Source organism: Patescibacteria group bacterium, from assembly GCA_035529375.1.
GTDB lineage: Bacteria > Patescibacteriota > Microgenomatia > PFEM01 > JAHIFH01 > DATKWU01.
This window is the reverse complement of sequence record DATKWU010000004.1, coordinates 1-56,867: the sequence shown is the minus strand read 5'-3', so window position 1 is coordinate 56,867 and position 56,867 is coordinate 1. Positions and strand designations below refer to the sequence as shown.

The following is a 56,867-nucleotide window of genomic DNA, read 5'->3' as shown; positions in this document are numbered from 1 at the left end:
TTAGGAAGATTAACTAAAGCTAAAAGGCACTTTCAACTAGCGATTACGGAAGATATTATTGATGACAAACAACATTACAAAAATAGGCCAGGATATATTGTTTTAAGGAACGAATTCCAAATCCCCCCCATGAAGAGATAGAAGCTCTGGCAAAAAAAATAGACGACTTAACTAAAAGCGCGAGTCCCACTGACCTTTTTTATCCTGAGCGTTTCGTTTTGGAATTTAAATTAGATGAAAGTGTTTCAAAGACAAGAGACATCGATAGACAACTGTTTGATATAAACACTTCATTTTCAAGAAAATTATTAGAGGAAGCTAATAAAAAATCCTTAAGTAAAGTTAAAAAAGGTAAAGCTCTAGAAAAATTAGCAGCGTATTTATTTAGCGGGATTGAGGGTTTCGATGTAAGGACTAATCAAAGAACCCAAGACGCTCAGTTAGATTTAATAATTCGCAATTCAGTAAAGTATGACCCAATCTATGATGTTTTAGGTAAATTTATATTAGTTGAGTGTAAAAATTGGTTTACAGAAAAAGTCGGTGTCCAAGAAGTTAAAAATTTTATTGCTAATGTCCACTTTTCCTATTGCAATTGTGGTATTTTGGTAACGAAAAGGGGGATAACGGGAAGCTCAAAAGACGTCGAAAAAGATAAGAAAGACGCTGAGCTTACTATACTTAAAGAATTCCATCAAGATAACATTGTGATTATTGTTTTAACGCTTAAAGACCTTCAAGCTATTGTGGAGGGTAAGAGCAATTTATTATCTGTTCTATTAGATAAATATGAAGCCATTAAATTGGACAAATGATTACTTGAGAAATATTTTAATAAGTTTTAACCTTTCTCTTGCCTGTTCAACTATCACCGTTGTTTGAAAAACCTTAATAATTTCACTTAGATTAATCCTAGGCAGGGGGGGGATTAGTGAACAAATGTAACAAAACAACCTCTGACATAAATTTTATTATGTCATTAGAGTGTTGCTTGTGGGATTCAGTTTGAACTACTTCATCCCAGCGTGATCACCTGCCTTAGATTTAGGATTAAATGGCTTTTGTAAACCAGGGGCATCTTCTAAACCATCCCCCCGGAACGCCACTGTCCATTAAAACATCTGCTTTTGTCGGAACTGTCAGTACATCAAATCTTGTCCAGTCAAAACGCTCATCTGTCTCTGCTCCAAATACCATACGGATTTCAACATATTCGTTAGCATTGATAGTATGGGTACTACTGTTGTTATTCTGGCAGTAGTAAGGATACAAACCATCAGTAATGTTAGTGTTGTAGTTTACTCCACCGTTTTCTGCGATCACCTGACTGGTATCACCGTCAGTTCGATATTCGAAACAACTATAAAAGTTCCTTGTACTGATGAATTGTAAATCCGTTTCTCCTACGCCCATACTGAGCTGATCAACATGAGCCCATTCATTTGTACGATTAATATCGTTCGTGCTGGGTGTTACAGGGTTTACTTCAGCTCTAACGACACCAGCTAATCCAAATACTAAGACCAGACTCATTAAAACAAAAAATATTTTTTTCATTCTTTTTCACCTCCTTTCTTTAAAAATTCCAATAAAAAATCCGCCTTTCAGCGGACCAAAAAACTTCCCCTTAACGGACGTGTGGAGTTTTAGTAAACTTACCCCATTAAACTTACCGTAGCACCCTTTTCACAAGTTGTCAAGAAATGAATAGAAATATTGTATTAGAACAGTTCTTGAGCGGGAAGACAGTTTTGATCAATATTTTGTTCTTCAAAATAAAAACCCGCTCATTTAAATGAATATAATTGTTTTAAAGTTTTTTGCTATTGGGGTTGCTCTTATTCTTAATGGAATACTCTATTTTATTCATTCTGATTTTCTCTACAATAATATTGAATTCAGACAGGTTCTCATTGCCTTGCTTTCAATCTTGATTGCTTTGATGGTGGTAAATGTTTGGGCGAATATCAAAACTTCAAAAGGTTCAAACTAATTTGAAAATGGTAAAAATAAAAAGGCTCAAATTAAAACTTATCAGTTAATTCTTAATCTTTCACTTCTAGAAAAACATTTAGAAATTTGGAAGAAATTTACTCTTCCTCCAACTGAAATAGAAGAAAATCTTCGCATTATTCAAGACTATCTTCTCCAATCTTATGAAATAGAATAAAAAGCGGAAAGGGGGTTTGAGTTTATACATGCAGTCAATATCTACATTGACATTGACTCCCCCCTTGAAGCATGTTAATGTGCCTTTCTAGCGTTTCTTAGCTTCCTTGATTCTCCTAGCAAGACCTGGATCTAAGACCTTGTAGGCAATCAAGAAAGCCATGATCATGGCAATGACGAGGATAATGATAGCAGAGCTTCCTACTAGATTGTAGCTCTTTACAATCCCAAAACCTGCTATCCCGAAACCCACAAATACCATGAATGATAGAAATATACGCGTTGCCAACTCTGAACTACCCTCGCCTCTCATTCTTTCCTCCTGCCCTCTGTCCATCTAAACTATATCCGTACCTGTTTAAATTTTATCAAATAGAGCCATATTTAACAAATCAAATATTACCCATAATATTGACTTAGAAGTCTCTTTTAAATATACTTAGTTTGTTTTGGTGGCACATTCACTTGTTAATACCTGATACCTGACAATAAGGAGAGAAACCGATGTCCGTCAAGAATCTGAAATTGAAAGATCGCTATCGGATCCTCAAAAGAGAGATGAGGGATGAAAAACAGGAGCAAAACATTGTAGTTGTCTTCTATTCTGTCCTGTTCCTTCTAGTCGCTTTCCTCACATTTATGGCTAACTACCCCGAATGCCTGCAAGAAAGTTCATTTCTAGGGGGAATGCTAGTGGGGTTAGTCACTCCCACCGGCTTTCTGGTCTGTAACATAGCCCTATTCCTAAGAGGGAAGGTTTCAGACCCATTCCTTATTCTCATAGTTGGGATAATTATAATAGCTCTAGGACCAATCTTTGGAATCGGCCTACCTCTTTTGTTTCAATCAAAAATGAGCCTTATTGGCTATATCTTTACCCTCTCACTAGGGGTAGGGATCATCGAAATGGCAAGGGGTAGCTATAGCTTATATCAGCTCTCTCAGGATGACCCTCATAAATGTAAGGAAGACTAGACATGATGTTTTGAGATCGGAGAAGACCATGAAAAAAGAAGATGTAGATAGACTAGAGAGAAGGGCCAAGAGAATCTATTACTGCTTTGTTGTCGTTCTTGTAACTCTCCTTTTATTTTTAGGAATACCAAAGGAGATACAAGAAGGTATGAGTAACTTGTTCCTGGCCGGTGTAATGGTCGGAACAATCTCTCCAGCGGGAAGATTTGTCTATATCATATTCAATGCGATAGCACCGATAAAAAACCCAGACAACACCTTTCGCTGGTTCCTTGGCTGTTTTGTCTGTTTCGGCAGCCTGGGAATGATCATAGCTGGTATACCGATTGGCTTCGTCCTAATACTGGTAGCCCCAAGAATAATGCTTTGGGGGTACGCCGTCAGTATCGCAGGAGGTTTAATGATCATTGAGTTTTCTAATGTTCTCAATAAAGGCTGACAGCCAACAAACAAGGAGGGGACAAAGCGTGGCAGCTCTCGCCACCAAAACAACGCAATGTCCCCTTCTAACACTTCAAATTAATATTAATAAATTCTTAATCTATATTCCCATAATATTGACTTAGAAGTCTTTTTTAAATATACTTAATTTGTTCTGGTGGCACATTGAGATAGGAGGAAGGTAGGATGAGCAAATGGAGTCTGCATGAACAGCTTCGGATAGTAGAATCGCATAGATGGGAATGGCGCATCTCGATGGTCTTCTGCTCTATCATCTTTCTTCTCCTCGCTCTCTTCGCGGGTTCAGCTGCCCTTGGAGAATGGCAGGAGAGAACGTTCCGGATCGGAATGTTCTGGGGGGTGCATATCCCTCTAGGCTATCTGGTCTGGACCCTAATGATCTACCTGGACACTGGAAAGCATGAAGAAGAAGGCTGTCTCCTAGTCCTCATCTTGGCCGCCATCTCGATCATACTGATAATCCTGGGTTTTGTCTCTGGGGTTGTCATCGCTGCTTTCCTTCCAACATACTCAACTGGCTTCATCCTGAGTCTCTCGGTAGGGATGGGTACTATCATCATGGCAAAGAATAGCTATGCCCTCTACACGGGTACTTAGGAATAGGCAAACAAAAAAGGGGGGACAAAATGTGGCACTTTCAGCCGCCAGAACAGCCCATGATGTCCCCTCTAGAGTTTCTGCCTTGACTTCTCTAATTTCCATTTGCTACAATGAAATCCTTGACAACTAGTCAATCTCCAGGAATCAAAGCGGTTCCTTTGGCTCGATGCGAAAGGAGGTTGCCTATAAGATAGTTTGAAATCTGGGAGGGTCCGTGTGAGGAGGTTCGTTTCCTTGCTGTTCATCGCAAGGAGGAACGGGACTCTTGTTTGGTCCTGTGCCCCCGGTGCTTGGTCTTGGGTGCGAATCAAATCCTGACGTTCATCACCACACAGAACCTTCTCCTCCCTCCCAGATCTTTCCCCCCCCTTCCTTCCATAATTAATTATTAACTAGAGAAATAAATTAGTGGGTGATGCAGGATTCGAACCTGCGACCTCTTCGATGTGAACGAAGCGCTCTAACCAACTGAGCTAATCACCCATCACTCTTGATTTTAGCAAATTCAGGCTTTACAGACAATTTAAAGAAGAATAATATTGTTTCATATGGTTTTTTTCAGGAAGATTGGTGGCTTCTTTCTCGATATCGTTGAAACTTTTGTAATTGCTCTGGCAATCTTCGTTTTGATGTATCTCTTTCTTTTTCAACCCCATCAAGTCAGAGGTAATTCTATGTATCCTAATTTTCAGGATCAAGAATATCTTTTAACTGATAAAATCACTTATCAATTAAGCGAACCCAAAAGGGGTGATATAATTGTTTTTAAGGCTCCAGGGAATGAAAAATATGATTACATTAAAAGAATTACTGGTCTGCCCGGAGACAGCATTAAGGTAGAAAATTGTCATATTCTTGTCAATGGCCAGATTTTAGAAGAAGAGTATTTACCTGAAAATCTTTGCACCAGCGCTGGTCACTTCTGGCAATCAGGTCAAAGTATTACTCTTGATGAAAATCAATACTTTGTTTCTGGTGATAATCGGCCCTACAGTTCAGACTCTCGAGATTGGGGGACGGTTCCAGAAAAGAATATTGTCGGTAAAGTTTGGCTTCGTTACTGGCCGGTTGACAGAGTTGGAATTATTAGAAGGGTTGACTATTAGTTTGCTTTGGTAATCCCGCGGTAAATCTTCTGAAGTTTATCTTCTGTCTTTTTCGTGTTGCCTTTGAGAACAATGTAGAGTTTGGTTTGGGCGCGAGAACGAGTTAACTTGACATGGACATCTTCTTCACCACCAAGAGCCCGATGAAGATCTTCCTGAACTTTATCTGTCTCTTCAGAAACGATTAGAGGTCTCTCCGCCGTCTTTGTTTTAGAAGGCTGTTTACCTTTTTTCTTAATTCGCCGAGCCACTTCTTCAGCTCTCCGGACTGAACCAGATTCACGAAGAATAATTTTGTAGGCCTCAATCATTAATTTAGTATCGTCAATTGAGGATAAAGCCCGAGCATGACCTTCAGTAATCAAACCAGACAAAAGACCATCCTTGAGAGCATCAGGTAAAGAAAGCAATTTGATCGAATTGGAAATGTAAGCAGAGCTTTTACTAATTCTCTTAGATATTTCTTTGTTGGTTAAACCAAACTCTTCAATTAGCCTAATAAAAGCTTTGGCCCGATCAAGAGCATTCAAATCTTCCCGCTGAACATTTTCCACCAAAGCCATTTCTAACATTCCCCGAGGCGAGGTTTCTTTAATGATGACCGGCACTGTCGCCAAACCAGCCGATTTAGCCGCCCGCCAGCGACGTTCACCAGCAATAATTTGATAGCCAGCCGGAGTTTTGGCAATCACCAAAGGTTCAAGAATACCATGTTCCTTAATCGACTCAATTAAATCAACTAAGGACTCGGGAGTAACCACACCTCGCGGCTGAAGGGGGTTTGATTGAAGCTCGTTTATATTAATATCAACAATCTGTTTAGCCATTTTTTTTAAGAAACAGTGATTAGTTTTCTGCCTTGTCTTTTAATAAATTCAACCATGCCGTCTTTAAGAGCAAAAAGGGTATGATCTCGGCCAATCCCCACACCAGAACCAGGATGGAACTTAGTTCCTCGCTGGCGAATAATAATATTACCAGCCTTGACTGCCTGGCCACCAAAAATTTTCACTCCTAACCTTTTACCAGGCCGGGGTGATAGTTGACTCGCTTTACTGCCACCAGCTTTAGTTTTTGCCATTGTCTAATCAAAGTAACAAATTTTTTCACACTTGTCAATATTTACACGAAGAATAAGAGAGGATGAGAGAGGGAGTAAATGCTTCTATTCCAGAAAGGAATCCGAAAATGAATATTCAGGAAGCTGTATTTGAGCTACAGCTAAAAGGTTCCTGAATTCTTCAGACAACTCGTTCGCGTTAGCGTTCGGCCTCTTATTCGCTATCTCAAAGAGACCATTCACGGCCTTGATATAGCCAAAAAGATATCCCAACTTCTCAGACTGCGTAGATACCCTTCGAATGGCCAAATCCATCCTCATTCTCATCCTCATCTCAAACTTGACTACAAGCTCTGCTCCCTTATAGTCGAATGCCCTCGCGGCAAAGTCTGACATGATTTCCTCAGCCACTTGACGACTCTTACAGAAAGAGTCCTTGAAGACCTCTTGACTACCCACTCTTCCCTCCTTGACTTTACTCCCTCTCTTAGTTAGGAAATATAGCAAAAAAAGGGGTTCAAATCAATCCTATAAAATGTACTTGCTTTTTAGTCCCATAATTTGATATAAACAAAAATAGAAATCTCGCACATAACAGGAAGGAAGAAAGGAAGGGGAAATGGCAAGACCAAGATCTGGTTCGAGATATAATAGGAGCAGAAGCAAGAGGATTGCCTCGGAAAGGCGATCCAACTCTTGCAGACCAACAGGTACGCCGAGGGTACTCCACGCACACATGCAACGGGCCCACAAAATGGCTCTGAAAAGGGTAGCAGAAAAGGAAACAACGAAGAAAGGACGAAGAAGACAAACAGGAAGGCCAAGAAAAGCAAGAGATAGAGACGAACAGGTATTACGCCAACTAAGGCACTCCTACTAGAAATCGGGAAGCAGTAGTCAACGATGACTACTAACCCCCTCCTCTTTCTTTCATTTCAAATCCTACAACCTTTTCAGAAAGGATTGAAATTTTTCGATTCTTTCTCTAAGCGTTGTAGGAGAAAAATGTGCTAGTAAACTCGCTTAAAGTTAAAAGTAGCTTTTAATTAGAGGCGAGTTTTTATTTGGGGAAAAGAAAACTGGCTCGTGCCTATGAATAACAAGAGCCAGTTTCGGCCAAGAAGATGGATTAGGTGATCCGAATGATGAGACTGCGCTCACTACCTTTCTTCTTGACCCATGCCTTAACTTCTTCGTATTCCTGGCCTTCCGGAACCCGGATTGTCACTTCGAGCTCATCAGCTCGAATGACAAGGCCTCTCTTCTCTCGAAAGTTGGCGCTTGTTAGACAACCGTATAGCATCCCTGAGGCCACGCTTTCTTGGGTAGGGATAACTATTAGATCTTGGCGCCTCCCTTCAAATTCTCCTTCTCTCACTTCGACCTCCTCTTCTCATGCGTAATGATTCTTGTCAAAGAGGATACCACAATAATCCTATAGCGTCAAATATGAGGTTTTTATTTTGAAGAAGATTTAGAAAGACTAATCTTGTTTATCTTTATTTTAGTTAGTTGAGATCGGTGACCTTTTACTTTTCTGTATCTTGATTTAGCTTTGTAGGTGGCCACTCTAATCTTTTTGTCTTTGAATTGCTCAATGATTTCGGCTGTCACTTTAGCTCCCTTGACTAGAGGCTGGCCTATAAACCTTTTTTTCTCATCAATTAAAAGCAAGACCTTATCAAAAGTTAATTTTTCTCCTTTTTTACCTTCAAGTTTGTCAACCGCCAATTCTTCACCTTCAGTGACTTTGTGTTGGCGATTATTTATCTCGATAACAGCATATTTCATGACTTCTAATTTTAATTCAACTCCTACTTAATTTCAAGGGCCTGGTTTCTTTTTTTCTGGATAGCAATATTATTGATGATTCCTAAGCTGATCAGGCTGGCAACCAGAGAACTGCCTCCATAGGAAACCAAAGGCAGGGTAACACCGGTAATCGGCAATAAACCTAGGTTCATGCCAATATTGATTAAGGTTTGGCTAACCAAAAGAGTAAAGATGCCTAAAGAAATAAGGAAACCTAAGCCATCACGCGTTGAACGAGCAATCTCAAGGAGTCGCCAAAACAAAAAACCAATTAAAACAATCAGGAAAAAACTGCCTAAAAAACCAAATTCTTCGGCAATGGTGGCAAAGATGAAATCACTGTGTCTTTCTGGTAAAAACATTAGTTGGGCTTGGGTCCCCTTGCCTAGTCCCCTGCCTAAAAGCTGGCCGGAACCAACCGCCACCACTGATTGAATTAAATTATAGCCAGCGCCCAAGGGATCAGCCAAGGGATTCAAAAAACTAAAAATTCGTTGTTGTTGATAGGGTTTTAAGAGGCGCCAGCTAATCGGTAGGCCAGCTAAGAAAAAGACAAAGGAACTAACAACAATTTTCCAGGAAATCCCTGTAGCTAAAACAATTCCTAGCCAAGCGGTCAAAACAACCAAACTACTACTGAGATCAGGCTGAAGAAAAATCAGCAAAACAGGTATCATAATCAGGCCACCAGCTTTAAGCAAATTAGTCAAAGAAAGTTTTTTGAGTTCAAAAAACAGAGAAGCAAAAAAGACAACCAGCAAAGGCTTGATTAACTCTGAAGGTTGGAGAGTGAGACCAAAGATTCTTATCCAACGGATTGAGCCTCGAGTCACGGCGCCAAAAACAAAGGTTGAGGAAAGAAAAACTAGGGCACCAATAAAAAGCCACCATTTATAGCGCTGGTAGAGATGATAGTCAATCTTGCTGAAGAGAATAAAAAAGAGTAAACCAATTAGAAAGTGGAAAAATTGTTGGAAAAAAAGATTTCTATCTAGACTACTAATCGTTACTAGACCGATTGTTAATAAAATCAAAATTATAAAAAGCAAAGCCCAATCAAACTCAAAGAAACGCTTGTTCATTTTTGCCTGCTAAGAATTATCTTTTCACCTTTTTTTACTTCTTTGGCTAAAGTCGCTTGCTTAAAATAATCAAGCATTTTCTTTTCTTTGGGCAGTTTAGGTAAAGTAACGATTATCTTTTCATCTAATTGACAACCTGCTTCTTTTCTTAATTCTTGGACACACCGAATCATTTCTCTTAACTCGCCTTCAGCTTTGAGTTTAGGAGTAATTTTAGTTTCCAATTTAACCTCAATCTCATCTTTTTGTTTAGTTTCTACTTGCCAGCTGACTTGTTTAAGATTGAGTTCCTCTAAAATTAATTGGGTTAACTCGTCATCTAAATCTATTTTTGCTTTTGTGGCAACCTTAATTAATTGCAGCGGCTGTCTGACTTTGATCTTTTCTTCTTTGCGAATTGCGTGACCCAATTCGCAGATTTTTCTCACCTGTTCCATTTGGACCAAGAGTTTTTTATCTAAAACTTCTTTTGTTCTGACCTCTGGCCAATCAGCCAAATGAACTGAATCTTTAACGTTTAACCGACCGCCATTAACTAGGGTTTGATAAATTTCTTCAGCTAAATAGGGTGTCAGCGGAGCTAAAACCTTGGTCAAGGTTAATAAAACCGTATAAAGAACACTGTAAGTTAAATCTCTGTCCTTTTTATCTTGAACGGTGGGACCAACTCGTCCCCGAGAACGACGTAGATACCAGGTTGATAGATCCTGAACAAAGTCCTCAATTATCTGGGTCGCTTTACTGACATCATAAGCCTCCATCTTTCTGGTGACTTTGATAATCACCTCATCAAGTCTGGTTAAAATCCATAAATCGAGCTTGGTTGGTTTTGAAGATAATTCTTTTCTTGGCTGCCAGCGATCGAGATTGGCATAGGTAATAAGAAAGTTAAAAACGTTCCAAAGGATAAGGTGAAAGCGGCGTCTGGTTTCATCAGCCAGATGATAACCAAACAAAAGATTATTGGCCGGATTTTGACGAGTGTAAATCCAACGCATGACGTCAACTCCAATTTTTTCGGCCGCTTCGTCAAATTCAATCATATTGCCAGAAGATTTATGCATTGGCTGACCATTTTCAGCCAAAAGCGTGGCGTAGCCTAAAACCGCTTTGTAGGGTTTTCTGTTTTCTAAAACCGTAGCCATGGCAATGACTGAGTAAAACCAGTTTTTAAATTGGCCGGGAAAGGATTCGGTAATAAAATCAGCCGGAAACCATTCTCGCCAATATTTTTTATCAGTCAAATAGCTTACTTTCTTAGTTTGAGGATCAACTAAAGTCGAAAAAGAAACAATACCAGCATCAAGCCAGGGATTGCCGACATCAGCTACCCGATTCATCTCCTTATTACATTTCGGACACTGAATTTTAACTTCATCAATCCAAGGCCGATGAGGCGTGTGGCCAGTAAACTTCTCCCAACCTTTAACCGCTTTTTTCTTCAATTCTTCTTTAGAACCAACGACCTCAAAGTGGCCACAATCGCATTCCCAAACCGGTAAGGCTAATCCCCAATATCTTTTCTTAGAAATCATCCAGTCTTCCATATTTCGCAACCAATCCAACTCTCGATCAAGACCAAAAGAAGGCAACCATTCAACCTTCTTCGCCACTTTAATCATTTGCTGACGGTAATTCTTGGCCTTTTTCTGATTATTATCATCCATGGCAATATACCACTCTTCAACTAAGCGCCAGATCAATTCGCTTTTACAACGCCAACAAACAGGATAACGATGAGTGTATTCTTCGGTCTTAAAAAAGAAATCGTTCTTTTCTTTTTTGAGATAATCAATGATTAGATTTGGTTTTTCTTTAGCGCTCTTACCTTCTAGCCAATCGTAACCTTGGATGTAGCGGCCAGCTTCGTCAACAGCCGGAAAAACAATTTCCCGCCAGCCCAAATCCTTGACTACAAAGCGATAGTCTTCGGTTCCGGTTCCGGGTGAGATATGAACTAAACCTGTTCCTTCAGCTTCATTAACTAATTCTTCTGATAAAACCAGAGAATAGAAATAAGGCTTCTTCCTCATTTTCTTAATCATTGGTAAATCTTCAAAAGGCGCCTGGTAATGTTTTATCTTTTCTTTTTCTATTAATTCTTTTCCCTTAACTTTTTTAATGATCTTCACATTTTTGCCAAAAACTCTAGGTACCAAACTAGCCGCCAGCCAATATTTCTTTTTTTCAAATTCAACCTGAGCATAAATTATCTCTGGATTGGCGGCAATCAAAGCATTAGCGGGAATTGTCCAGGGCGTGGTGGTCCAGACTAAAAGATATTCATTTTTTCGGCCAACAATTGGAAAACGTAGATAAATGGCGGTATGGGTTAATTCTTGATATTCTTCAGTGAGAATTTCATGTTCACTAATGGCCGTGCCGCAACGGGGACACCAAGTGACTGTATCCCAACCTTTATAAAGATTGCCGTCCTGCCAGCACTTTTTCAGAAAAGCCCAAATCATGTAATTATTCTCATCGCTCATCGTGTAATAGGAATTATCCCAATCCATGAAAAAACCTAAGCGCTTAGATTGATCGGTTTGAACTTTGGCATATTGATTAACTCTGGCTTTACATTTCTCAACAAACTTAGCAATACCATAATCCTCAATATCTTTTTTATTCTTAAAACCAAGTTCCTTTTCCACCTCTACCTCAACCCAAAGACCTTGACAATCAAAACCATTCTGGAAACGCTGTTTATAGCCTCTCATATTAAAAAACCGCTGCCATAAATCTTTGTAGGTTCTGCCCCAGGCATGATGAACACCCATAGGATTATTGGCCGTAATCGGACCATCTAAAAAAGAAAAGCGTTTTTTAGACTGACGATTGCGTTGAAGATATTTTTCCACCAAACCAGATTGATACCACCATTTCAGAATCTTTTTTTCCAGCTCGACAAAATTGACTCTTGAGGAAACAGGTTTAAAAAATGGTTTCTTTTTCTTCATAATCTTATTCTACAAAAAATCGTCCTTGTTTTTAAGGACGACTTCAGAAGCCATGGCTTTTACCACAGCTCCTATTTACTAATAATACCGATAAACTTTTTAATCTTATTAATTAATTTTTCCATTAGGGTTTATTCTAACAAATAATTTTTTGAACCACAAGGGGTTTACCTTCCCTGCCTCAAGAAAGCAGGAATATCAAATTCAGAATAGTCTTCTTCCTCTTCTTCTGCTTTCTCTTTTCTTTCCGGTTCTTCTTCCTCTGGTTCTCTTATTTCTTCTCCTGGTTCTGGTTTTTCACTGATAATCCCTCTAGGTTCGGTTCTAGGAGATCTTAATCTGGCTAGTTTGGCGAGACGAAGTCTGGCTTCGTCAAAACCAGTGGCAATGACAATAATCTTAATCTGGTCGACCATATTATCATCAATCACGGCGCCGAAGATAATATTCGCATCAGCATCCGCCGCGGTGGAAATGATTTTCGCGGCTTCATCAACCTCAGACATGGTCAAATCCTTGCCGCCAGTAACATTGAAAAGAATACCCTTAGCTCCCTCAATCGAAACATCTAAGAGACGGGAGGAAATGGCACCCCGAGCCGCGGCCTGGGCTCGATTTTCGCCCACTCCTGTTCCGATTCCCAGTAAAGAAGAACCGGCATCTCCCATAATCGCTTTAACATCAGCAAAATCAACGTTGATTAATCCGGGAACGGTGATAATGTCAGAGATACCCTGAACTCCTTGACCTAGAACCCCATCAACTACCTTAAAGGCTTCGACTAAGGTGACTTTTTGGTCAATCACTTCCATAATTCTTTGATTGGGAATGACAATTAAAGTATCAACTTTGTCTTTGAGATTCTCAATGCCGTCTTCGGCAATGACCATTCTTCTGGTGCCTTCAAAAGTAAAGGGTTTGGTGACGACAGCAATCGTTAAAGCCCCTAATTCTCTGGCGATCTCGGCAATGACCGGCGTTGCGCCAGTGCAGGTTCCGCCACCTTCCCCTCCGGCGATAAAAACCATGTCCGTATCGGCCATGTATTCTTTTAGTTTTTCTCTTGATTCTTCAGCCGCCTGACGACCGGATTCGGGATCACCGCCGGCTCCTAAACCCCGAGTAAGCTTTTCCCCAATCTGGATTTTCGTTTCGGCTTTGTTAACGAGAAGGGCTTGGGCATCGGTGTTAATGGCAATAAATTCAACCCCTCTGATTGATTCCTCCTCAATCATGGTATTGATGGCATTACCACCACCACCACCAATCCCTAAAACTTTAATTCTGGCAAAGCTGGCTGTATCTGGTTTAACAAGCGCCATTGTTTATCTCTGGGCAGGAAAAACAGGAAGAAATTTTTTCTATAATCTCTTTAACTATAATAGCACAATTGTCTAGGGCAGAAATTGTTTTATTAAATTAGTGGCTTTACCCACCACTCCCCTTAAGGGAATTTTTTCTAACTTTTTACCGATTTTCAACAAAGAAAAGCTGCTCGTACTCCTAACATCACTTTTAGCCCCATAATGGAGCAAACCCACGCCAGTGGCAAACTCGGTTTTTTCGGCTTCATCGATTAAACCACCGATTCCTTGAGGGACGCCAATCCTAATTGGCATTGATAAATTACGCTTAGCCGCTTCTTTAATACCGATGGTTAAGGCACCGCCACCGGTAATGACAATCCCGGCCGGGGTTAAACCAATTACCCCGCTTTTCTTCAGTTCTAAACCAACCATCGTAAAGATTTCGTTAAGTCTTGGTCTAATAATTCCCTCGCTTAAAGTCTTTTTAGAAACTTTTTTTACTTCCTCGACAATCCCTAAATCTTTTAGATCAAGCTCGTCTTCATCCTTCTCCGCCTCTTTTTCCCTTTTCTCTTTTTCTAACTTGACCTTTTTCATTTTAGGCCAATTCTCTTTCTCTGAAAAAAAGGTTTTGATCTTCTCGGCTGATTCAAGTGAAAGCCTTAGGCCAATGGCTAAATCATTGGTCACGTTTTTGGCGCCAATGGGTAGAACCACCGTGTAAAATGGTGCGCCCTCAATAAAAACAACAACGTCAGTGACTCCCCCGCCAATATCAACCAAAACCACCCCTAATTCCATTTCTGTCTCCGTTAAAATCGCTTCGGCTGAAGCCAAGCCAGCGGCCACCAAATTCTGGACGTCGGCGCCAACTTCGGAAACACATTTAGCCAAGTTCCTCATGGCCGTGGTTGAACCAGTCACAATGTGGGTTTCGACTTCCAACCTCACACCAGACATTCCGACCGGGTCTCTGATACCATCCTGACCGTCAACCGTAAAATAGCGGGGAACGACATGGATCACTTCTCTTGAAGAAGGCAAGGAAATAGCTTTAGCGGCTTCAATAACCCGAAGAACGTCATCACCATTAATTTCTCCTTCAGGCTCGGCCACGGCGACAACCCCTCTTGAGTTTTGAGAAGTAAGATGAGGCCCGCTCACCGAAACCACGGCTCTGGTTAAACTATAACCAGCCATTCTCTCAGCCGCTTCGACTGACTCAATCACTGCTTCAGCCGCTTCTTCGATATTAACAATTTGGCCTTTTCTAATACCGCGTGAGGGAATGCTCGAAGCACCAATAACTTTTATTTGTTTTTCTTCTTCTCCAACTGAACCGATAATGGTGGCTATCTTCGAGGAGCCAACATCAATTCCAGCAATAATTCTTTGTTTAGCCATAAGTCAGATAAAGGTAACGACTGGCTTATCAAAGCGTAAATCAATCACCTTAATTTGTTTACCCTCTATTTTAGCCCGCCCTAAAATTGATTGTAAAGAGTCAACTTGTTGACCAATTCCTTTTTTAGAAGAAATTAAGACTTCTGGGCCTTTTTTGAGAAAAAGAGTTAAGTCTTCAAAAAGATTAATCTCAAGACGACGGACCTCAATATTCTTCATCAGTAACTGATAAAGACAATTAAGACTGCTAATCACTGCGGTTGATTTGAACTGATGGTTATCAACGATTATCGCTGATTCGCTGCTGGTAATCAGGGGTAAATCAGTTGGCTGTTGAAGCTCAGCCAAGACAAAACCCTGGTAATCAACCTGATAATAATGACTATCGGTTTCAATAATTGCCAAAGGTCTTCTTTTACTCAGATGAATAACTAATTTATTCGGCAGGTGTTTCTCCATCTTAATCTCATCAATTTCTGTCAATTTTCCCTTAATCTCTTCCTCAACTTTTTGGGGTGAAAGCAAAACAATATTTTTGCCTAAAACCAAACCGTTGATCTGAAACCATAAATCTGATTGACAAGCATTTTGATTCTCAAAACAAACTACCTGATTTACTTTAAAAAAATCACTTTTCAGAACCAAAAAGAGACCAACAATAAACGAAGTTATCCCTAAAAAAATAAGCAAGAATTTCAGGAGTTTAATGATTGTCTTTTTTATTTTCACTGGATGATTTTCTCAGCCAACCTGACAATTTCTTTGGAAGCATCAAGCTTAACTAACTTTTTAGCTTGAGAAGATTTCTTTTGATAATCATCAAGATGAGTCATCATCTTTTCTATTAATTGCCATAATCTTTTAGGACTTAACTTTTCCTGAGGTAGAACCTCCGCTGTCCCGGCCGTAACCAAAAGCTGAGCATTTTTCGTTTGTTCATCAGTCGCCGCGAAAGGCAGAGGAATGAATAAAGCTGGTTTTCCCAAAGCCGCGAGTTCCGTGACCGTATTGGCCCCAGACCGAGAAATAATTAAATCAGCCTTGTTTAAAAAGGTACCCATCTCCTGGCTGTCGAGATATTTTTTAAAATGATAACGATTTCTTAATTGAGAAGGCATCTTTTGTCTTCTCTTTTCCAACTCTTTAAGAATCCCTTGGCTACCTACCGGACCAAGGTGGTGAAAAAGATTATATTTCTTAACTAACTGATTAATTAATTGACTGACGGTTTGATTAATTATTCGAGAACCCTGATTGCCACCGGTAATAAAAATTAAAGGTAATTTTTCGTCAAAATCAAAAACCTGCCAGATTTTTTTATTAGTCTGAAGAACTTCTTTCCTAATTGGGTTACCGGTCAAAATGACTTTCTTTTTAGGAAAATATTTTTGGCTGATCGGCCAAGAAACAGCAATTTTCTTGGCAAAATAACTATTAAAGCGACTAGCCAAACCATAGCTGGCGGTTTGTTCATGAGTCAGAATTGAGATTTTTAACAACCAACCGGCTAAAACCACAGGAACACTGACGTAACCGCCAAAAGAGATGATTAAGTTTGGTTTGATTCTGATTAAATAACCCAAAGCTTGAAAAAAGCCCAGAGGAATTTTTAAATAAGAAAAAAAAGTATATTGATCAAAATAGCGCTGGATTTTACCGGCGGTAATAGGGATATAGGTAATCTCTTTTTCTCTTAATAAAACCGCTTCCATGGGCAAGGCTTTATGGGCTTCAGAAGTATAGCGACGGCCAAAATAATAAATTTGGTAAGGTTTTTTTTCTAATTCATCAATAACGGCCAAAGCCGGAGTAACGTGGCCGCCGGTAATCACGATTTTCTTTTTCATTAATTAAAATTCTCTATTATATAGTCTATAATGAATTATAGCATTAAGCATGATGAAAAAACGTTATTTGAACGCTATTTTTACGAATCACGCCATTAACCGCCTTTACAATCGAAAGATTACCCAAGGTGATGCCTGGTATACTTTCCAACATCCTGATGGCAGTCTGCCTGGAAAAACGCCTGGTTCAAAAAAGTTTTTTAAAAATTATGGTCAGCAAAGAATTGAGGTTGTCGCTAAACAGAATGAAAAGGGTGAATGGATTATTCTTTCTTGTTGGTCAAAACTGATGGGTGATGGTAGATCAATTTTCACTCAGGAAAAATCAACTTTAGCAAGGATATTCAAAAAAGGCTTAAACAAACTGATTCGTAAAAAGGGAAAATTCTTTTAACCATTTAACTGCTCTTCTATATCTGAAGAATCAATTTAAGATTCAGAAATTCCTAATTGATCTAAAATATAAAGATGGCGTGGATTAGTGGGATCATATTTCCCCACGGTGATTCTTCTAAATTCGTTTGGTTTTTTTCCAATTAATTCCCAAACGCCAATATTACCTTCTCTATAGATGATGTCCTTAGTAAAACAAACTCCAGGAGTAGTGTAATCTGTACCTCTGAAAGTTCTTATTCCTTTGTTCCAGGCTAATCTCTGAGCTTCTTCTTTTGCTTTTTGAATATTTTTACCTTTCACCAATCTATCAAAGAAATAATATTTCTGCATAATTTCATAAACATCTCGAAAATCTCTAGGCTTGCCATCTAATCCGTAGGCAAGACTAATAGCTAAATGTCCTGTTAAGCCGGAAAAGTCTTCTATTTGGCCACTAACAATCTGGCTTCGCATTGTTGCTATTCCCTCTTCTCCCCGCTCATATCTATCCAAGCCTGGCCCTAACAACCTTAATCTGCTTCTTTCTCCTTTTTCTCTCCTAGCGACATGAGTGCCAATCTCATGAACCAAAAGGGACTGGACTTCTTTGAAGAGTAACTTTTTTGATTCTGGAATTTTTATTTTTTTCTCTTCCTGATCAACACTGGCACCAGGTTTACCACTAATATCAGTAACAACCTCCCATTCATCTAAATTTAAAGAATCCAAAGCTTTCTGAAAGATATCTTTAATTTCGTCAACCCCTAATTCGCCTTCAACTTCAGGAAGATGGACAAGATCTCCTATTGCTTTCGCTGTTTCTCTTTCTGCAAGACTGATAGTTCCCTCTGATGGCAAAGAAACAAAACCCGCTCTCTCTGTTTCCTGGGGCAGAACTTCATCCAACTCTCTTGCTGCCCGACTAAGTGGTCGATTATCTGAGTTTCGATATTCGTTTATTTTTGTCCGAAGAGATTGGACAGTAAAAACAAAAATCTCATAGGACGGCTTGCCATAAATAAACTCTGAATAGCGTTTAAATCTTCTCATATCTCCGCTAATCGAAGCCTGAAGCATTCTTAATTTAGCTACGCTTTCATTTATTTTCCATCTATATGCCTGCCCAACAATTTCATTCTCCTCTTTAGCCAAAATTTCTTCTTTCAAACTTAATAATGCCTCTTCTCTTCCTTTTAAATCATCTGGGTCAAGTCGAGGATAATCAAGAATGGGATTGCGAACTTCACCTGATAAAAAAAGCCTTTTTTGCTCTTCTCTATGGTTCTTATAACCTTCTAAATATTCATATGCTTCAACCATTCCATTTTTTTCAAATTGGGAATGCCAAATTTCGTCGATGGCTGGTTGTTTTTCTGGATATTCCGTCATTCTTTTAAAGATTTATTTATTAAAAACAAATTTATTTCTCGACCACTTTTTGCTTAGAAATATTTACTAAAATCCCGCTGGCCGTCATAATTAGAATCAGCGAGGAACCCCCATAGGAAATGAAAGGCAGAGGGACGCCGGTCAGAGGAACAAGAGCGACAATGGCTGAGAGATTGATTAAGGTTTGAAAACCAATCCAGGAAATAATACCGGTGGCCAAAAGAGTACCAAATTTATCCGGGGCTTCCTTGGCAATTTTGAATCCCCGCCAAATTAGAAGCAGAAAGACAAAAATAATTACTAAGGCGCCGATGAAACCAATTTCTTCAGCCATAATCGCAAAAATCGAATCGGTGGCCGCCGCCGGCAGATATTCATATTTCTGGCGTGACTGACCAAGGCCTAAACCAAATAAGCCACCTGAACCAAGGGCTAAAAGAATTTGGCGAATATGGTAGGAAGCCCCTAGCGGATCGCGGCTAGGATCAAGAAAAGTTAAAACCCGTTCTTTTCGATAAGGAGAAGAAAAAATTAAACCCAAACCTGATAAGAAACCTAAGATGCCTAAAAGACCTAACCAGAGAAGGGGTGCTCCAGAAGCAAAGTAAACCACCAAGCCAGTGGCGGCAATAATCACGGCCGTCCCCAAATCAGGTTCAAGAATCACTAAACCAATTAAAAGAGTTAAAAGAATTAAAAAAGGCCAAGGACTTTTCTTCTGACTCATAAAGGCCGCCAGATAAAAGACAAAAGCTAATTTGGCAAGCTCAGCTGGTTGGAAGCGAAAAGCCCCGATCGCCAACCATCTTTGGGCGCCCATAATCTTTGTCCCTAAACCCGGAACTAAAACCAATCCTAGGCTAATTAAACTAACAATCAATAAGGGAACGGCCAAAGATTTTAACCTTCGGTAATTAAAAAAGCTGGCCAAGATAAAACCGATTAAACCTAGGCCTGCCCATTGGAGCTGAAGTTTGAAGTAGTAGAGCTTGTCGCCAAAATCACGATAGGCTTCAACCACGGAAGCATTGGCAATCATAATCAAGCCAAAAACTGTCAAGCCTAAAACTAAAAGAATTAGAAGCCAGTCTGCTTTTTGATGAGATAATTTTAGGGAAATTTTGTTTTGTTTAAGCCTTCTCATGTCAAAAAACTAGATGATGGCCAGCCAGATACCAATAATGGCTAGCATTAGACCAGCTAACCAAGCCCTGGATACGATTTTCGGTTCCTCCCAACCTCGAGCCTGAAGCCAAAGATGAAAAGGAGCAATTTTAAAAACGCGGCGTTTAAAAACCCGCAGGGAAATAATTTGGATTAAGCTTGAGGCTGCTTCACCAACAAAGAAACCACCAATAAACACCAAGGCAAAAATTTTACCAATTAGAAGACCAACTACGGCTAAAGTAGCCCCAAATGAAAGTGCTCCGCTGTCGCCTAGCCAGATTCTGGCTGGATAAATATTAAAATAAAGAAAAGCAATTAAAGCACCAATCCAAAGAGAAAGGAAAACCGATAGGGTCGTGTCTAAAACAGCGGTTGAAAGAATCCAGAAGGCAAAAAGACAAATCATTAATAAACCAGCAGCTAAGCCATCAAGACCATCAGTAATATTATAGGCATTAACAAAAGAAATGATGACTAAAGCCGCGAAGGGAATGTACCACCAGCCAAGATAAAAAACAATATGAGTCAAAGGGATGTGAATAATGTCTATTCTGAGGTTAAAATAAAGCATTGAGGCAATTATCAAAGCCAGAGTTAATTGAATGAAAAATTTAACATAACGACTTAAACCAAAACTCCGACCAATTACTCCTTTTCTCGCCTTACCAAAAAATTTAACAAAATCATCGTAAAAACCTAATAAACCAAAAGAAATAAAGCTAAAAAAAATAATATTGAGTTCATCTCTTAAGGTATGAACCGCGGTAACATAAACACCCAGATATCTAAGAAGAGGAAAAAGAATCGCGTACAACAAGCTAACCAAACCGATAATCAACAAACCGCCGCCTACGGGTGTCCCTGCTTTCCAATCATGCATTTTATCGAATAAGGGCACTTTGCCGTTTTTAGGCGCTTCAACTTTCCGAGTAAATTTAAGCCGATATAAAAAACCAATAAAAGGAACAATCACAATACTCGTCACCACAAAAGAAAAAATCAAGAGACCAAGAAATAAAGCCATTTTACTTTTTTAACCAATCTTTATTAGGTAAAAATTTAGGTTTTTCTGGATCAGAAATATCACAAGCAAAAGAGGGATAGACTTCTCCAGCGTCTCTCAAGGCATGAACATCTGAAAGAGTTTCTGTATAAACACCAACATTAACGTAATCCTTCTTGACACCATCAACGGTAATGGCAATCGGCCCCGTGCTTGGACAAAGTTTTAACATCCTTTTGGCGACCATCTCGCCTACTTTCAACCTATCATCATTTCTTAAGGAGTTGATCGGTCTTTGGCCCGGCACTCTAACATCCGCACAAATCTTATATCTGCCAGGTAAGGAATTAGCCTCTGGCGGAAGGAGTCTAACCGCAATTCTTTCTCTAAAACGAACATTTTCCATTTTGAACCTAATTAGATTATAACACTAAGACAGAATATCTTTTGCTAAAGTCTTCTTATTTTTCGACGAATTGTTTCAAATGAATAAGTCACTCGATATAAAGGTGACAAAGGAAAATCTTGAGCATGAAGATAATCAACCCGCTCGCCGCCAAAGCCTTTTTTAAAGATGGTGACGCCAGCAAAGCGATGTTTCGGATCATCGGTGGGGGCAATCCCCCAAAAATTATAGAGTCGACAACCTCTTTTTTTCGCCTCCTTAATAGCCTCCCATTGAAGCAAGTAGGAAGAAGGTATTTTGGGATATTGAGAGGAAGTTCCAGCGTAGTGATAAACCGCCATATCCCCATAGAAAATAATCATGGCAATTGAGAGAATTTGTTTTTTATATTCCGCCAAAAAGAGAGCTGTTTGTTCGTCTTTGATAAAGGCTTGAAACTGTTTTCTTAAAAACTCTTTTGGAAAGGGAATAAATTTGTGTCGCTTGACGGCTTCCATTTGCAATCGATCGAGGGTTTCAATCTCTTTTAGGTCTTTAGTCTGAAAAACCTTCACTCCATCTTTAACGGCCCGGCGGACATAGTAGCGGGTGTTTTTTCGCATCCCCGCCAAAAGCTCCTCTTCCGAAGGACTAAGATCTAATTGCCAAGTGGTTTCAGCGTGCATATGCATCGGTGCATCCTGAAAACCCAATTTTTTAAAGATTGTCCTATTTTTTTCATTATCAAGGATTGAAGGTCTTACCCTCAAGAAAACGACTTTTTCTTGCCGACCCAACTCTATCATTTGATTTAGAATTTGTTTAAAATTATCTTCCTGCCAATCGGCCAATAATGGCCCACCCGGACAGGCTAAATAAGTTCCTCTCTTCGCTTCTTCCTTGACTAATAAAGCCGTTCCGGTGATTACCTGATTTTTTAAAAGCCCCAAATGAAAAACCTTATTGCCTAAAGACTGGTGAAATTCACCCCAATTCCAAGACTGAAGAAAAATATTAGGTGATTGACTCAGAGCAAATCTTTCCCAATCTTCTTTATTATTGATTTCCTTAATGATTTTAGACATTTTTCTTTAAAAAGGCTTTGACTAAATTAATAACCCGACGCGCTTCTTTTTCTCCCATCCGGGGATAGGTAGGCAGGTTAACTACTTGAGAAGCGATTTCTTCAGCCACAGGGCAACTACCCCAAGAGTAGCCCGCTTTTTCGAAATTAACTCCTTGAGGATCAACAATATTTTGATACCAATCACCTAAAAGAATTCCTTTTTTCTTAGCCTCATTAATCATTGCTTTTGCCTGCTTACTAAGAATAGTATAACGCATGAAGATTTCTCCAGAAACTGGTTTTAAGGTTTTAATCCCTTTTAATTCCTGGCGATAAATCTCTCCGATCTCCTTTCTTTTTTGATTAAATTTAGCTAATCTGTGAAACTGGGATAAAGCCAGAGTCGCTTGGGCATTAGCTAATTTACGAGGATAATTTCTTGGTTGACGACTCATCTTTTCTTCCCCACTGACGGCTCGAGAGAGCAAATTAAGCTTCTGGAAAACGACGAGCAATAACTTACCTAAACTAAATAAATTATAGAGAGGAAGAATTATCTCAAAGGCAAGAGGGTGAAAAAGCTGTTGACCCACCCAAAATCGAGAAGGAAAACTCAGACTTTTTTGAATCTCTAAGAGCTTTTTTCCAATTCGATCATTATTGGTAATGGCCATTCCGCCAAAAACTGAAGAAATGATTTTATCTCTGCCAAAGCTGAAAAAAGCAGCTTCACCATCGGTCCCTAATTTTTTATTTTTATATTTGGCTCCTAAAGAATGAGCACAATCTTCGATTAATAAGAGTTTCTTATCTTTGGCAATCTTCTTGATCTCGTCCATTTTGGCTGGCTTACCAAAAGTATGCTGAACAACGACGATTTTAGATTTAGAGGTGATTTTCTTTTTCAAATCCCTGGGGCTCATATTAAGAGTATCTTTTTCAAAATCGACATAAATCGGTTTTGCTTTTAACCAAAGAATCGGATTAGGAACAACAACACAAGTAAAAGCCTGAATCAAAACTTCATCATTCTTTTTTAAGTCCATTGCCTTTAAAAGGGCATATTCTGCCGAACGACCACTGTTAAAACTAACAGCGTATTTCACCTTAAAATAGTCCTTAAATGACGATTCTAGTTCTTTTATCTTTTCACCTTTTAGCCACTGTCCGGGAGAAAACAGCATCTTAGCGGCAAGGGAAATGTCTTGTTTTTCTGTATTTGGCGAAAGGGAAATAGCGATTGGTTTCTTGATCATTGTTTTAGAGCCTGGATTAGATTAACTGGCAATCGACCCTCAAGTAAGACAGTAATCTTTGGCGATTCTTTGGCCAGAATCTCTTTAATTTTCTTAGGATTGTTCTCGACAATCAGCCTTGTTTTGCCTCTACCCATTCCTTTTTGGAAATCATCTAAGAAATTATCATTAGTTAAAATAACTAAATCAACTTTTCCCCTTAAGGCTTGGCCGATTTCCTGATGAATCCGAGGACTGGCCGAGCCAAGTTCGATGATGCCGGGAGTGATCACTACCTTAGTTTGAGATTCAACCTTTTCTAAGATTTTTATGGCAGCCAAAAATCCATTAGGATTACTACTAAAGGTATCATCAATCAGCGTCATCTTCTTGATTCCTTGGATACTTTTCATTGCCCGATCATTAGACTGAAGTTGACTAACTGCTTCTTTAATCTGAATATCTGTTAAACCTAATTCTTTGGCAACCGCGATGGCTCCAAGAAAATTATCGAAATTAGATTCCCCTTTGAGACTGGTTTTTAAACTTAAGTACTTACCATCACTATTTATTTTAAAGGCTGTTCCCTCTTGTTTTTCGCTGATTGAATCAAGCCAAATGACGTTGGTAAAACCAGGCAATTTTCTTGGCTTGCCTCTTTTATATAAAATCGTCTTAAAACTTTTTGAGGCTTTTTTTGCCATCTCAAGACAATAGCGATTATTGCCGTTCAAAATCGCAATACCGTCTTTGGGAAGGTTTCCGATTATCTCATATTTTGCCTCAATCAAATTCTTCAAGCTGCCAAAAAGGGCTAAATGCTGTTCATTAATACCAGTAATAACCGCAATCTGAGGCTGAACCAGTTGACAAAGATCAGTAATTTCTCCTTTTTTATAAGCGCCCATTTCAACAACAAAAATCTCAATGTCTTGGTTTATTTTCTCTATAATATTTTGGCTGATACCAATTTTGGTATTATTGGTTCCTTCAGTTTTGGCAACTTTATATTTTTTTGCCAAAATCTGAGCAATAAAATCTTTGGTACTGGTTTTTCCGTAACTGCCGGTAACACCAACTATTTTCAGATTAGGCAGCTGTTCTAGCTTCTCTTTGGCTATTTTGACCTTTCTTTTTTGGGCAAGAGAAACAGGTAATTTTGTTAAAAAGACTTGGAATAAAATCGCTATTGGCATCAATCTTTCAAAAAGCAATAAACAAAAAGCAAAAGTCCAGAGGTTAAGCTGAGAAACAAACAGCCAAATGGCGAGGCTAATTAAAAAAAGACTGCTTGAAACTATCTCTATTGTTCTTAAAGTGAACTGCGGACGGACTATCTGACGAATCAGGATTCTTCTTAAAAAATCAAGAGCCTCTATTAAAAAGATAAGGGCCACAAGGAAAGGAAACCAATTCCTTAACTCTATTGGCATAATGAAAAAGACAATCAGAAGAAGCCACTTAATAAGAAAAAGCGGTGAGAAAAACATTCTTCGGCTTGTTTTTAATTTAAGATGAGGAGTTAGCCTATCAAAGCGATATTCTTTGAGTTGCCAAAGATAGGTATGAAACAAAGTATTTTTCAAAAGAGATATTAACCAAAGGCCTAAAATTATGGTTTTAGTAATCATTGCCCTTCCTTCCATTTAGTAATTTTTTTAGCTAGTAATCTCGGTTCTTCATAAGGCAATTTATGGCCTAAACCCGGAAAACTAATTAATTGCGAATTTTTTATCCGAGAATTAATTAGTTGGGCGTCAGCAAATTTTGTTTCTTTGTCTTTCAAACCCCAACAAATCAAAGTAGGAAGTTTTATTTTAGAGAGTAATGGTTTTAAATCTTCAGCGATGACTAACCTAAAAGTTTGTTTCATCACTCCTTTGGTTTTTTCGTAATCGTGTTCTCTGGCTAATTTGTAAACTAGACGGCGATAAGAATGACTTTTGGGCAAAATTACCTTACCTATTTTGGCTATCACTAAGAAAAAGGTTCTCTTGAAAAAATTTGCCCGAGAGAGACCGGCACTACCACAAAGAATGATGCCTTTAATTTTCTGAGGGTAAAGACTAGCTATTTTTATGGCCAGTCTGCCACCAAAGGAATGACCAAAAAGATAGATGTTTTGTTTTCCATCTAAGGCAGCAATTATTTCTAAAACAAACTGAGCATATTCATTTACTCCCCAAGGTTTGGATGGTGGTTTGGTTTTGCCAAAGCCTGGTAAATCAGGAATTAAAATCTGCCAATTCTGTTTTTCTAAGGCCTTACCTAAAGGCAATAATTTCTCTTTTGAAGCTCCCCAGCCATGAAGTAAAACAATTAAATCCTCGCCTTTGGTTGATTGATAATAACTAAGATTAATCTTGGCTATTAGTTTTTTCTTCTGAATAATCATTCTCCTCCCCAAGGTTATTAAAACCAAATTATTGCCTTTATTTTACATGATTAGCTGGATAAAGAGAAGTTACTTTCATGCCTGTGTTATAATTCTCCTGATGCAAAAAGAATTAGAAAAATTGATGTCAGCCCTTGATCAGCGACGAGTCCAACTAGTGGTGCCTATTCATGAAGGCGATGTTTTGAGAAAAAGAAAATCAATCGCCGGTTGGAAAACGGTTGAGATCCAAGAATCCAACGAAGATTTAACCAATTTAGCAAGAGAGAAACGCCTTAGGCCATTTATTAGATTCGCTCCTCAATATTATCGTCAGGAAATTCCTGGAAGCGTTGAAACAATGTGGGTAAGAACGGGTGTTGCCCAGGCCCTCTATCGAGCCGCCCTTCTTTTACCAACAGGTTGTCAGTTTGAAATCTGGGATGCTTGGCGACCGGCACCTGTTCAAAAAAGGCTTTTTGATCAATATCTTGAAGTTTTGAGAAAAAAGATGAAGGGATTAACCGAAGCAGAATTAAGAGAGGAGACACAAAAATATGTTTCGCTGCCTTCAGATGATCCGACAAAACCTTCCCCTCACAGCACCGGCGGGGCAATTGATTTAACGATCGTTGGCCCGGATGGAAAGACACTTAACATGGGAGTCCCCTTTGATTATTTTGGTTCAGAAGCAAGAACAACTTTTTATGAAGAAAAATTAAGAGAGGGTGATACTGCCTTTTCAGAAGAGGAAAAAGAAATATTAGCCAACCGTCGGCTTCTTTATTCTGTTATGATAACAGCTGGTTTCACTAATTATGAAGAGGAACATTGGCATTATGACTTTGGTGATCAATTCTGGGGAAGAATTAAAGAACAACCAGCCATTTATGGAAAAGCAATGCCTCTAAAAATCTGTCTTAACGATGAACCTTGTACAGCTGGAGCACACCTTAATTAATTTCTTTAATTTCTCTATCCTGGAAGAACCCCATAATAGCTAAATAACTCTTGGGCAATCTTAAACCAAAGCGGGGCGGCCGTTTCTGAACCCCAAGGTGAAGATTGAGGTTCTCTTAAAGTCACCAGCATCACAAATCTAGGTTCATCGGCTGGGGCAAAACCGATAAAAGAAGCAATCGTTTTTTCCTGATCATAATGGCCAGCCACCGGAATCTGGGCGGTCCCGGTTTTGCCGGCAATTCGGTAACCCACTGGCTTGGCCCATTTGGCTTCACCGTTATCAACGGCATTAACCATCATCTCGGTCATTACTTTGGCTGTCGCCGAACTAATGACTTCACTTTGAATTTGGGGTTCAATCTTAATTTTTTTATCTTCACCAACAATTTCTTTAACCAGATAAGGACGAAATAACTTGCCATCATTGGCAATCACCGCCCCAATTCTGGCCATCTGAATGGGCGTCAAGGCAATTCCCTGGCCAAAGGAAGCGGTGGCCAAATCAATGAAACTCCAGTCTTTTTTCGGCCTTAAGTTTGGCGTTAATTCATCCTCGAGATCGATGCCGGTTTTTTGACCTAAGCCAAATTTAGCAAGATATTCCGTAAATTTATCAATCCCTAATTTTTCACCAACAAAAACCATGCCGATGTTATCTGAATATTTAATGACATCAACCATGGTGCAGTCAGGATGATATTCCTCATTCCAAGTTTTAATCACGTATTCACCAATTACCCGAGGGCCAGCACATTGGTCACATTTGGTCTCAGGTTTAACCACGCCCTCGTTAAGAGCCGCGGCCATCACCGCAATTTTAAAAGTAGAACCTGGTTCATAGGAAAAAGCGACGGTCGGATTGGGAAAAAGTTCTTTATCATATTGCCCATATTTATCTGGATCATAACCTGGATAAGCGGCCATCGCCAGAATCGCCCCGGTTGGTTCCATGACAATCACCGAACCTGATTTGGCGCCATAATGTTCGATTCCCTTGGCCAGTTCGGTTTCGACAATGTATTGGACACTCCGGTCAATGGTCGTCAGCAAATCCCGGCCATGGTATTGTTCCTCATCTTTGGCCTCTCCCATCAAGATCGGCCGACCGGCAGCATCTTTTTCCCGATGAACAATCCCCGATCTACCCCTAACTTCAAGATCGTAATAACCTTCCAAGCCAAAATAGCCCTTATCGCGGCCATTAATGTCCTGACCGACAAAGCCCAGAAGATGAGCTGAACTTGAACCTTCGGGATAACTCCTTTTCTGCTCGGTTTCAAAACCAATCCCTTTGAGCAGCAAGGCTTCGACTTCGCCCTTAACCTCTCGACTCGCTTTATGTTTCAGGGGCACCCAACTCAAATCAGTCCGACCCAATCTTTCCTTAATCAATTGTTCCATCTCTAACAAAGATTTTTCTCTATCTAATTCACCGCCTGGGGTGGCTGCTTCTTCCTCAAACAAAATCGGGGCCAATTGACTGGCAATTTCGGCTGGGCTTTTATCCAAATCAGCCAGAGAAGCAAAAACGAGATAAGACTCTTGGGTGGTGGCCAGAGGAAAACCATCACTGGCTAAGATTTGACCCCGCTTGGCCGGGATTTCAAAAGAAACCTGATATTGACCTTCAGCCGCGGCCGCTAAGTCATCACCAGCCACTATCTGCCAGTAATAAAGACGAAAGATAATCAAAAGACCGAAGGCTAGAAAGCAACCAAGAAGAAAGTTTATTCGGGCTTTACCCTCCATTTTAGTAATTCATTGCCACTGGCAATTCTGGGGTGAGATGGAGCAAATGAGAATTGTGGACAAAACCAAGTTTTTCGGCTTTTTGGGCTACTTCTCTTAAAGAACCTAATTGGGTAATTTCTTGTCTTAAGATCTCGTTCTTATCTTCTAACCTGGCGGCATTAAGTTCAAATTCTTTAACCATTTCCCCATCAGTCGCCAAGCGATGAGTCAGAAGCAACTGACCTAAGGCTAAGGCAATGACAAGGATGATAATCAAAGCAGGTAGGTTAATTTTTCTCATTTATATTTTTATTTTTTTCAGCCACTCTTAGTTTGGCGCTCCGACTCCGAGGATTTTCCTTAATCTCCTCAAGAGTTGGTCTAATTGGTTTCTTGGTAATAATTCTTAATTGACTAGTACTTTCTTTATCTTTAAAGAACTGTTTAACGATTCTGTCTTCGCCTGAATGAAAACTGATTATCGCCAGCCTGCCTTTTGGTTTTAAAAGATCTTGAGCTTGAGGCAAAGCCTCTTTCAAATTATTTAGTTCGTCATTAACCACGATTCTCAAAGCCTGAAAAACTCGGGTGGCTGGATGGATTTTCATTTTTCGCTTGGCTTTACCTGGCAAAGCCTTTTCAATCACCGCCACCAGCTCGCCGGTTGTCCTAATCGGCCTTAACCGACGGGACTGACAAATAGCCTCAGCAAAGCGTCGAGAATAGTGTTCCTGACTAAATTTCGAAAAAATTTCATTTAATTCTCCTTTATTCAAACCATTAATCAGATCAGCCGCTGTCACTCCTAGCCGCGGGTCCATTCTCATATCTAAGGGTCCGTTGTCTCGAAACGAAAAGCCGCGTTCTTCTGTTTCTAGCTGGTAACTAGAAACACCTAAATCAAAGAGGATACCGGCAACCTCCGAGAAACCCTCTTTTTTAGCGATCTCTTTAAGATCCTTGAAATTTCCCGAAACCAGCCGCCAGAAGTAGTGTTTACCTGGAGGGCAGGCTGAAGCCAGGTAAACCCTGGCGGCTTTAACTGCTTCGGGATCACAATCAATCGCTAAAATTTTTCCACCTAATTTTAAAATTGCTTGGGTATGCCCACCGCCACCGGCGGTAGCATCAAGATACTTCTCCCCTTCTTTAACTTCTAAATATTCAAGAACTTTTTTTAAAAGAACCGGTTTATGAAACCTTGCCATTCGTCTGGGCTTTCTTCTTGGTCTCTGAATGATTATTCTGATAATATCTTTGGATCGACCTATCCAATTTTTTTCTCATTTGATTACCATTAAGACGAACCATAATTTTCCTCCTTATAGTTTTTCCAAGTTAATGAGTCCCAAATTTCAAAGTGATCACCGGCACCAATCACCATTGCTTCATTTTTGATCTTGGCATAGCTTAATAAATTTTTAGGTACCACGACTCTTCCTTGCTGATCAATTTCAATCAAAATGGCGCCTGAAAAGAGCTGGCGTCTAATCTTTCTTGCCTCTATTTCGGAAACTGGCTTGGCTAGTTCTGCCTTTGAAATCTCTTCCCAGGTCGATTTCTGATAGCCTAAAACGCAAGCTTCAAAACCTCTCGCCAAAACAATTTCACTGGTTTCGATTTCATTTCTAATCTTGCTTGGCAAAGCTAAGCGATTGCCTTTGGTTAAATTGTGTTTGTATTCTCCTAAAAACATAGACCTGCCCCTGTTTTATCCATTTGTCACCAATTTATTCCATTTTGGTCTATTTCGATACTATTTGTCAACCAGAAAAAAACCCGAAGCTTCACGCCCAAAATTGAAAGATACGAGAAGATCTATTCAGCCATAACAATAAAAGTGGCCAAAGAATCAATTTCTCCAGAAATGGTTTTGTCTTTGACCTCTGCTTCTGTTTCCTGCCATTCTGTCCCTGTCCAGGCAGATAATTTGGCACCAGTTACTTCATCAGGTAGTTTAAGACTCACCTCTCCATTCTTAACCGTTTCCGTACCTGAAGTAAAAACACTATAAGGACCCACCAAAATTTCACCTTCAAATTCACCAGGCAAACCAATGGTCATCATCGTCACGTAGAAATCATTTTGCGATAAAGTTCCGGTTAAAGAAAACTTTTCATCAATCGAAGTTAATTCATCATCACCTTGTTGGAGATGGAAATCAGTCACCAGTTTTCTTGTTCCCGGACCGCCTCTTAATCTGATGGTTAAGGTTCCTTGGGTCACTCCCTCATCATATTTATATCTTCCGCTTGATTCCGAACCTAAAAGAATTTTCTTGGAATAAGTAGTTTCACCTTTAAGACTGACGGTGTTAATACTGCCTTGAGTGGCCCCACTTTCGGTGTTGTAAAGGAGTTCGTATTCCAGACTGTCAGCGTCTTTAATCCGAGAAACATCAATCGTCAACCAATGACCGTCATCGGTTGGAGTCAGAATCACAAAAGGTCGTTCTGCGAGAGTGGTTTCAATCAGCGTCCCTTCTGGTTCTTTGGTTGGCGTTGGTTCTTTGGCTTGGCGACTCCGCCAAAACCAAAAACCGCCAACGATTATTAAGATAAGAATAATGACCCCGCCAATAATCAAATAATTCTTTTTCATTTTCTTAATCTATCTTGAAATAAATTGATTAATTTGTCAACCCATTATTTATATCCTTAGAGAAATGTGCAAAGTCTTAGATTTTGATTTTAGTAGAATATCGAAAAATGTCGTCAAAACTGATAGAGAAATAGCTGAAATTATTTGACCAACTTACCAAACTTCAAAAACTCTTCGCCTTCAAGTATTTTTTGAATTGTCTTTTTTAAATCAGAGATTTTTACTCTTATTTGTTTCATCGTCTCTCTGTTTCTTAAAGTTACTGTCTGATCTTCAAGTGTTTGAAAATCTACTGTACATCCAAGGAACGTCCCTATTTCATCTTGGGAATAATAGCGCTTACCGATATTGCCACGATCATCCCAGGTGGTAGCAAAATCAGGTTGAAGTAACATGTAAACCTTCTTCGCTTCTTTCACCAAATCTGGCTTATTAGCTAAAAGGGGAAAAACCGCTACTTTATAGGGAGAAAGATGAGGATTGAGAGATAAAAGTACTCGAACACCTTGTTTATCCTTTTCTTCATGATAAGCGTCAATCAAAGCGACTAAAAGGGCTCGTTCGACACCAAAAGAAGGTTCGACCACCTGAGGATAAAATTTCTTGTTAGTTTTCTGGTCCTGATAAGTCAAATCAACCCCACTGGCTTCAGCGTGTTGCTTAAGATCAAAATCGGTTCGGTAAGCCAAACCAAAAAGCTCTTTAAAACCAAAAGGAAATTTGTATTCTAAGTCTTCGGTTCGTTCTGAATAATGAGAAAGTTCATCTTTGCCGTGGGGCCGCCAACGAAGATTCTTTTTGGCGACGCCCAAGTCAGTCATCCATTTTTCCATTAATTTTTTCCATTCTTCAAAAGATTTTTCCCAGTCTTTTTTGAGAACAAAATATTCAATTTCCATTTGTTCAAACTCCAAACTCCTGAAAATGAAATTACCTAAAGTAATCTCGTTTCTAAAAGCTTTGCCAATCTGACCAATCCCAAAAGGTAACTGGGGATGAAAAGAATCAATAATGTTTTTGAAATTAACGAAAATCGCTTGGGCGGTTTCGGGTCGAAGATAAGCCAACATCGCTTCTTTTTCCACCGGACCAATAAAAGTCTTGAACATCGGGACAAATTTTTTAGGTTTGGTTAATTCACCGCCGCAATCAGGGCATTTGGTTGCTTCTTTAAGAGAATCAGTCCGAAAACGGCAATGGCAACTCTTGCATTCAACCAGAACATCAATAAAACCAGTGGTATGGCCTGAAGTTTCCCAGATCTTCGGGTTAAGGAGAATCCCACCATCAAGACCAAAAAGATCTTCTCTTTTTTGAATAAAAGTCTGCCACCAATTGTTTTTGAGATTGTTTTTTAATTCTACTCCCAAAGGTCCGTAGTCCCAGGTATTAGCTAAACCACCATAGATTTCTGAACCGGGATAGATAAAACCCCTTCTTTTACAAAGACTAACAATTTTATTCATTAAGTCGGCCATCTATCGTCAATATAGCTTATTTTCAGCCAGGAAGTCAATCAATTTCCTTGGCAATCTCTTGACTGTTGATCTTTTTCTCGGTAATCGTTTCAATGTAATCCTTAAGGCTGCCAGGCTCTTGCTTGAGCTCCTGGGGAACACCAAAGCCCAGCTCTCTCAAAAGGGCTTCTTCAAAGCTCCTGGTCAGCTCTGGCAGGTTAGCCGTGCCTAGTTGGTTGAGATAATAACTCAGAAGCTGGAAAACGGCTTGACTAGCCTGTTCATCCGGTGTTAATTTATCGACCAATTCGACAAAGTAATAGGCCAGAGCGACTTTTTTAAGATCCCTTCGCCAGACTTTAAAAGATTTCGTGACCTGGGCTTCGGTCAGAAGATCAAAATTCCGGCCTTTGTTAAGAAAAAGAATTGCCTGGTTAAAAAGCTCAACGTTGCCGCTCCGACGGCTGGTCACTCGCCTAACGCCTTTGGCCAAGGCCCTGATCTTGCCGTAATGTTTGGTGTAAATGGTCAGGATTTTATCGGCTTCACCATAATTAATTCGTTTGAGGATAATGCCTTCGGTCTTGTAGGTTCTGCCCATGATTAGCGGCTTAATTGGAGCTGGCGATCAGTGGTCAGTTCGAAAATCTCTTGCTGGCCATTAAGAGTAATCTCGTATTCGGGATTATAGGTGCCGGGCTGTTTTTGGATTAAAAGCTGGTAATCATCACCTTTTTCCAGTTTAAAAGGCAGTTTATATTTAAAGGTCAATCGTTTGGTGCCTTCGGGTCTTAGCGGCGCTTGGTCGCCGTAAAAGGTTTCAAAAACGGTTTTGCCTAAATCATCATAAACCTTGGTTTCAATCTCCGCGCCGGTCGTTTCAATCAATTCACTCCCTTGAGGGACATAAAGTCTAACCCAATCTCGGTAAAGACCATTAAGACAGAGTTCGCCGGCTTCAAGATTACAGTTTGAAGCTGGAGCCGGGTTGCGGTAATCAATGGTGACGGTTTTGGTGACCGTGCCGTCGCCCGCCACCTCAATCTCTTGTCTAACCGCTTGTTTGATAAACATGTTTGATTTGGCCCCGGCAAAATTACAGTCATTAAGATGGAAATAATCTTTGTCGGTTTCCTTGATTCTACCCGCGGCATTTAGAGCTTCCATCGCTTGCTGAAGCTCTTCATCAAAGAAATAGACTAAAAGGTGTTTCTCCTGGATAGCTGACAAAGCGACATTAAAGAATTCCGGCCATTTTTTCCGGGGTGAACCCATGGCGTTGGATAAGATCGAGTGCATCAAAGGACCAATCACGGCCTTTCTTTCGGCTCGCCAGTCACTAATCGGTTTATCAGCCTGTAATTCCAGTTCATAAACGACTTGGGGGCAATCACAACGCTCGTCAATATCAGCCGAGAAATTTCCCCAGCCCGGAACACCGATTTGACCAAGAATCCTTAAAAGATCAGCCAAAACCTTAGTATCAACGGCAATAATGGCGTCAACATCCTTGTCACCGACCTTTTGGTAGTTTTCCCAAAAGGTGGCCATTGACTCAGCAAAATCCGGCGAAAGGTTCATATCCCGAAGATGCCAGTAAAAAACATTCTTATGGTAATCAAGAATCGGTTTCGGGGCCTCGACCCGGTTACCTAATTGAGCATCAAGAGAATAAATATCATGAGAGCTGACCGGGGTTATCTGGCCGTTTTTAACTGACATGATGGCATAGGCCGTCAGAAAACCGCCGGTTGGTCTTAATTCGGCGTCATTTTGGAACAATAAAAGATAGCGTTTTTCTTCAGGGACACCCAAAAGCGGTTTGAGATAACTGATTACTGGTCGAGCTTCCAGAATAATTTCGGCGGCGCCATCGATCGAGCTAATCATCGCTACCACATTGGCCCTGATATTTTTGCCAAAAAGAGTCTGGGGATAACGATTGGCATCAATCTGGTCAATTTCTTCTCTGGCCAATTCCAGTTTACCGCCAATCTCTTCTAAACTTGGCTGGAGTTTATCAACCGTATCCAAAACCAATAACAATCTTTCTTCAATCGTCATCTCCTCCATCGTCTTTTTCTCTTCACCTTCCAAACCTAAGATATCAGCATAAGGTTGAAGGCCTTTAATGCCAACATCAGCGGCTTCGAGGAGATAATGACCGCCTTTGATTAAGCGTTCTCCGTCAAAATAATAACCTCTGACTAAGGGAACAAATTTCAGCCAAACCAGCCAGCGGTAATCCTTGGCTAATTTATCTAAGTCTTGACTGGTCTCTTGAATACCCGTCACTGCCTGATTTAAGTTTTGAGTTTGAGCAGCGGCCGCGGTTTTTTGGGCATTGGCCATTAAAGGGGAAAAATCAGCCTTGATTCGCCAAAGAGGCAAAGCCAGAAAAACAGTTAGAAAAACAATTAAGAAAACCAAAATTCCAATTATCGGAAAAAGGGCTTTACGGGAAAAACGAAGTTTGAATTTAAAACCCAACCGCTTTTTTCCTGTACTCATCTCACCTGTTTTTACTTCTGCTTCTGGTTGAACTGTTTTAGGTTCAACCGTTGCTTTTGCTTCTTTGTCTGATGAAGTGGTGACTTCTAATTCGATTTTTTTGTTTAAAGTATCGTTCATAAAGCTCCTTTGCCGGAAAGCATGGCCCAAGGTGTTTTTAAGATAATGGTTAAGTCTTCTAAAAGAGACTGCCGCTTAACATAAGAAGCGTCCATCTCCACTCGTTTGTCAAAATTAATCTCACTTCTCCCCTGGACTTGCCAGAAACCGGTAATTCCTGGTCTGGCCCCTAATAATTGTTTAACATATTTTTGGCTCTTTGGGTAGACCTTTTGCTGCTGTTTTAATTCATCAGGGTAATAGGCCCGGGGACCGACCAAGCTCATCTCGCCTTTAAAAATATTAAGGATCTGGGGCAGTTCGTCTAAAGAAAAACGCCTGATTAAGCGTCCCACCCGGGTAATCCGGGGATCACCTTTAAGTTTGTAACTATTTCTTTTGTATTGATTATAAAGATTGCGAAACTTGGGGTCAGTCCGGAGTAATTCGTGGGCATCCGTCACCATCGAGCGAAATTTATACATATGGAAAAGTTTACCACTTTTACCTACTCTTCTCGGTGTATCCGCAAAAACCGGCCCCTGTGAATCTAGTTTGATTAAGATGGCAATGAGAATTAGTAACGGAGAAAAGAAAATCAACAAGGCAGTCGCCATGATAAAATCAATTCCTCGTTTGACAAAGTCGTATAACATCTTCTTATAAATACTCTTGCCTGCCTTTTTCTTTTAATAAATTAACCATTTTTTTAACGTCTTCGGCTCGGTCCCGCTTGCAAATCAAAACAGCATCACCAGTATCAACAATAATCAAATCTTCCACCCCGATGACGGCTATAAGCTGGTCATCAAAATGAATGAGATTATTCTTAGCGTCAAAACCAATGAATTCGCCTTTTTTACCAGTCCCAATAATAACATTACCGTCCCTATCTTTTTTAGAAATATCATAAATCACTTTCCAGTTAGCAATATCCCGCCAGCTGTCTTCCTGTCTGGCCATCATCACCTTATCAGCTTTTTCTAAGATAGAGTACTCTATTGGGATATTCTCAAGCTGATGATATATTTTAGCGATTTCTCCTTCTTCTACATCAGCCGGTAAACCGGCGAGTTGATCAATTTTAGCCAGTAGTTTAAACCCCGAAGGCCATCTCTTCTCCATCTCAGCAATAAGCAGATCACACCGAGAGGTAAAACCTGAACAATGCCAGAAATATTTACCGGTCGCTATAAATTTCTTGGCGGTACTCTCATCGGGTTTCTCAATAAATTTTTCGGCTTCAAAAATGGGAATACCTCCAATTGTTTTAACTTTTTTTCTGACTTTAATATAACCATAACCTGTGGCCGGATAAGCTGGCTTGACCCCATAAACAACCAAGGCTTTTTCTTCGTCAGCGACTTTGGCCGCCGCTTCAATCATTCTTCTAAAGCGAGCGATATCTTTAATATAATCATCACTAACCAAAAAATGGACGATTCCCCGGGGATTTTTTCTTCTAATAAACATGGCTGACAAACCAATGGCGGCACTGGTGCCTCTTCTTTCTGGTTCGGAAATGAAATTTTCGGGTAAAAACTTGGGTAATTGTTCAACTAATTTTTGCTTGTAATTATCATGAGCAACCACGAAGATCCGATCATAAGGAATGAAGCCCTCTAATCGATCAACTGTTTCCTGAGTAATACTCTTACCTCCTGAAAGTTTGAGAAACTGTTTTGGGTTGGCTTGTCTCGATCTAGGCCAAAGACGAGTGCCGACCCCACCGGCAGGGATAACAATATAGAGATTTTCTATTGCTTTTTCCATTTCTTTTCTACAATCTCTTTAATTTCCTTTTTAAAATTCTCTTGACTAAATCTCTCCGCGTTCTGGCGACAAGCTTGAGAACTGAATCTCTTTTTTTCAAATTTCTTAATCGCCCTGACTAAAGAACCTGGCGTTTGCGAGTTAAAAAACAAGCCGGTCTTCCCCTCAATCACTGTTTCCAGTGCTCCACCGCCTCGAAAGGCGATAACCGGCCTGCCACACGCTTGCGCTTCTAAAGGTACAATACCAAAATCTTCCTCTTGCGGAAAGATCAGCGCTTGACACCTTTGATAGTAGCCCAAAAGCTCTTTGTCTGTCAACTGGCCCAGGAATTCAATGTTTTTTCCAGCCATTCTTTTTAATCTACCCATTTGACTACCAGTCCCAATAATCTTTAAAGGTAAACCTAATTGATTAAAAGCCTTAACCGCTAAATCAACTTTCTTGTAACCAACTAATCGGGCCACAACTAAGAAATAATCACCAACCTTTTCCTCACCTAAAGACCATTTTTCAATATCAAGGGGTGGATAAAGAATTGCTGAATCCTTTTGATAATATTTTTTAATTCTTTTTTGAACGTTTTGAGAAATGGCTAAATAAAAGTCAGGTCTTTGACAAGCAAATTTATCCCAGTAACGGAGATAAGCGACCATTGGTTTGGCTAAAAAACGAAAGAAATTGTTTTGAAAATAATCATCATAACCACTCCAAAGATAACGGGTTGGGGTCAAACAATAACAAAGATGAAAAGTCTGGGGTTGGGTAATAATCCCTTTGGCCGCTTCACTGGTCACCGAGATGACCAGATCATATTCACTAAAATCAAAAGATTCAAAAGCCAAAGGCATTAGATAAGGATAAGCTTCATGGCGTTTCCTGGCTAAAGGAAATTTATTTAAAAAAGAAGGGATAACTCTAAACTTTTTAGACCAAGAGGCCGTTTGAGGATAAAAAACGGCGGTGTAAAGCGGAGCTTCAGGCCAAATTTGATGAAGAGTTTCCAAAACTCTTTCCGCTCCCCCAATTTTATTAACCCGATCATAAACAAGAGCGACTCTCATCCCATATATTTTAACAGATTCAGGGGAAAGTGGCAGGATTTTGGGGGGTTTAGTTCCTTACGAAGAAACCTAGCCACTCTTTTTGGCCACTGGGTTCAATTTTAAAACTAGTCTCCACGACATTAAAACCTGCTTTCTCTAATATATTTCCAAACTCTGACTCCGTGTACAAAGCGAAGAATCTTTTAACTAACTTCCCTTCTTTTATTGATCTCCTCATTGATTTCGGCCTATCTCCTTCCTGACGTTTTTCCATTGAAATAAAAGCAAAATGGTCAGGTTTCAATACCCGCCTTATTTCTTTTAAAGCTTTGTTTAAATCTAGAGAGTTCAAATGGAGTAAAACTGCAGAGGCCCAGACAATATCAAATTCATTATCTTCGAACTTAAGATTGGTAACGTCCATTTCAAGAAATTTCGCTCCTTTCACCATTTTTCTAGCAAGATCAAGCATTCCCTTTGATAAATCCACACCAACATATTTCATTCCTCTATCTAGCGCTAAATGGGCATCATTCCCTGTGCCACAACCCAAGTCTAAAAATTTACTTCCAGTTATTTTCAAACTATTCGCTTCCATTAACCCCATGAGAATCTTAAACTCATCCAACCAGAAATTTGGAGTTCTTTCTTTTTTAAAAATCTTCGAAATTATGTCGTAAGCCTTTACTGTTGTAGATTTGAAAGAAGTTTTCTTCATCATCCCAATTTTACCAAATTCAGGAAGAAATTTTTCATTACATCATTGGATTAAGTCTGCCGGCACAAAGAAGATAAAAAGTGGCATAACGGCGATAAGGCTTCCATTTAGCTAGAATTTTTCTTGCTTTTTGAGGAGAGACTAGTTTACCGTCCCCATATATTCTTCCTAGAGCGGTTCGAACACCTAAATCATCAGCCGGGAAAACATCAGTCCTACCTAAGCCTCTAGCTAAAACATATTCAGCTGTCCAAGGACCTAAACCTCTTATCTTAGTTAATTCTTCGATGACTTTTTGATCAGACCTATTTTTCAATTCTTCAACTTCAAATTCGCCTGAAGCCACCAGTTTAGAAAAACCAAGAATATAATCAGCCTTTTGACGACTGAGGCCTATTTTAAGAAGGTCTTTGGGTTTCGCAGAAGCCAATCTCTCCGAAGAAGGAAAAGCATAATATTTTTTTCCTTTTACTTTAATTGATTCGCCAAATTTCTTGACCAAACGAGAACGGATTTTAGTAGCCACTACCAAAGAAATTTGTTGTTCGGTAATAGCGGCAATCACCATTTCGTAAACCGTAGCTGTTCTCAAAGGAATTAAACCGTAAAATTGTTTGACGGCTTCAGAAAGAACCGGGTCTTTTTTGGCTTTTTGATAAAAACCTTTTAAACTCTCATCTAAGCCAAAAATCCAGGTTAATTTCTTTTTTAATTCTTTTTGATTGACTCTAGGTTGGTATTGAACAGTGATTTGGGGTTTATCAGGAGGTGTTTTTTGAGAAGCGGTAATGAGAGTGAATTGATCACCGACTCTAATTACTCTCTGGTAAAAAGCCTTGCCCAGAAGATCGGATTTTTTAAAAAGATTGACGCCATCAGAAGTAAAATCCCCTAAAGTTTGAATATATTGATTTAAATCATAGGGAGGCTTGGGGTGAAGAATTATTTTTCCCTCTCCAATCATTTTTTTAGTGGATTCTTAAACATCTTTCCGTGTCCGGGAATAATCCAGTCAGCAACTTCTAAGATTTTTTTTCTGCTTTTTAGCAAAGCTTTTTTATCTTTAACGTACATGTCTTTATGTTTAAGCAAAGATTCTTTATCTGTTTTTTGTTTTTGACTTGTTTTCCACCACCAGACATCACCAGCAACAACAATGATTCCTTTCTCGGTTGGGACAACAAGAGAGCTATGGAATTGGTCATGGCCTGAAGTAAAAAGAATTTCTATCTTTGTTCCTGGGATTTTCCTTTTATGTTCATACTCTCTATCTTTGTCGTAGACCAGTTCATTATCCAACGCCTTTGCTTTAGGAAAAATTCCGACAAGGTAGTTATGGTCGGGGTGAAAGTGAGTCATAAAAACATAATTAATGTCTTCTGGTTTTAATCCTTCTTTTTTTAGAGCGTTGAGGAGTCTTTTTCTATTGATTCCTGGATCAACAACAATGTTTGTTTTCCCGTCTTGAATCAATGTTGTAGTTGAACTAGCAATCCAGCCTTTCTTTAAAGTTGTTGCGTATCCTTGAATTAAAACTTTAACTTTTACCATATATTAATTCTACCAAATTCAAGAAAATTTCGAAGTGGCAGGATTTTAGTGGCGAAAAATCCTCTTTTTCTAAAAAATCACAAGGTGTCCTATCTAAAACACCTCTAAAGTGTTATTTATAAATTATCTTCCAAATTTCTTCCTGATCGCTCTTTCTATCCGCTCCCAGCCTCTTTCTTTACCTGCCTCTGTCATTTCTGGTTTTTCAAGATTGGTGATTGAAGAAGCCAAATCCGCAGTTTCTTCTTTTGAAACCTTTCCTTCTTCTGGATTAAATCTTTCTTCCTCAGTCATTTTTAACCACCACCTTTCTTAACTTTTTCTTCTTTTTTAATTAGTTTCCGATACTGACAAAATTCACAATCAGGGTTGGAGTCAGGGATTTTACTGGAATCAAGACATTTTTTAATTTCAACAATCGTCGGTTCCACCCAAGCATCATCCCCTTTATGAGGAATTATTTGCAATTCAAACTCTAAACGGGCATCAAATTTAGGCCTACTTCTACCGGCGTTAGCGTAAACAAAGTAACCGGTCGGATTAACCTTAAAACCTTTTTGCCTAAAGATCCATTGATAAACTTCCATTTGTTTTTTAAAACCTTGTTTATATTCATCTTCAAGGGAAATTTCTTGACTAGTACTGGTTGATTTGTAATCAACAATAATTAATTCTTCCTGACTATTAATCCAAAGATCATCAATAATCCCACAGATTTCTAAATGAGTGGGTTGATGAAGAACTGAAGCACCAACAAATTTATAAACATCATCTCGCCAAAGGGGCAAGTCAGGATGAGCAAAAGGAATGGCATCAATCTTGTAATGTTTCATTAATTGATGTCTTTCCCCGTTTTTCCTTAACAAATCAAATTCGTTTTTTAAAAGTTGATCAACAGCCGAATTTAAAGCCCACCCCGGCATGCTGGGCCGACCCAAACCTAACCTCCTGTCTAAATAAAAACAACGAGGGCATTCCAAAAACAAATCAATTTTTCCCCGACTAATCCGAAAGGGAATTTTTGATTTTGGGTTGTAGAGATTTCTTTTTCTTTGTTGGTAGTTAGCCATTTTTACTCACTGCCAGAATTCAAAGGTTTCAAAAAATCACCAAGAAGGAAAGTAAAATGCTTGAAATTCTTCCCCAATACGAAACCTATTTCCTTGATAAATTTCTCTCGCTTTTTTAACACTATAAATTCTGAGTTTTTTAAGAGCTTCCGTATCTGTTTTTACGTATCCCTTATCTTTCGAAATTTTAAGCTCTGTGCCAGTCAACTTTCCTATGAAAGAAAATTGTAATACTTCTTTTGCCCAAACTTCCACCTTATAGGCAAGAAAATCACCTGTTTTTGGTAGTTTGAATTTCTTAAACTTTGCTTTAGCCATTTTTACTCGCTGTCTTTTTCAAAACTAAACTCACTTCTGTATATCGAATCTATTGTTTTTCCTATCTGACCGGATAACCACTTATGAAGAGCATTTTTCAATCCTCGTTTTTCTTTCAAAAATTTAATAGAATCACTTAACTTATTTTGTGTTTTCTCAGTTCGAACAACAAGTTTTAAGTCGCCATTTTCCATTTTTTCTATTCCTTCCAATATAAGGTTATTAAGGGCTCCAGTTCTGTGGATATCCATTTCTGTAAACGAACCGCCCGTGAAACTTGGAAGTTTTATATTTGAATTATCTTTCAAAATCATGCAGTTTTTTCACCTCCTTTTTCAATTATCTCTTCAACTTTTCTTTTTGCTTTTTCGAGAAGTTCTTTTAATTTTTTGCGGGCTTGGTGAGATTTTTTTACTAAATTGGCAATTTTTTGTTGGGTTGATTTTGAGAGAACAGGAATTAGGCAATCTCTAACCTGATCTGGTCTCCAATGGACTATAACTGAACCACCGGTGTCTCTTTCAACCTGAATCTGACCTACAATTGAATTTATAGCTAATGCCAAATATTCTTGCTCAATTTTTGCCTTTAACTTCAATCGCAAAATTCCTCCTGCGGTTATTCCCTCAATTGGCTCTTTTAACGCATAGGCAATCCCTGGTGTTGCATCTTTAGTTAATAAAATTTCCCCAACTTTTGGTTCAAAATCATCCTTAAGTTTTTGATATAAATCTTCGGTTAGGTATTTTTGATCTTTATCTTCAAACCCGAATTTCGAGAGGCTGCTTACTCGAAAAAATAATTTTCCTTCTTCTTGATATTCTTCGCTCCCTGGTTCAATTCCTTTTTTTATTGAAACTAATTCCCCTAGTAATTTTGCATTTTTATTTTTAATTTTTTCAATTAATTTTTCGTATTTCGGTTGGAAGTATTCGGCATCGGCACGATGAGCGGATTTTACTTCGGAAAGATTAACCACAAAAGATAAATCATCCTCCACTTCAAAATCCTTCAGCCCTAATTCTTCTAAAAGCAAATTTTCTGCTTGGGAATAAAAATTCTCTGTATTATCTAGTTCTTTTAGTGCATCTTTTAATAACCGCGCAATGTAGGGATTGTTAGATTTAGGGACTTTAAGATCTTTAATTTTATCGATAAACAAATTAAACTGAACATTCCCAGTAGATTCGCGGACCGATTGAAATTTCCCATATCTTGAATTTAAAAAGGCAACTAAAAACTCTGGTTCTAAGGTTTTTTCCTTTAAAACAATCCGCGCGACGTGCCTGTCAATATTAGCTGGTAGAAATTCCTTTGTTACTAAACCAGCAAAACCAATTGTACCTACGGTGGACAATAAAACATCTCCTTCTTTCAACTGTGATCTTTTATTTCTCTCATCAATAATTTTAGAAATTGTGTTGACATTGGTGTCGTCTATAAATCCGTCTCTTACATGTTGGGCAGAGAAGTATTTTATTCCGCTTTTTTCATCAAAAATAGGCGATCCATGTTCACCGTCAGTAATATAAGCGATATCTCCAAGTCTGACAGTAGAAGATTGCAATTTTTTAATTTTTTCCAGATACTCCGGCTGGTAATATTCCGCATCCAATCGGTTCGCACCTTCGAGTTGGGATTTTTTGATTATTGAAAAAACCATTATTTTCCTTTCTTAATCACTTTCAAAATTTCTTCACCATCAGAAGAAATAATAAACTTTATAACTTCTGGCTCTTGCGAAATCGTCTTAACTGTCATCTTTTTGGCAAGAAATACGTTTTTAAAACCCATATCTTGTAGTTCTTGGGCTCCCAGTTGAACATTTTCGTAGATCTCTATACCCGGTTTTACTAACCTATTTCTTTCTAGTGTCTCAAAAACTGTCTGAGGAAAGTTCTTTCTACGTTCGTTCCACATATATTTTTGCCTTGTCTGTGTGAATAGAATAGAAAAGATAGAAATCAAGGATAAAAAGAAAAGCAAATAAAAAATAGCTTGGCCTAATGCAAAATTGCCACTCCAACTTTGTGCAAAAAGAAATAAAAATCCAAAAAAGAACGAGGAAAATACTAACAACCAAATTATGTTATTTGTCCCTAACACTTTCCAATATTCAGGGAATCCTCTGCCTCTGTCCTTAAGATTTCCGAGTGGAATCGACACAAAGGGATGAAATTCTATAATTTGCCAAACAATGGCTACACCAAGTATAAAAGTTAAAAATGAGACTGGTTGAGCCAAATCTTTATTAGTAAACAATTTGATTAAAGGCTCTAACTTAAAAAGCGGTAGGATTGCGATAATTAAGGAAATTGCAAGTCCTAGTACGGAGATTACCGGCTGAAGAAAATCATTATCTTGTTTCATTTTTACCTCCAAAAACTAAATTTTTGCTCTTTAGCGAATTTAATAAACTTTTCGGCGATTTCGTCGAGGTCATGATCGAGAACTTTGCGACCTCGGCCATCATAGACTAGGTTTCCTTTTTCGTCTTTTTTATAAACATAATTCCCGGAATTGTCTTTTCCCGATTTTTTGGAAACCGCCATGAAAATTGGGTAATCCTTTGGTTGTTTTTCATCTTCGATCCATTTTTGTAAAAACAAAACACTTGTTTTAGTACCCGTGTGAGGTTTAAAAGTATTACCGTGTAAGCCGACTACTGCTAAAATTCTAGCTTTCTCAAATATCCACTGACGAATATATTCCATATTGGTGTTATTTAAGACTCCTTGAGGTAGAACTATCGCTAGACGACCCCCTGGTCGAATCGCATCTAATGATCTTTCAATGAAAAGAATGTGGCGTTCAACGTTTTTCTTTAGTTTGCCGTCCTTTTTGGCTAAATCATACTGACGTAGCAAGCCTGGCTCCGGATTTTCACCGGCAAACGGAGGGTTGGTTAATAAAATATCAAAATTAAGATGGCTATAAGCAAGCTGGTTTTCTTTATCATCTGAGGGGTTGTCAAATTTAGCTAAAAGCGGCTTTAAGGCTACCCGGGCTTCTTCTGCATAAACTCCCTGCCAATCCCGAGCATCAAGTGAATCTCTTTTAAAAATATTGTGTTTGCCATCACCGGCAATTAACATCAGTGCCTGAGAAATTCGTCGCATATTGTCATCAAAATCAATTCCAAAAAGGTATTTTCCTGCATAATCTTTCTTCGCTGATTCTGTTGGCAAACTATCCCATACTTGATACATTGTGTGAAGGAGGAATCCTCCAGAACCACAGGCGGGGTCAATAACATACTCATCATCTTTGGGATTAAGCATCTTCACACACATCTTAATCACGTGCCTAGGAGTAAAATATTGACCTTTTTTACCTTTTGAAACCTCGGTGATGAGATATTCAAAAGCGCTATCGATAATCTCATATTCGCCCTGGCCTAATTCAAAAAAGCGAACATTTTCTAAAAAAGGAACACAAATATTAAGTCTTGCCGGCGTAAGCTTAATCCGCTCAGACGACTCAAAGGTTTCCGGCCATTGCCGGGCAGCATTTTTAAAGAGTTGATTGATAATTTCATAGGTTTTTTCCGGATCACGGTACTTTCTAAAAAGAACTTCTTGGTCTTTTCGGCGTTCAAGAGCCAACTTCTCATCAAAAAGTTTGGCATAGATCATTTTAAATATCTCCTCAAAGACATTAGCTCCAGAACCAGCTAGTGCCAGTTCTTCAATTCTTTTAACAATTTCGACAAAATCAAATTTGGGGTTTAAATCATTCCAGGTTTTTTTAATCTCAAAGAGATCATCAATTGTCTGATCTGCGGCTGGAATTTCACTTAAGGAATCCTCGAATTCCTTTGGATAGGGTCTGTACAAGATTACTTTTTCTATTCCGTTCGACCAAACTCCGATTTCTGAACCCTCGGCAGAGAGATAACTCTTGAGTTGTTCAATGCCTTTCTTTTCTGTTGGGCTTTTAACTTCAATAATAATAAAGGGTGTAATTTTATCTTTCTTGTAAACAATAATATCAGCCGCTTTGGCGTGAATTTCGTGACCGAAGTGAATACTCTTCTCTGTATCTATTCGTTCAAATGGATACTTATAGGTAGTGTGGAGTTTGTAAAGCCATAATTGCCGAATAATTTCTTCAGGTTTGCCCTTCTGTTTTTCTTCGTCATAGACAACTTTTCTTTTTCCAGATTTGAGATCTTTAATATAATAAACCCCTTTCTCTTCCTCGGTAATCGTTAGAACTTTAACCAAATCTATCTCTTCAAACTCTTTCAGCCCATAAAGAATTCCTGGGTCTTTAAAAATTTTGTCAATTACTACTTTTGTCTTGTTTTGTTTCACTGTTGGCATAAATTCTCCTTAAGCTGCTGGTTTCCAGTATGCTTTATTTAAAACTGAAACAACTTTACCTTTCAATTTCATCTTGTCAGTGAATGGAATAACATCATATTTTGGATTTTCTGGTCTAAGGTAAATGTATGGAGGTTGGTCGTCGGAAATAAATCGCTTGACCATTGATTCTCCTTCAACATCAGCCAAGACAATATCCCCAGAAACGAATTCATTTTGTCTCTTAACTAAAACTGTGTCTCCATCATCAATACCCGCATTAATCATCGAATCACCAGAGATTCTAAGAAGAAAAACTTCATCTTTAAGTTGAGTTACTTCTGAAGATATAGCTTCCCAATCTCCAGAAACCTCAATTGCTTCTAGAGGCGCTCCTGCACTGGTTATACCTAAAAAAGGAACTAGTGGAGGTCTTTCCAAAGCTTCGTATCCTAACAGTAAAATAGCGATGCTTCGGGCTGTTCCTTCATCACGCTTAATAAATTTTTTTCTTTCAAGATGGCCAAGAAGATCAACTACTGATTGATTAGAGACAACGTTTAGAGCATCTTTCATCTCTTCAAAATTTGGAGGATAACCTGTTTCTTTAATGAATTTGTAAATGATCGAGAGTAATTCTTTTTGTCTTTTGGTAATGGCTAGTCTCATTTGCTAAAATTATACCCGACTATTTATTCTGGTGTCAATAGTCTATTTTACCTACACTCTAGCTTATAGTTTTAATCAGATGAATAAAACCAATCCCATTCTGGATTTTCCACTTCTTTTATTTTACTTTTCAGCATTTTATAAACACCGTCTTCCAGGACTGTTTGCCAAGTGCCTTCATAATAATGAATTTCCACTTCCCCATCAACCCAGTTTTTGGTCCCAAATTTGACAAAGACCGTGTCTTCGCTATTTTCGTATCTTTCCGAGAGAAAAATATTGACATCTAGAATATCAACAAATCTGTTTGTCCATTCTTCAAAATTGGTCTTTTGGAGATACTCCTGACTTAAAAGCTCAAAGCCTTCTTTCATTTTCCTGGCTTTAAGATAGGTATAAAAAGCCTTGACCGCTTCCTCAGGAGAAGCCGACGGATCAACTTCTATCTTGGTAATTTCCTGGTCAGTAAAGAGCGGAACCATGATTCTGGCATGATCCGCATCAATAAAAAGAGATAAACCAGCCAAGCCGATCGTATTAATGCCGACTACCTGTCCACACTGGTCGGTTAAAGGTCCGCCGCTCATCCCTTCCACTAAACTGATATTAGTTTGAATATAACCGACCCGTTGGCTTTTGGGATTACGAAAGTCAACAAAATTTCCCTTTAAAACCGTGGCTTTGCCGCTTAATTCCGTTCCCATTGGATAACCGGTGGCTATTAGTGGTTCATCTTGACGAAAGGTAATATCTTTCAAAATAGGCAAAACTAAATTCGGGTAGTGGTCTTCGGTAAACAAAAGAGCCAAATCAGCGTCTCTATCACCAAGAATCCTATTCGGGGTAATAAAACTACCGTCAGGAAAGATTACTTTAGGACTGGGTTCATCAGCAATAACATGGAAGTTAGTTAGAATCTGGTTTTCAGTGATAAAAAAGCCGGATCCCTCAGAATAACCGCCGACGACTCTGACCACCGAACCCTTTAACTTATCCTGAACCCCAAAGGAACATAAAAACTTACCGTAATAGCCGTACTGGGTTCTTAAGTAATCCATAATCACAAAAAGAGAAGCCACCATGTAAATAACTAAACCAAGAACAAAAAGAGATTTCAAGAAATTCTTCAGGCTTTTAAAAGAAAAAATGAAAGCATCAATGATTATTTTAATAAGGGCAATAACTAATTTAATCAGGAACTTGACCGAGTAATAAGCGGAATAGGTAACCAGTTTTAAAGGAAAAAGATACAAAGGAAAAAGGAGACGCTTGATATAGGCTTTCAGCCGAAGAAAGATTGACTTTATCGCCCGTCGGAGTCGAAGTTCAAGTTTGTCAATAAACATCAATCTAATTCTAATTTTACCATTCCTCCATTGTTTCAACAATCAAATGCTTTGGGTCAAAAGAAAAATCCAAAACCCCACTGGAAATTAATTTTCAAATCCTATAATATTTGACTCGTTGTTATTATTCTGTTAAAATAACTTAAAATCCTAGAGAAAGAGAATTGAGGAGGAAAGAGATGGCTGAACAAGTGTTAGTAGCGGTAGGTTGGGCTAAGTACTACATCCCAAAAGAGGTGCTTAAAGGCTTACCTGAAGATCAGAGGAGAGCGCTCATCGTTTCCACTGCCAATCAGATCGGCATCGCTGAACTACTGAGCACTCTTCCTCTAATCGAATGTAATCCACCTCGGTTCCTATCGGAAACAGCCGAAGCGCTGAAACAGGGCCTAAGGGCGCTGGGCGTCGAGGATGTTGACCTAGAGATCCGAAAGGCTGTCCAACGACTTGGCTAGTCAATGCTGACAAGCAAACTCTCTCTAGATTTCTAGGACAGATCTTATCGAGCAGGTGGAAGTCACCGGAATTGGCTCTTGCCGAAACCATACTCACCTGCTCTGTTTCTTTTATTAGATAAATTTCTAGTTTCATTCTTTACAAACCCTCAGAGTTTCTCTAGCCATCTTTTCCCAAGAGTATTTTTTTACTTTTTCTTTCTTCGCCTGTTTTTGAATAGAGACGCCTGTTTGTTCTTCTCTAATGGCGGCTCTGATCCACCAGGTGGAATAGGTAGAGAGTTTGTAGTCTTTGCTTAAATCATATTTTTCAAAAGCCATCAGCCAGCCAGAGAAACCGGCTTTGGCTAATTTGAAGAAGTCTTTTTCCTTGCCTTCTTTTTTGGCGACACTTACTGCCAGTCTGATGCCCTCTTGGGCTAATTCTGTAAAGGCTTCTTTATTACCTTGGCGAGCTTTTTTAACTAGTTCTTTTTCTTGTTTTTGAGTCATTTTATTAAAAAGATTTAAAAATGGGGGCAGGAGTTAAAAAGGGGATGGCTGAAAAAACTCCTGCCCTTTGCCGGAGCAAAGATCGACTACTTGTCGTCTGAGCCGCGGTCGCTGCTCTCCCCATCACTACCACGGTCTCCGCTATCGGAGTGGGTGCTACCACCGCGGGAAAGGTCTCCGCTATCCACAGCATCGTCTCGTGCGTCGTGCCAAGCTTGAGAAACGTCTCTGCTTGACGAATCGGTATCTTTCGCAGCATCACTCTTGTCATATCCTGACATCTCGACCCTCCTATCCTAATTGCGTGGATTTTTTGTCTGACAAAGTGCCATCCCTTTGGATTTCTACCTATAATTATAGCATGAAAAGTAAAGTTGGTTTTTTGGAAGCAATGTTTCTCTGGATAAATTTACGATTCGTAAACTCTTAAAGTCTCCCTGGCCATCTTTTCCCAAGAATATTTTTTTACTTGTTGATAGCCCTTTTTGCTTAATTCTTGTTGAAGTTTCTTATTGTCAACTACTTCTTCTATTCTTTCAGCCATATCTTTGACTTCTAAAGGATTGAAATAAACCGCGGCCTGACCATAAATCTCTGGTAAACAACTGGCTTTTGAACAAACCACCGGCAAACCAGTCACCATCGCTTCTAATCCAGTCAAACAAAAACCTTCTAAGAGTGAAGGAGTGACAAAAGCTTCGGCTTCTTGATAAAGAGCAATCAATTCTTCATCTGGCACAAAACCAGCCAGAATAACCATGTTTAAGCCTTTTGTTTTTTCCACTTCTTTTTTAAACCTTTCCATAAAAACATTTCTGGCACTGGCAATCACCAGAGAAAGATTGTTTTTGTTTTCTTTATTGATTAATTGAACCGCTTGGACTAAACGGAAAACGTTTTTATGAGGGTAAAGACTACCCGTGTAAATAATAAAAGGTTTAGTAATTCCATATTTTTTCAAAGCTTTTTCACCACTCAGACTGGCTTTTTTGTTGGCAAACTCCCCGGCGCCTTCATAAGTAACCACGATTTTGTTTTGCTTGATTTTGTATCTCTTAACTAATTCTCTTTGCCAATACTGACTAGGGGTAATAATTCTTTTCGCTCTTTTAATGGCCAGAAAAACAATTAATTGGTAAACCCAATATTTGGGCCAGTAAAAAAGAGATAATCTGGTGGTCGTTTTCCTTCCTCTTGATTCGTGTTTGATTAAATCATGAATGGTAACAATATATTTCCCTTGCCAGAAAATGGGGACATTGAAATGAGGAAAATGAACGAGATCAGGTTTAATCTTTCTTAAAATCCCTGGTAAAAGAAATTGTTCTTTAAAAGAGTAATGAGGCCAATCAGCCAGGATTTTATGAAACCTTTTGTTTTTGAATTCTAATTTTTGATAATATTTTTTTCTTAATAAGATAAAATAATCATTTTTTTCATCAATTTTTTCAATTTGATTGATTAAATTAAGAATATAACGGCCAATCCCCGCGTGTTCCAGCCCATACATCCTAGCGTCAATAACGATTTTCATTGGTTTAGTCATTTAAAGCGATGAAGCAGTAATCTTAAAAAACCCAGTAATTTGATGGCAGTAATTACCAGGAAAGTCAACCAAAAAGGATACTTATCCTTGTAAAATTTTCTGTAAAAGATTTCCATTGCCTGGGTTGAAGCCTTGGCGACTTTTATCCTTGTTTCCCGAGTCACTTGGGTAATTTCTCTTGATTCTTTTCTTAAACCGGAACTAGCGCCTTTGTGATGTTTTAAAAGGACTTCCGGATAAAACATGTTCTTCCAACCGGCTTTTTTGATTCGGTAAAACAAATCCAGATCTTCACCGTAAAAGAAATAGGACTCATCCCAACGGCCGACTTCCTCTAAAGCCTTTCTCCGAACAAACATAAAGGTGCCAAAACCGGCATCAATTTCATGGGCTTTGTCCAAATCAAGATAGAATTGATGGTATTGACCAAAAAACCTGCTCTTGGGAAAGAATTTTTCCAAACCTAAGAAATAAGTAATCGAAGCCCAGGGAGTGGGAAAACCCCGATGACAATCGGGATCCATACCCCCAGAGACTAAAAGGGCTTTGGGAGTAATTGCCCCAATCTTGTTATCGCTCCCCATAAACTTAATCATTTTTATAAGGGAATCAGGTTTGATTTCTGTATCTGAGTTTAGAAACAGAGTAAACTTGCCGGCGGCCCTTTTTAAACCTAGGTTGTTACCCCCAGAAAAGCCAAGATTCTTTTTACTGATCATTAAGTCTACCCCAGGAAATTCTTGTTTCACCATTTTGGCTGAGCCATCAGTCGAAGCATTGTCAACCACAATTGTTTTAAAAGAATAATCGTTTTCTTCGGCTTTACCAACCGCCATTAAACACTTTTCCAAGAGTTCTTTAGTATTATGGCTAAGAATGATAATCGAGAGATCAATTTTTTTGGCCACTGGCAACCTCCTGGTAAGCTTTGTCTAAAGCTTGGGCACTTTTATTCCAACTGTATTGCTCTTTAACCAATTCCCTGGCCTTTTGACCAACCTTTTTGGCTAAATCCTTATCTTCTAAAAGCATCAGCACCTTTTCCGCTAAAAGACCCAAATCATTTTCAACAAAAATCTCTTCTTTATCCTTGGCTTTGATGCCCTCAACCCCTTCAGAGGTGGTGACGATTGGTAAACCCGAAGCCATCGCTTCAAAAAACTTGGTCCGACTGCCGCCGCCACTGCGCATCGGCGCGACTAAAACCCAGGAGCGCTGGTAAGCTTCCCGACTGTCCTTTATCTCCTGGATAACAATTCTTTCCTTACCCACGTATGAAGCCAAGGCTTCGGACGCAATCTTGCCCACAATCCAGAGTTTAACCGCTTGGTTTTTTTCTTTGATAATTGGCCAGACTTTTTCAATTAAAAGTTTGGCGCCCTCTGTGTTCTGCATCCAGTGAAAGTCGGCGGCGCCAAAAAGAAGGGTAGCCTGTTTGTTTTTGGGATATTTTTTTTGACTATAGAATTCAAAATCAACCCCATTGGGAATGAGAAAAACTTTTCTGCCAGGAATGACTTTTTTAATGTAATTGATATCGTCTTCAGAAACCGCCGCCAAATAATTGGCCTGGCGCCAGTAGTAAGACTCCCAATATTTTAGTTTGAGAATATCAATGATTAAAACGATTTTCAGGAAAAAAAGATACCAGGGTAAAGTGGCGACATAATGGCGGTAGACCTGGTAAAAAATGGTTTGTTCGGTTAAAAGAATGGGAATCTTGGTTTTGGGAATATGGGGCATGACGTAAAAATTCTCAGCGTGAATCAGATCATAGGTTTCTTTTTCTAATTCTTCGGCCAAAGCTTTTTTTTCTTCAACCGAAGAATTCCTAACCACCAAAAAGGGGTAAAAACCAAAACCAGTCTTCAGAATGTTAGTTAACATCCAAGGGCGTTCTGGCCTCCTAAAAATCCTGACTTTATGACAAAACTTTTCTAATTCTTTGACGTGTTTTCTTTCGGCTTCATCCTTGATTAAGGCAAAAAGAGAAATCTGGTGTTTCTTGGCTAGATTTTTAATTAAATTATAGGAGCGAACCTGACCGCCAGAGGAAGGCGGGTAAGGCAGATAAGAAGTGAGCATTAAAATTTTCATTGGCGATTAAGTCGGATATCAAAGATAACGTATTGGTCGGTTTCTTTAATTAATTTCGATTCATTAAGAAATTGGCCAAACTCAGTGTTTTTTAATTCGTTGACTTTGGTGGTGACGTAATATTCCGCCCCTCTTTCCCTGGCTTTGTTAAAGGCTTCCTTTTCATTGGGAATATTAGAAGCATAACCGCCGGTCCAGCCATAGCGATTGGTATTGTACAAAAGGGTGGCGTCATTGGAATCACCGGTCAAAATTAGGGCGTTTTGAGGCAAAAGTTCATCAACCGCCAAACCGGCCAAATCAACGCCGCCTTGAATCAGATAAAAACTTTCAATCTCATACCAGGAAAAGCCAAACATAAAAAGAATACAGATGGCAATTACAAGATAGCTAATCATCTTGGAAAAGGATTGTTTAGAGGCTTTTAAGAGCCAAGCAGTCCCTTTGGCCAAGAAAACCGCGGCTATCGGGATAAAAGGAATCTGGTAATAATCATGGGTGACATTGCCGGTCGCAAAAACGGTGACGTAAGCCAGAAAAGCCAGCAGCCACCAATAAAAAAACCAGCCCTCTTTTTTGCTAGGTTTAAGCATTAGACCTAAAACCAACAAAGGCAGACCCCAATAACCCAGAATTAATTTGCCGATTCTTTCCGCAAAAATCCAACGGAAAAAAGCCGGCCGAAAGCGAATCCCGTAAAGATTGAATAACCAGATATTGGCCGGAATCCCTTCTGGAAATTGGGTAATCCAAAGCCGCCAGGCCATTAAAGGCAAAAGCGCCAGAGCGAGAAATAAATATAATTTCTTTTGGCGAATAAAATTGAAGCCCCACCGACGCCAGACTAAATAAAACAGAGGGATGCCTAAAAACAAAGGAAACATTTTTAGAGTTAAAGCCCAGGCCGCAAAAAGGACAGCCAAAGCAAAACGTTGCCAGGTTTGTTTCTCCAACCAAAGAATGAAGCAATAGAGCATGGCCATCGAGGTGAAAAGCATTTCCATATCCGGCAGAACCACCCGGGAATAATAAACACTGTAAGGCAGAATCGCCATGAAAAAGGCGGCTAATAAACCCACCCTTTGATTAATTAATTTTTTGACCAATAAATAAAGAAAACCAATGGCGGCCAAAGAAAAACCAATGGTCACTAAACGGGCGAATTTTTCTTGGACGCCAAAAAGAGCATAGACCCCGGCCACCAAGGTTTGGTAAATGGGCGGTTCAACCAAGAAATAGCGCTGGGGGTTAAAAACCATTTCTTTGGCAATCGGCGCCATATTGTCAATTTGGGGATGAAAGAAATCAAAACCTTCTTTAATAAAATTCCGGGCTACGGCCGCGGTATCGGCCTGCCGCCAGGAATGGTGGTCGGCCAAAGGAATGTCGATTTTGTACAAGCGCAAACCTAAACCCAAAAGTAAAATTAGGCCTAAGAGAAACCAGGGCTGGGTCATAATTTTTCTCATGTTTTTAGTTTGACTGGCTTTAAAGCCATTAAACCCATTAAAGTGCCCATTAAGAGCCAGAAAACAAAAGCGACTTTGGAGGCTTCAAAAACATCAATGAAAATCGCATTAGCAAACAAACCAATCGCCGCCCCGGCCAGAGCAACGACCATTGCCTTAGCAAAGGTCTTCTTTTCTTTTTGGAAAAACAAGATTACCCTTCGACCAATTTCTAAAAAGATCAACCAAAAGGAAAGAAAACCAAGCAGACCGGTTTCCGCCAAAATCCGCAAATAGTCATTATCCGTGGCCAAAGTCACCGAAGAATAGCCCGTCCCTAACAAAGGATTTTTGGCAAAAGCTCTAAGGGACCTGGGCCATTCAACATTAAAACGAATCCCGCTGGAATATTCAACCGCCATCTCAGTGGTCGGCTTCCAGGCTTCAGCCGTGACTGTCGCTTCTTCTGCTTCTTTTTTGGCTTTGGGTGAAGGCTTGGGCCGCTGGGCTACCGTTCCTTTCGGTTCTTCTTCAGTCACCGGTGTTTGGATAATTGCCTCTTCCTTGGCTTGTTCAAAAAGTTTAATCCGAGTCGAAAGAGCGGAAAGATCAATGTTAAAAGTGGTGGCGTAACGTTGAACAAAGTCCGCCGAAAGAAAAACCAACATTAGACTGACCGCCAGCACCGGTCCCACCCACCAATACTTCTTTAAGCTAATCAGAATGAGAACCATCGCCATTAAATAGGCAATAAAAGAAACTCGGGAAGCCGTCAGAACCAAAAGATAAAGACTGAAAAAACCAACCAAGCCAACGGCCACCTTGCTGGCTTTTTTCTTCAGACCAACCATCAAACCAATGGTTAAAGCCAGAATCATCACCAAATAGGCAGCTAAATCATAGTGACCCGCAAAAGTGGAATTGACCCTCGCCCACTCACTTAATTGGAGCAGTAAACCCTTGGAAAATTCTTCGTTCATAGTCGAGACCACGGGCCAGGCAAAAAACTTTTGGCCCAAGCCATAGATCACTACCCCAATCGTCGCCAGAAGAATCGCCCAAGCATAGGAAACCACGTTTCTCATTTCTTTAACCGAAGCATAGGCCACAAAGAAAAGCGACATGTACTCAAAACGCCGGAACCAATGAAGCAAGGCTAAATGAGAGGAAATGTTTTTAGTAATCAAAAGAGCGCTGAAAAAAGACAGACCGCCAATTGCCAGATAAAGGAGAATTAACTGACTGACCCGGTCCCGAAGCACCGGAAAACCATTCTTGATTTCCAAAGCCAACCAGAATAAAACAATCGCCATCACCAAAAGGTCTTCAACCCTAATGGCCACGTAAGTCCCCGGGACATTGACCAAAGGAAATTTGGGATACAAAGGAATAAAGATAAACAAAACAATGACCGCTAAGGACAGCCAGTTGGTTTCTTTAAGCGATTTTAAAAGCTTCGCCATAAGTTTCCTTAAGATACTGTTTCTTAATTAAATAACCAAGCAAGAGGGCTCCGCCTGCCTTTAATTTTAACATCAAACGTAAAACCGGTAACTGCCAAGCAGGATAATGTTTCTTATAGAAATAGATTAAGCCTCGATAAATATTCAAGATCGGGTCTTTCCGGCCGGTGACGGAACTGGCTCGTTCCAAATGAGTAATCCTAGCCTCTGGATAAAAAATAACTTGGTAACCGGCTTTTTTGATTCGATAACACCATTCTGTTTCCTCCATGTACATAAAAATCTTTTCGTCAAACATCCCTACTCTTTTAATGACCTCTTTTCTAATCATCAAAGCCGACGCCATCACCCAATCAGCTTCCACTGTCTTTTCCCCACTCCGGCGAACCAAGTGACCGCCCAGCCAATGTTCGGCAAAAAGCATGACCATGGCAATTCTTAGATGAGGAAAAGGGCCATAAGAGGGTTGGTTAGTCCCATCAGAATTAAGAAGCTTGCAACCAACGACACCAACTTGATCATTGTTTTCCAGGAAACGCGCCATCTTGACCGGTGCCTTGTCTTTAATCAAAGTGTCTGAATTAAGAATGAGCAGATAATCACCTCTGGCTTTTTTCATTCCCTGGTTATTACCCTTGGTAAAGCCAAGATTCTCCTTGTTCTCAATTAGTTTGACTTGTCTGAATTTCTTTTTAATCATCGCTGGTGAACCATCAGTCGAAGCATTATCAACCACAATCACTTCCAGTTCATAAGGATCGGGTTGGAAATTGAAAAGAGACTGGAGACAATTCTCTAGGATTTTTTTGGTGTTCCAGGAAAGAATGATAACCGAAATTATTTTCTTTTTAGCCATGGTGAGCGAATGATTTTAACAATAAACCAGGCTAAAACTGAAGCAACCAGAATAATCCCTGTCCAAATTAACAATCTTGCCCAAATCGGTGACTCGACCCGGAAAAGGGTAATTTTGGCGGTAAAATTCTGACCCTCAATAGTAAAATCAGTAATCGGTTTAATACTTTTGGAAAGATAGACTTCGTCTTCACCCGGAATCCAGCCGCTAATAAAAAGAGATTCCCTTAAAGGATGAATCAATTCTTCGTAAAAATTTGTTTGAAGGGTGTCTTTAATGGTTTCGCGGGCATATTCCGGTGGATGATTCAGACGATAGGTGACTAAAGGCAAATTGAAAAAAGAAGAATGAGAAAAAGCTTTTTCAAAAAAAGCAATCGCTTCCCGGCGAGAAAGATTGGTGTAATAAGCGGAGACCCCAGGAATCTGAACCGTGTCCCCTGGTTCAATTGATTTTAAAGCCGGTTCTAAATCAGGAATCTTAGAACTGGGAAGAATTAAATAAAGAATCCCAATTAGATAGATAACTAAAATTGGCAGAATAATTTTCTTGGGCCAAAGCTTCTTTTTTTTTAA

61 protein-coding genes and 1 tRNA gene (1 of these 62 running past the window's edge) are annotated in these 56,867 nt (G+C 39.4%); 10 read left to right on the top strand and 52 right to left on the bottom strand.

Annotated features, from left to right (window positions below; translation table 11 throughout):
- Positions 1-141, top strand: the final stretch of a protein-coding gene (locus VMY36_00700; GenBank protein ID HUV42415.1) for a hypothetical protein. 435 nt of this gene lie to the left of the window's left edge; only the last 141 of its 576 coding nucleotides appear in the window; the start codon falls outside the window, past its left edge; its stop codon occupies positions 139-141.
- 77 nt (positions 142-218) lie between these two features.
- Positions 219-815, top strand: coding sequence for a restriction endonuclease (locus VMY36_00695; protein HUV42414.1), 597 nt, complete (start codon positions 219-221; stop codon positions 813-815).
- 235 nt (positions 816-1,050) lie between these two features.
- Here the strand turns inward: VMY36_00695 and VMY36_00690 are convergent, their stop codons facing one another.
- Positions 1,051-1,557: a hypothetical protein gene (locus VMY36_00690; protein ID HUV42413.1), complete on the bottom strand. Its 507-nt coding sequence runs from the start codon at positions 1,555-1,557 to the stop codon at positions 1,051-1,053.
- A 238-nt stretch (positions 1,558-1,795) separates the two neighbouring features.
- Between VMY36_00690 and VMY36_00685 the strand changes: the two genes are divergently transcribed.
- Positions 1,796-1,993, top strand: a complete 198-nt coding sequence (locus VMY36_00685; protein ID HUV42412.1) for a hypothetical protein — start codon at positions 1,796-1,798, stop codon at positions 1,991-1,993.
- A 264-nt stretch (positions 1,994-2,257) separates the two neighbouring features.
- Here VMY36_00685 and VMY36_00680 read toward each other — a convergent pair whose 3' ends face one another.
- Positions 2,258-2,431, bottom strand: coding sequence for a hypothetical protein (locus tag VMY36_00680; protein ID HUV42411.1), 174 nt, complete (start codon positions 2,429-2,431; stop codon positions 2,258-2,260).
- Between the two features lie 242 nt (positions 2,432-2,673).
- Between VMY36_00680 and VMY36_00675 the strand changes: the two genes are divergently transcribed.
- The 3 genes from VMY36_00675 (at position 2,674) to VMY36_00665 (ending at position 4,203) form a co-directional block, all read left to right on the top strand.
- Positions 2,674-3,144, top strand: coding sequence for a hypothetical protein (locus tag VMY36_00675; GenBank protein HUV42410.1), 471 nt, complete (start codon positions 2,674-2,676; stop codon positions 3,142-3,144).
- A 28-nt stretch (positions 3,145-3,172) separates the two neighbouring features.
- The gene (locus tag VMY36_00670) at positions 3,173-3,583 is read left to right on the top strand and encodes a hypothetical protein (protein ID HUV42409.1); all 411 of its coding nucleotides are present in this window, start codon (positions 3,173-3,175) and stop codon (positions 3,581-3,583) included.
- A 188-nt stretch (positions 3,584-3,771) separates the two neighbouring features.
- Positions 3,772-4,203, top strand: a complete 432-nt coding sequence (locus VMY36_00665; protein ID HUV42408.1) for a hypothetical protein — start codon at positions 3,772-3,774, stop codon at positions 4,201-4,203.
- Between the two features lie 412 nt (positions 4,204-4,615).
- Here VMY36_00665 and VMY36_00660 read toward each other — a convergent pair.
- Positions 4,616-4,689: transfer RNA gene (locus VMY36_00660), tRNA-Val, on the bottom strand.
- A 65-nt stretch (positions 4,690-4,754) separates the two neighbouring features.
- Here VMY36_00660 and lepB point away from each other — a divergent pair.
- Entirely contained in the window at positions 4,755-5,312 is a 558-nt protein-coding gene (gene lepB / locus VMY36_00655) for a signal peptidase I (protein ID HUV42407.1), read from the top strand.
- On the opposite strand, the gene VMY36_00650 is transcribed toward lepB, so the two are convergent.
- The 10 genes from VMY36_00650 to VMY36_00605 form a co-directional block, all read right to left on the bottom strand.
- Positions 5,309-6,139: a ParB/RepB/Spo0J family partition protein gene (locus tag VMY36_00650; protein ID HUV42406.1), complete on the bottom strand. Its 831-nt coding sequence runs from the start codon at positions 6,137-6,139 to the stop codon at positions 5,309-5,311. The genes lepB and VMY36_00650 overlap by 4 nt on opposite strands.
- 5 nt (positions 6,140-6,144) lie before the next feature.
- Complete coding sequence (gene rpmA, locus VMY36_00645) at positions 6,145-6,393, bottom strand: 50S ribosomal protein L27 (GenBank protein ID HUV42405.1); 249 nt, start codon at positions 6,391-6,393, stop codon at positions 6,145-6,147.
- Between the two features lie 84 nt (positions 6,394-6,477).
- Positions 6,478-6,783, bottom strand: a complete 306-nt coding sequence (locus tag VMY36_00640; GenBank protein ID HUV42404.1) for a hypothetical protein — start codon at positions 6,781-6,783, stop codon at positions 6,478-6,480.
- Positions 6,784-7,830: 1,047 nt separating this feature from the next.
- Entirely contained in the window at positions 7,831-8,163 is a 333-nt protein-coding gene (gene rplU / locus VMY36_00635) for a 50S ribosomal protein L21 (GenBank protein HUV42403.1), read from the bottom strand.
- 23 nt (positions 8,164-8,186) lie between these two features.
- Positions 8,187-9,266, bottom strand: a complete 1,080-nt coding sequence (gene rodA, locus VMY36_00630; GenBank protein ID HUV42402.1) for a rod shape-determining protein RodA — start codon at positions 9,264-9,266, stop codon at positions 8,187-8,189.
- Positions 9,263-12,226, bottom strand: coding sequence for an isoleucine--tRNA ligase (gene ileS / locus VMY36_00625; protein ID HUV42401.1), 2,964 nt, complete (start codon positions 12,224-12,226; stop codon positions 9,263-9,265). The genes rodA and ileS overlap by 4 nt, the downstream gene beginning before the upstream one ends.
- Positions 12,227-12,393: 167 nt before the next feature.
- On the bottom strand, positions 12,394-13,548 hold the full coding sequence (gene ftsZ, locus VMY36_00620) for a cell division protein FtsZ (GenBank protein ID HUV42400.1): 1,155 nt from the start codon (positions 13,546-13,548) through the stop codon (positions 12,394-12,396).
- 72 nt (positions 13,549-13,620) lie between these two features.
- Positions 13,621-14,937: a cell division protein FtsA gene (ftsA, locus tag VMY36_00615; protein HUV42399.1), complete on the bottom strand. Its 1,317-nt coding sequence runs from the start codon at positions 14,935-14,937 to the stop codon at positions 13,621-13,623.
- Between the two features lie 3 nt (positions 14,938-14,940).
- Positions 14,941-15,666 carry an FtsQ-type POTRA domain-containing protein gene (locus VMY36_00610; GenBank protein HUV42398.1) on the bottom strand — a complete coding sequence of 242 codons (726 nt, stop codon included), beginning with the start codon at positions 15,664-15,666 and terminating at the stop codon, positions 14,941-14,943.
- Entirely contained in the window at positions 15,663-16,784 is a 1,122-nt protein-coding gene (locus VMY36_00605; protein ID HUV42397.1) for a UDP-N-acetylglucosamine--N-acetylmuramyl-(pentapeptide) pyrophosphoryl-undecaprenol N-acetylglucosamine transferase, read from the bottom strand. The genes VMY36_00610 and VMY36_00605 overlap by 4 nt, the downstream gene beginning before the upstream one ends.
- Before the next feature lie 49 nt (positions 16,785-16,833).
- Here VMY36_00605 and VMY36_00600 point away from each other — a divergent pair, with 49 nt between their 5' ends.
- Complete coding sequence (locus tag VMY36_00600) at positions 16,834-17,178, top strand: hypothetical protein (GenBank protein ID HUV42396.1); 345 nt, start codon at positions 16,834-16,836, stop codon at positions 17,176-17,178.
- 35 nt (positions 17,179-17,213) lie between these two features.
- Here the strand turns inward: VMY36_00600 and VMY36_00595 are convergent, their stop codons facing one another.
- The 8 genes from VMY36_00595 to VMY36_00560 are packed head-to-tail and all read right to left on the bottom strand — an operon-like array spanning position 17,214 to position 25,799.
- On the bottom strand, positions 17,214-18,548 hold the full coding sequence (locus VMY36_00595) for a tyrosine/phenylalanine carboxypeptidase domain-containing protein (protein ID HUV42395.1): 1,335 nt from the start codon (positions 18,546-18,548) through the stop codon (positions 17,214-17,216).
- 31 nt (positions 18,549-18,579) lie between these two features.
- Positions 18,580-19,692, bottom strand: a complete 1,113-nt coding sequence (ftsW, locus tag VMY36_00590; protein ID HUV42394.1) for a putative lipid II flippase FtsW — start codon at positions 19,690-19,692, stop codon at positions 18,580-18,582.
- A 9-nt stretch (positions 19,693-19,701) separates the two neighbouring features.
- Positions 19,702-20,739 (bottom strand): phospho-N-acetylmuramoyl-pentapeptide-transferase, encoded by a 1,038-nt coding sequence (locus VMY36_00585; protein ID HUV42393.1) that lies wholly within the window; start codon positions 20,737-20,739, stop codon positions 19,702-19,704.
- A gap of 1 nt (position 20,740) precedes the next feature.
- On the bottom strand, positions 20,741-21,124 hold the full coding sequence (locus VMY36_00580) for a hypothetical protein (protein ID HUV42392.1): 384 nt from the start codon (positions 21,122-21,124) through the stop codon (positions 20,741-20,743).
- Between the two features lie 44 nt (positions 21,125-21,168).
- The gene (locus tag VMY36_00575) at positions 21,169-22,188 is read right to left on the bottom strand and encodes a peptidoglycan bridge formation glycyltransferase FemA/FemB family protein (protein ID HUV42391.1); all 1,020 of its coding nucleotides are present in this window, start codon (positions 22,186-22,188) and stop codon (positions 21,169-21,171) included.
- Positions 22,181-23,425, bottom strand: a complete 1,245-nt coding sequence (locus VMY36_00570) for a DegT/DnrJ/EryC1/StrS aminotransferase family protein (protein HUV42390.1) — start codon at positions 23,423-23,425, stop codon at positions 22,181-22,183. Before VMY36_00570 ends, VMY36_00575 begins: the two co-directional genes overlap by 8 nt.
- On the bottom strand, positions 23,422-25,050 hold the full coding sequence (gene murF / locus VMY36_00565) for a UDP-N-acetylmuramoyl-tripeptide--D-alanyl-D-alanine ligase (GenBank protein ID HUV42389.1): 1,629 nt from the start codon (positions 25,048-25,050) through the stop codon (positions 23,422-23,424). Before murF ends, VMY36_00570 begins: the two co-directional genes overlap by 4 nt.
- Positions 25,032-25,799, bottom strand: a complete 768-nt coding sequence (locus VMY36_00560) for an alpha/beta hydrolase (GenBank protein HUV42388.1) — start codon at positions 25,797-25,799, stop codon at positions 25,032-25,034. The genes murF and VMY36_00560 overlap by 19 nt, the downstream gene beginning before the upstream one ends.
- Positions 25,800-25,899: 100 nt before the next feature.
- Between VMY36_00560 and VMY36_00555 the strand changes: the two genes are divergently transcribed.
- The gene (locus VMY36_00555; GenBank protein ID HUV42387.1) at positions 25,900-26,739 is read left to right on the top strand and encodes a M15 family metallopeptidase; all 840 of its coding nucleotides are present in this window, start codon (positions 25,900-25,902) and stop codon (positions 26,737-26,739) included.
- 14 nt (positions 26,740-26,753) lie between these two features.
- On the opposite strand, the gene VMY36_00550 is transcribed toward VMY36_00555, so the two are convergent.
- From VMY36_00550 to VMY36_00440, 23 genes are all read right to left on the bottom strand, one after another.
- On the bottom strand, positions 26,754-28,490 hold the full coding sequence (locus VMY36_00550) for a penicillin-binding protein 2 (protein HUV42386.1): 1,737 nt from the start codon (positions 28,488-28,490) through the stop codon (positions 26,754-26,756).
- Position 28,491: 1 nt separating this feature from the next.
- Positions 28,492-28,773, bottom strand: coding sequence for a hypothetical protein (locus VMY36_00545; protein ID HUV42385.1), 282 nt, complete (start codon positions 28,771-28,773; stop codon positions 28,492-28,494).
- On the bottom strand, positions 28,760-29,680 hold the full coding sequence (gene rsmH, locus VMY36_00540; GenBank protein HUV42384.1) for a 16S rRNA (cytosine(1402)-N(4))-methyltransferase RsmH: 921 nt from the start codon (positions 29,678-29,680) through the stop codon (positions 28,760-28,762). Before rsmH ends, VMY36_00545 begins: the two co-directional genes overlap by 14 nt.
- An 89-nt stretch (positions 29,681-29,769) precedes the next feature.
- Positions 29,770-30,168, bottom strand: a complete 399-nt coding sequence (gene mraZ, locus VMY36_00535; GenBank protein ID HUV42383.1) for a division/cell wall cluster transcriptional repressor MraZ — start codon at positions 30,166-30,168, stop codon at positions 29,770-29,772.
- Between the two features lie 122 nt (positions 30,169-30,290).
- Positions 30,291-31,073, bottom strand: a complete 783-nt coding sequence (locus VMY36_00530; GenBank protein HUV42382.1) for a hypothetical protein — start codon at positions 31,071-31,073, stop codon at positions 30,291-30,293.
- Positions 31,074-31,213: 140 nt separating this feature from the next.
- Positions 31,214-32,539, bottom strand: a complete 1,326-nt coding sequence (locus VMY36_00525; protein HUV42381.1) for a glycine--tRNA ligase — start codon at positions 32,537-32,539, stop codon at positions 31,214-31,216.
- A 46-nt stretch (positions 32,540-32,585) separates the two neighbouring features.
- Positions 32,586-33,131: a DNA repair protein RecO gene (gene recO, locus VMY36_00520; protein HUV42380.1), complete on the bottom strand. Its 546-nt coding sequence runs from the start codon at positions 33,129-33,131 to the stop codon at positions 32,586-32,588.
- A 2-nt stretch (positions 33,132-33,133) separates the two neighbouring features.
- Positions 33,134-35,161 carry a DUF4012 domain-containing protein gene (locus VMY36_00515; GenBank protein ID HUV42379.1) on the bottom strand — a complete coding sequence of 676 codons (2,028 nt, stop codon included), beginning with the start codon at positions 35,159-35,161 and terminating at the stop codon, positions 33,134-33,136.
- Entirely contained in the window at positions 35,158-35,796 is a 639-nt protein-coding gene (locus tag VMY36_00510) for a sugar transferase (GenBank protein ID HUV42378.1), read from the bottom strand. The genes VMY36_00515 and VMY36_00510 overlap by 4 nt, the downstream gene beginning before the upstream one ends.
- 4 nt (positions 35,797-35,800) lie before the next feature.
- Complete coding sequence (locus tag VMY36_00505; protein HUV42377.1) at positions 35,801-36,913, bottom strand: sugar phosphate nucleotidyltransferase; 1,113 nt, start codon at positions 36,911-36,913, stop codon at positions 35,801-35,803.
- On the bottom strand, positions 36,898-37,977 hold the full coding sequence (locus VMY36_00500; protein ID HUV42376.1) for a glycosyltransferase: 1,080 nt from the start codon (positions 37,975-37,977) through the stop codon (positions 36,898-36,900). The genes VMY36_00505 and VMY36_00500 overlap by 16 nt, the downstream gene beginning before the upstream one ends.
- Before the next feature lie 49 nt (positions 37,978-38,026).
- On the bottom strand, positions 38,027-38,677 hold the full coding sequence (locus VMY36_00495) for a class I SAM-dependent methyltransferase (protein HUV42375.1): 651 nt from the start codon (positions 38,675-38,677) through the stop codon (positions 38,027-38,029).
- 37 nt (positions 38,678-38,714) lie between these two features.
- Positions 38,715-39,641: a DNA-3-methyladenine glycosylase gene (locus tag VMY36_00490; protein ID HUV42374.1), complete on the bottom strand. Its 927-nt coding sequence runs from the start codon at positions 39,639-39,641 to the stop codon at positions 38,715-38,717.
- The gene (locus VMY36_00485; GenBank protein ID HUV42373.1) at positions 39,638-40,228 is read right to left on the bottom strand and encodes an MBL fold metallo-hydrolase; all 591 of its coding nucleotides are present in this window, start codon (positions 40,226-40,228) and stop codon (positions 39,638-39,640) included. The genes VMY36_00490 and VMY36_00485 overlap by 4 nt, the downstream gene beginning before the upstream one ends.
- Positions 40,229-40,351: 123 nt before the next feature.
- A complete protein-coding gene (locus VMY36_00480) occupies positions 40,352-40,522 on the bottom strand; it encodes a hypothetical protein (protein ID HUV42372.1) in 171 nt (56 codons plus the stop codon).
- A 2-nt stretch (positions 40,523-40,524) separates the two neighbouring features.
- Positions 40,525-41,298: a PD-(D/E)XK nuclease family protein gene (locus tag VMY36_00475; GenBank protein HUV42371.1), complete on the bottom strand. Its 774-nt coding sequence runs from the start codon at positions 41,296-41,298 to the stop codon at positions 40,525-40,527.
- Positions 41,299-41,334: 36 nt separating this feature from the next.
- Entirely contained in the window at positions 41,335-41,616 is a 282-nt protein-coding gene (locus tag VMY36_00470) for a hypothetical protein (protein ID HUV42370.1), read from the bottom strand.
- A gap of 2 nt (positions 41,617-41,618) precedes the next feature.
- Positions 41,619-41,930, bottom strand: a complete 312-nt coding sequence (locus VMY36_00465) for a hypothetical protein (protein ID HUV42369.1) — start codon at positions 41,928-41,930, stop codon at positions 41,619-41,621.
- Positions 41,927-43,279 carry a restriction endonuclease subunit S gene (locus tag VMY36_00460; GenBank protein ID HUV42368.1) on the bottom strand — a complete coding sequence of 451 codons (1,353 nt, stop codon included), beginning with the start codon at positions 43,277-43,279 and terminating at the stop codon, positions 41,927-41,929. Before VMY36_00460 ends, VMY36_00465 begins: the two co-directional genes overlap by 4 nt.
- The gene (locus tag VMY36_00455) at positions 43,279-43,986 is read right to left on the bottom strand and encodes a hypothetical protein (protein ID HUV42367.1); all 708 of its coding nucleotides are present in this window, start codon (positions 43,984-43,986) and stop codon (positions 43,279-43,281) included. The genes VMY36_00460 and VMY36_00455 overlap by 1 nt, the downstream gene beginning before the upstream one ends.
- A 2-nt stretch (positions 43,987-43,988) precedes the next feature.
- On the bottom strand, positions 43,989-45,941 hold the full coding sequence (locus tag VMY36_00450; GenBank protein HUV42366.1) for an N-6 DNA methylase: 1,953 nt from the start codon (positions 45,939-45,941) through the stop codon (positions 43,989-43,991).
- Between the two features lie 9 nt (positions 45,942-45,950).
- The gene (lexA, locus tag VMY36_00445; GenBank protein ID HUV42365.1) at positions 45,951-46,589 is read right to left on the bottom strand and encodes a transcriptional repressor LexA; all 639 of its coding nucleotides are present in this window, start codon (positions 46,587-46,589) and stop codon (positions 45,951-45,953) included.
- Positions 46,590-46,660: 71 nt separating this feature from the next.
- Complete coding sequence (locus VMY36_00440) at positions 46,661-47,935, bottom strand: serine protease (protein HUV42364.1); 1,275 nt, start codon at positions 47,933-47,935, stop codon at positions 46,661-46,663.
- Positions 47,936-48,114: 179 nt separating this feature from the next.
- Here VMY36_00440 and VMY36_00435 point away from each other — a divergent pair, with 179 nt between their 5' ends.
- Entirely contained in the window at positions 48,115-48,390 is a 276-nt protein-coding gene (locus VMY36_00435) for a hypothetical protein (GenBank protein ID HUV42363.1), read from the top strand.
- Positions 48,391-48,522: 132 nt separating this feature from the next.
- Here VMY36_00435 and VMY36_00430 read toward each other — a convergent pair whose 3' ends face one another.
- From VMY36_00430 to VMY36_00395, 8 genes are all read right to left on the bottom strand, one after another.
- Positions 48,523-48,882, bottom strand: coding sequence for a sigma factor (locus VMY36_00430; GenBank protein HUV42362.1), 360 nt, complete (start codon positions 48,880-48,882; stop codon positions 48,523-48,525).
- 409 nt (positions 48,883-49,291) lie between these two features.
- Positions 49,292-50,416, bottom strand: coding sequence for a glycosyltransferase family 1 protein (locus VMY36_00425; protein ID HUV42361.1), 1,125 nt, complete (start codon positions 50,414-50,416; stop codon positions 49,292-49,294).
- Between the two features lie 8 nt (positions 50,417-50,424).
- A complete protein-coding gene (locus tag VMY36_00420; protein HUV42360.1) occupies positions 50,425-51,336 on the bottom strand; it encodes a glycosyltransferase family 2 protein in 912 nt (303 codons plus the stop codon).
- Positions 51,320-52,525, bottom strand: a complete 1,206-nt coding sequence (locus tag VMY36_00415; protein ID HUV42359.1) for a glycosyltransferase family 4 protein — start codon at positions 52,523-52,525, stop codon at positions 51,320-51,322. Before VMY36_00415 ends, VMY36_00420 begins: the two co-directional genes overlap by 17 nt.
- Positions 52,522-53,994: a glycosyltransferase family 39 protein gene (locus tag VMY36_00410; GenBank protein ID HUV42358.1), complete on the bottom strand. Its 1,473-nt coding sequence runs from the start codon at positions 53,992-53,994 to the stop codon at positions 52,522-52,524. The genes VMY36_00415 and VMY36_00410 overlap by 4 nt, the downstream gene beginning before the upstream one ends.
- Entirely contained in the window at positions 53,991-55,436 is a 1,446-nt protein-coding gene (locus tag VMY36_00405; GenBank protein ID HUV42357.1) for an O-antigen ligase family protein, read from the bottom strand. Before VMY36_00405 ends, VMY36_00410 begins: the two co-directional genes overlap by 4 nt.
- Entirely contained in the window at positions 55,411-56,292 is an 882-nt protein-coding gene (locus tag VMY36_00400) for a glycosyltransferase family 2 protein (protein ID HUV42356.1), read from the bottom strand. The genes VMY36_00405 and VMY36_00400 overlap by 26 nt, the downstream gene beginning before the upstream one ends.
- Positions 56,274-56,867: hypothetical protein (locus tag VMY36_00395; GenBank protein HUV42355.1), on the bottom strand; the 594-nt coding region annotated here is incomplete at its 5' end. The genes VMY36_00395 and VMY36_00400, both read right to left, overlap by 19 nt.

What these genes read in the sequence shown, in the direction of transcription:
- VMY36_00690 (HUV42413.1), bottom strand. Translation starts at nt 1,557, where the DNA reads ATGAAAAAAATATTTTTTGTTTTAATGAGTCTGGTCTTAGTATTTGGA.
- VMY36_00685 (HUV42412.1), top strand. Translation starts at nt 1,796, where the DNA reads ATGAATATAATTGTTTTAAAGTTTTTTGCTATTGGGGTTGCTCTTATT.
- VMY36_00680 (HUV42411.1), bottom strand. Translation starts at nt 2,431, where the DNA reads ATGGTATTTGTGGGTTTCGGGATAGCAGGTTTTGGGATTGTAAAGAGC.
- VMY36_00675 (HUV42410.1), top strand. Translation starts at nt 2,674, where the DNA reads ATGTCCGTCAAGAATCTGAAATTGAAAGATCGCTATCGGATCCTCAAA.
- VMY36_00670 (HUV42409.1), top strand. Translation starts at nt 3,173, where the DNA reads ATGAAAAAAGAAGATGTAGATAGACTAGAGAGAAGGGCCAAGAGAATC.
- VMY36_00665 (HUV42408.1), top strand. Translation starts at nt 3,772, where the DNA reads ATGAGCAAATGGAGTCTGCATGAACAGCTTCGGATAGTAGAATCGCAT.
- lepB (HUV42407.1), top strand. Translation starts at nt 4,755, where the DNA reads ATGGTTTTTTTCAGGAAGATTGGTGGCTTCTTTCTCGATATCGTTGAA.
- VMY36_00650 (HUV42406.1), bottom strand. Translation starts at nt 6,139, where the DNA reads ATGGCTAAACAGATTGTTGATATTAATATAAACGAGCTTCAATCAAAC.
- rpmA (HUV42405.1), bottom strand. Translation starts at nt 6,393, where the DNA reads ATGGCAAAAACTAAAGCTGGTGGCAGTAAAGCGAGTCAACTATCACCC.
- rplU (HUV42403.1), bottom strand. Translation starts at nt 8,163, where the DNA reads ATGAAATATGCTGTTATCGAGATAAATAATCGCCAACACAAAGTCACT.
- rodA (HUV42402.1), bottom strand. Translation starts at nt 9,266, where the DNA reads ATGAACAAGCGTTTCTTTGAGTTTGATTGGGCTTTGCTTTTTATAATT.
- ileS (HUV42401.1), bottom strand. Translation starts at nt 12,226, where the DNA reads ATGAAGAAAAAGAAACCATTTTTTAAACCTGTTTCCTCAAGAGTCAAT.
- ftsZ (HUV42400.1), bottom strand. Translation starts at nt 13,548, where the DNA reads ATGGCGCTTGTTAAACCAGATACAGCCAGCTTTGCCAGAATTAAAGTT.
- ftsA (HUV42399.1), bottom strand. Translation starts at nt 14,937, where the DNA reads ATGGCTAAACAAAGAATTATTGCTGGAATTGATGTTGGCTCCTCGAAG.
- VMY36_00605 (HUV42397.1), bottom strand. Translation starts at nt 16,784, where the DNA reads ATGAAAAAGAAAATCGTGATTACCGGCGGCCACGTTACTCCGGCTTTG.
- VMY36_00600 (HUV42396.1), top strand. Translation starts at nt 16,834, where the DNA reads ATGATGAAAAAACGTTATTTGAACGCTATTTTTACGAATCACGCCATT.
- VMY36_00595 (HUV42395.1), bottom strand. Translation starts at nt 18,548, where the DNA reads ATGACGGAATATCCAGAAAAACAACCAGCCATCGACGAAATTTGGCAT.
- ftsW (HUV42394.1), bottom strand. Translation starts at nt 19,692, where the DNA reads ATGAGAAGGCTTAAACAAAACAAAATTTCCCTAAAATTATCTCATCAA.
- VMY36_00585 (HUV42393.1), bottom strand. Translation starts at nt 20,739, where the DNA reads ATGGCTTTATTTCTTGGTCTCTTGATTTTTTCTTTTGTGGTGACGAGT.
- VMY36_00580 (HUV42392.1), bottom strand. Translation starts at nt 21,124, where the DNA reads ATGGAAAATGTTCGTTTTAGAGAAAGAATTGCGGTTAGACTCCTTCCG.
- VMY36_00575 (HUV42391.1), bottom strand. Translation starts at nt 22,188, where the DNA reads ATGTCTAAAATCATTAAGGAAATCAATAATAAAGAAGATTGGGAAAGA.
- VMY36_00570 (HUV42390.1), bottom strand. Translation starts at nt 23,425, where the DNA reads ATGATCAAGAAACCAATCGCTATTTCCCTTTCGCCAAATACAGAAAAA.
- murF (HUV42389.1), bottom strand. Translation starts at nt 25,050, where the DNA reads ATGGAAGGAAGGGCAATGATTACTAAAACCATAATTTTAGGCCTTTGG.
- VMY36_00560 (HUV42388.1), bottom strand. Translation starts at nt 25,799, where the DNA reads ATGATTATTCAGAAGAAAAAACTAATAGCCAAGATTAATCTTAGTTAT.
- VMY36_00555 (HUV42387.1), top strand. Translation starts at nt 25,900, where the DNA reads ATGCAAAAAGAATTAGAAAAATTGATGTCAGCCCTTGATCAGCGACGA.
- VMY36_00550 (HUV42386.1), bottom strand. Translation starts at nt 28,490, where the DNA reads ATGGAGGGTAAAGCCCGAATAAACTTTCTTCTTGGTTGCTTTCTAGCC.
- VMY36_00545 (HUV42385.1), bottom strand. Translation starts at nt 28,773, where the DNA reads ATGAGAAAAATTAACCTACCTGCTTTGATTATCATCCTTGTCATTGCC.
- rsmH (HUV42384.1), bottom strand. Translation starts at nt 29,680, where the DNA reads ATGGCAAGGTTTCATAAACCGGTTCTTTTAAAAAAAGTTCTTGAATAT.
- mraZ (HUV42383.1), bottom strand. Translation starts at nt 30,168, where the DNA reads ATGTTTTTAGGAGAATACAAACACAATTTAACCAAAGGCAATCGCTTA.
- VMY36_00530 (HUV42382.1), bottom strand. Translation starts at nt 31,073, where the DNA reads ATGAAAAAGAATTATTTGATTATTGGCGGGGTCATTATTCTTATCTTA.
- VMY36_00525 (HUV42381.1), bottom strand. Translation starts at nt 32,539, where the DNA reads ATGAATAAAATTGTTAGTCTTTGTAAAAGAAGGGGTTTTATCTATCCC.
- recO (HUV42380.1), bottom strand. Translation starts at nt 33,131, where the DNA reads ATGGGCAGAACCTACAAGACCGAAGGCATTATCCTCAAACGAATTAAT.
- VMY36_00515 (HUV42379.1), bottom strand. Translation starts at nt 35,161, where the DNA reads ATGAACGATACTTTAAACAAAAAAATCGAATTAGAAGTCACCACTTCA.
- VMY36_00510 (HUV42378.1), bottom strand. Translation starts at nt 35,796, where the DNA reads ATGTTATACGACTTTGTCAAACGAGGAATTGATTTTATCATGGCGACT.
- VMY36_00505 (HUV42377.1), bottom strand. Translation starts at nt 36,913, where the DNA reads ATGGAAAAAGCAATAGAAAATCTCTATATTGTTATCCCTGCCGGTGGG.
- VMY36_00500 (HUV42376.1), bottom strand. Translation starts at nt 37,977, where the DNA reads ATGAGAGTCGCTCTTGTTTATGATCGGGTTAATAAAATTGGGGGAGCG.
- VMY36_00495 (HUV42375.1), bottom strand. Translation starts at nt 38,677, where the DNA reads ATGAAGAAAACTTCTTTCAAATCTACAACAGTAAAGGCTTACGACATA.
- VMY36_00490 (HUV42374.1), bottom strand. Translation starts at nt 39,641, where the DNA reads ATGATTGGAGAGGGAAAAATAATTCTTCACCCCAAGCCTCCCTATGAT.
- VMY36_00485 (HUV42373.1), bottom strand. Translation starts at nt 40,228, where the DNA reads ATGGTAAAAGTTAAAGTTTTAATTCAAGGATACGCAACAACTTTAAAG.
- VMY36_00480 (HUV42372.1), bottom strand. Translation starts at nt 40,522, where the DNA reads ATGACTGAGGAAGAAAGATTTAATCCAGAAGAAGGAAAGGTTTCAAAA.
- VMY36_00475 (HUV42371.1), bottom strand. Translation starts at nt 41,298, where the DNA reads ATGGCTAACTACCAACAAAGAAAAAGAAATCTCTACAACCCAAAATCA.
- VMY36_00470 (HUV42370.1), bottom strand. Translation starts at nt 41,616, where the DNA reads ATGGCTAAAGCAAAGTTTAAGAAATTCAAACTACCAAAAACAGGTGAT.
- VMY36_00465 (HUV42369.1), bottom strand. Translation starts at nt 41,930, where the DNA reads ATGATTTTGAAAGATAATTCAAATATAAAACTTCCAAGTTTCACGGGC.
- VMY36_00460 (HUV42368.1), bottom strand. Translation starts at nt 43,279, where the DNA reads ATGGTTTTTTCAATAATCAAAAAATCCCAACTCGAAGGTGCGAACCGA.
- VMY36_00455 (HUV42367.1), bottom strand. Translation starts at nt 43,986, where the DNA reads ATGAAACAAGATAATGATTTTCTTCAGCCGGTAATCTCCGTACTAGGA.
- VMY36_00450 (HUV42366.1), bottom strand. Translation starts at nt 45,941, where the DNA reads ATGCCAACAGTGAAACAAAACAAGACAAAAGTAGTAATTGACAAAATT.
- lexA (HUV42365.1), bottom strand. Translation starts at nt 46,589, where the DNA reads ATGAGACTAGCCATTACCAAAAGACAAAAAGAATTACTCTCGATCATT.
- VMY36_00440 (HUV42364.1), bottom strand. Translation starts at nt 47,935, where the DNA reads ATGTTTATTGACAAACTTGAACTTCGACTCCGACGGGCGATAAAGTCA.
- VMY36_00435 (HUV42363.1), top strand. Translation starts at nt 48,115, where the DNA reads ATGGCTGAACAAGTGTTAGTAGCGGTAGGTTGGGCTAAGTACTACATC.
- VMY36_00430 (HUV42362.1), bottom strand. Translation starts at nt 48,882, where the DNA reads ATGACTCAAAAACAAGAAAAAGAACTAGTTAAAAAAGCTCGCCAAGGT.
- VMY36_00425 (HUV42361.1), bottom strand. Translation starts at nt 50,416, where the DNA reads ATGAAAATCGTTATTGACGCTAGGATGTATGGGCTGGAACACGCGGGG.
- VMY36_00415 (HUV42359.1), bottom strand. Translation starts at nt 52,525, where the DNA reads ATGAAAATTTTAATGCTCACTTCTTATCTGCCTTACCCGCCTTCCTCT.
- VMY36_00410 (HUV42358.1), bottom strand. Translation starts at nt 53,994, where the DNA reads ATGAGAAAAATTATGACCCAGCCCTGGTTTCTCTTAGGCCTAATTTTA.
- VMY36_00405 (HUV42357.1), bottom strand. Translation starts at nt 55,436, where the DNA reads ATGGCGAAGCTTTTAAAATCGCTTAAAGAAACCAACTGGCTGTCCTTA.
- VMY36_00400 (HUV42356.1), bottom strand. Translation starts at nt 56,292, where the DNA reads ATGGCTAAAAAGAAAATAATTTCGGTTATCATTCTTTCCTGGAACACC.